The organism is Amycolatopsis sp. NPDC059027, from assembly GCF_042739735.1.
Classification (GTDB): domain Bacteria; phylum Actinomycetota; class Actinomycetes; order Mycobacteriales; family Pseudonocardiaceae; genus Amycolatopsis.
Map to the genome: position 1 here is coordinate 96788 of NZ_JBHYIK010000010.1, position 57671 is coordinate 154458.

41 protein-coding genes (1 of these 41 cut by a window edge) are annotated in these 57671 nt (G+C 70.6%); 23 read left to right on the plus strand and 18 right to left on the minus strand.

The annotated features are described in order from the left end of the window. The first annotated feature begins 257 nt into the window (after positions 1-257). Complete coding sequence (locus ACFWY9_RS09555; protein WP_378338609.1) at positions 258-842, plus strand: TetR/AcrR family transcriptional regulator; 585 nt, start codon at positions 258-260, stop codon at positions 840-842. Here ACFWY9_RS09555 and ACFWY9_RS09560 read toward each other — a convergent pair. The 5 genes from ACFWY9_RS09560 to ACFWY9_RS09580 form a co-directional block, all read right to left on the minus strand. Continuing rightward, positions 823-2076 carry an RNA polymerase sigma factor gene (locus tag ACFWY9_RS09560; protein WP_378338610.1) on the minus strand — a complete coding sequence of 418 codons (1254 nt, stop codon included), beginning with the start codon at positions 2074-2076 and terminating at the stop codon, positions 823-825. The genes ACFWY9_RS09555 and ACFWY9_RS09560 overlap by 20 nt on opposite strands. After that, positions 2073-2468, minus strand: coding sequence for a YciI family protein (locus tag ACFWY9_RS09565; RefSeq protein ID WP_378338611.1), 396 nt, complete (start codon positions 2466-2468; stop codon positions 2073-2075). The genes ACFWY9_RS09560 and ACFWY9_RS09565 overlap by 4 nt, the downstream gene beginning before the upstream one ends. Then, a complete protein-coding gene (locus ACFWY9_RS09570; RefSeq protein WP_378326569.1) occupies positions 2465-2980 on the minus strand; it encodes an SRPBCC family protein in 516 nt (171 codons plus the stop codon). Before ACFWY9_RS09570 ends, ACFWY9_RS09565 begins: the two co-directional genes overlap by 4 nt. Positions 2981-3078: 98 nt before the next feature. Further along, positions 3079-5355: an ATP-binding protein gene (locus ACFWY9_RS09575; protein WP_378338612.1), complete on the minus strand. Its 2277-nt coding sequence runs from the start codon at positions 5353-5355 to the stop codon at positions 3079-3081. Positions 5356-5492: 137 nt separating this feature from the next. After that, positions 5493-5945: a MarR family winged helix-turn-helix transcriptional regulator gene (locus ACFWY9_RS09580; protein WP_378338613.1), complete on the minus strand. Its 453-nt coding sequence runs from the start codon at positions 5943-5945 to the stop codon at positions 5493-5495. Positions 5946-6060: 115 nt separating this feature from the next. Here ACFWY9_RS09580 and ACFWY9_RS09585 point away from each other — a divergent pair, with 115 nt between their 5' ends. After that, positions 6061-6834, plus strand: a complete 774-nt coding sequence (locus ACFWY9_RS09585) for a dioxygenase (RefSeq protein WP_378338614.1) — start codon at positions 6061-6063, stop codon at positions 6832-6834. Positions 6835-6905: 71 nt separating this feature from the next. Here ACFWY9_RS09585 and ACFWY9_RS09590 read toward each other — a convergent pair whose 3' ends face one another. Both ACFWY9_RS09590 and ACFWY9_RS09595 read right to left on the minus strand, forming a co-directional pair. Beyond that, entirely contained in the window at positions 6906-9986 is a 3081-nt protein-coding gene (locus ACFWY9_RS09590; protein WP_378338615.1) for a beta strand repeat-containing protein, read from the minus strand. A 205-nt stretch (positions 9987-10191) separates the two neighbouring features. Continuing rightward, complete coding sequence (locus tag ACFWY9_RS09595; RefSeq protein ID WP_378338616.1) at positions 10192-11283, minus strand: hypothetical protein; 1092 nt, start codon at positions 11281-11283, stop codon at positions 10192-10194. A 345-nt stretch (positions 11284-11628) separates the two neighbouring features. On the opposite strand from ACFWY9_RS09595, the gene ACFWY9_RS09600 reads away from it, so the two are divergent. The 3 genes from ACFWY9_RS09600 to ACFWY9_RS09610 are packed head-to-tail and all read left to right on the plus strand — an operon-like array spanning position 11629 to position 14644. After that, positions 11629-12843: an AI-2E family transporter gene (locus ACFWY9_RS09600; RefSeq protein ID WP_378326563.1), complete on the plus strand. Its 1215-nt coding sequence runs from the start codon at positions 11629-11631 to the stop codon at positions 12841-12843. Next, a complete protein-coding gene (gene macS, locus ACFWY9_RS09605) occupies positions 12840-13976 on the plus strand; it encodes a MacS family sensor histidine kinase (protein WP_378326562.1) in 1137 nt (378 codons plus the stop codon). Before ACFWY9_RS09600 ends, macS begins: the two co-directional genes overlap by 4 nt. Continuing rightward, positions 13973-14644, plus strand: a complete 672-nt coding sequence (locus ACFWY9_RS09610) for a response regulator (protein ID WP_378338617.1) — start codon at positions 13973-13975, stop codon at positions 14642-14644. Before macS ends, ACFWY9_RS09610 begins: the two co-directional genes overlap by 4 nt. Positions 14645-14647: 3 nt before the next feature. On the opposite strand, the gene ACFWY9_RS09615 is transcribed toward ACFWY9_RS09610, so the two are convergent. Further along, the gene (locus ACFWY9_RS09615; protein ID WP_378338618.1) at positions 14648-15739 is read right to left on the minus strand and encodes a hypothetical protein; all 1092 of its coding nucleotides are present in this window, start codon (positions 15737-15739) and stop codon (positions 14648-14650) included. A 27-nt stretch (positions 15740-15766) separates the two neighbouring features. On the opposite strand from ACFWY9_RS09615, the gene ACFWY9_RS09620 reads away from it, so the two are divergent. Next, positions 15767-16420 carry a DUF1707 domain-containing protein gene (locus ACFWY9_RS09620; protein WP_378326559.1) on the plus strand — a complete coding sequence of 218 codons (654 nt, stop codon included), beginning with the start codon at positions 15767-15769 and terminating at the stop codon, positions 16418-16420. A 265-nt stretch (positions 16421-16685) separates the two neighbouring features. Here the strand turns inward: ACFWY9_RS09620 and ptsP are convergent, their stop codons facing one another. Genes ptsP through ACFWY9_RS09635 form a run of 3 tightly spaced genes read right to left on the minus strand, consistent with a single transcriptional unit; the run spans position 16686 to position 19940 of the window. Beyond that, complete coding sequence (ptsP, locus tag ACFWY9_RS09625; RefSeq protein WP_378338619.1) at positions 16686-18317, minus strand: phosphoenolpyruvate--protein phosphotransferase; 1632 nt, start codon at positions 18315-18317, stop codon at positions 16686-16688. Beyond that, the gene (locus tag ACFWY9_RS09630) at positions 18310-19035 is read right to left on the minus strand and encodes a hypothetical protein (RefSeq protein WP_378326557.1); all 726 of its coding nucleotides are present in this window, start codon (positions 19033-19035) and stop codon (positions 18310-18312) included. Before ACFWY9_RS09630 ends, ptsP begins: the two co-directional genes overlap by 8 nt. 29 nt (positions 19036-19064) lie before the next feature. Then, the gene (locus tag ACFWY9_RS09635; protein ID WP_378326556.1) at positions 19065-19940 is read right to left on the minus strand and encodes a ribokinase; all 876 of its coding nucleotides are present in this window, start codon (positions 19938-19940) and stop codon (positions 19065-19067) included. Positions 19941-20314: 374 nt separating this feature from the next. Between ACFWY9_RS09635 and ACFWY9_RS09640 the strand changes: the two genes are divergently transcribed. Both ACFWY9_RS09640 and ACFWY9_RS09645 read left to right on the plus strand, forming a co-directional pair. After that, entirely contained in the window at positions 20315-20695 is a 381-nt protein-coding gene (locus ACFWY9_RS09640) for a hypothetical protein (RefSeq protein ID WP_378326555.1), read from the plus strand. 48 nt (positions 20696-20743) lie between these two features. Beyond that, the gene (locus ACFWY9_RS09645; RefSeq protein ID WP_378326554.1) at positions 20744-21481 is read left to right on the plus strand and encodes a TetR/AcrR family transcriptional regulator; all 738 of its coding nucleotides are present in this window, start codon (positions 20744-20746) and stop codon (positions 21479-21481) included. On the opposite strand, the gene ACFWY9_RS09650 is transcribed toward ACFWY9_RS09645, so the two are convergent. From ACFWY9_RS09650 to ACFWY9_RS09660, 3 genes are all read right to left on the minus strand, one after another. Continuing rightward, entirely contained in the window at positions 21478-22215 is a 738-nt protein-coding gene (locus ACFWY9_RS09650) for a 3-oxoacyl-ACP reductase family protein (protein WP_378326553.1), read from the minus strand. The two genes, ACFWY9_RS09645 and ACFWY9_RS09650, sit on opposite strands and share 4 nt — an antisense overlap. A 459-nt stretch (positions 22216-22674) precedes the next feature. Continuing rightward, a complete protein-coding gene (gene leuS, locus ACFWY9_RS09655) occupies positions 22675-25530 on the minus strand; it encodes a leucine--tRNA ligase (RefSeq protein WP_378326552.1) in 2856 nt (951 codons plus the stop codon). 168 nt (positions 25531-25698) lie between these two features. Beyond that, the gene (locus ACFWY9_RS09660; RefSeq protein ID WP_378326551.1) at positions 25699-26856 is read right to left on the minus strand and encodes an esterase-like activity of phytase family protein; all 1158 of its coding nucleotides are present in this window, start codon (positions 26854-26856) and stop codon (positions 25699-25701) included. A 65-nt stretch (positions 26857-26921) separates the two neighbouring features. Here ACFWY9_RS09660 and ACFWY9_RS09665 point away from each other — a divergent pair, with 65 nt between their 5' ends. Next, a complete protein-coding gene (locus tag ACFWY9_RS09665) occupies positions 26922-27341 on the plus strand; it encodes an SdpI family protein (RefSeq protein WP_378326550.1) in 420 nt (139 codons plus the stop codon). Between the two features lie 105 nt (positions 27342-27446). Here ACFWY9_RS09665 and ACFWY9_RS09670 read toward each other — a convergent pair whose 3' ends face one another. Continuing rightward, positions 27447-28028, minus strand: coding sequence for a YqgE/AlgH family protein (locus tag ACFWY9_RS09670; RefSeq protein WP_378326549.1), 582 nt, complete (start codon positions 28026-28028; stop codon positions 27447-27449). Positions 28029-28281: 253 nt separating this feature from the next. Between ACFWY9_RS09670 and ACFWY9_RS09675 the strand changes: the two genes are divergently transcribed. The 10 genes from ACFWY9_RS09675 to ACFWY9_RS09720 all read left to right on the plus strand — a co-directional run bounded on the left by ACFWY9_RS09675 (position 28282) and on the right by ACFWY9_RS09720 (position 47584). Then, positions 28282-29577 (plus strand): MFS transporter, encoded by a 1296-nt coding sequence (locus tag ACFWY9_RS09675; protein WP_378326548.1) that lies wholly within the window; start codon positions 28282-28284, stop codon positions 29575-29577. 108 nt (positions 29578-29685) lie between these two features. Beyond that, entirely contained in the window at positions 29686-30306 is a 621-nt protein-coding gene (locus ACFWY9_RS09680) for a YbaB/EbfC family nucleoid-associated protein (protein WP_378326547.1), read from the plus strand. Positions 30307-30309: 3 nt separating this feature from the next. Then, positions 30310-30636, plus strand: coding sequence for a WXG100 family type VII secretion target (locus tag ACFWY9_RS09685; RefSeq protein ID WP_378326546.1), 327 nt, complete (start codon positions 30310-30312; stop codon positions 30634-30636). Positions 30637-30645: 9 nt separating this feature from the next. Continuing rightward, a complete protein-coding gene (locus ACFWY9_RS09690) occupies positions 30646-38229 on the plus strand; it encodes a toxin glutamine deamidase domain-containing protein (RefSeq protein ID WP_378326545.1) in 7584 nt (2527 codons plus the stop codon). Next, positions 38229-38678 carry a hypothetical protein gene (locus ACFWY9_RS09695; protein WP_378326544.1) on the plus strand — a complete coding sequence of 150 codons (450 nt, stop codon included), beginning with the start codon at positions 38229-38231 and terminating at the stop codon, positions 38676-38678. Before ACFWY9_RS09690 ends, ACFWY9_RS09695 begins: the two co-directional genes overlap by 1 nt. Positions 38679-38697: 19 nt before the next feature. Continuing rightward, positions 38698-40185, plus strand: a complete 1488-nt coding sequence (locus ACFWY9_RS09700) for a TNT domain-containing protein (RefSeq protein WP_378326543.1) — start codon at positions 38698-38700, stop codon at positions 40183-40185. Continuing rightward, positions 40186-42429: an ADP-ribosylglycohydrolase family protein gene (locus ACFWY9_RS09705; RefSeq protein ID WP_378326542.1), complete on the plus strand. Its 2244-nt coding sequence runs from the start codon at positions 40186-40188 to the stop codon at positions 42427-42429. It abuts the gene before it with no gap. Positions 42430-42456: 27 nt separating this feature from the next. Further along, the gene (locus ACFWY9_RS09710; protein ID WP_378326541.1) at positions 42457-44517 is read left to right on the plus strand and encodes a YrhB domain-containing protein; all 2061 of its coding nucleotides are present in this window, start codon (positions 42457-42459) and stop codon (positions 44515-44517) included. Then, positions 44518-45639, plus strand: coding sequence for an ADP-ribosylglycohydrolase family protein (locus ACFWY9_RS09715; protein WP_378326540.1), 1122 nt, complete (start codon positions 44518-44520; stop codon positions 45637-45639). A 37-nt stretch (positions 45640-45676) separates the two neighbouring features. Continuing rightward, positions 45677-47584 (plus strand): glycohydrolase toxin TNT-related protein, encoded by a 1908-nt coding sequence (locus ACFWY9_RS09720; RefSeq protein WP_378326539.1) that lies wholly within the window; start codon positions 45677-45679, stop codon positions 47582-47584. On the opposite strand, the gene ACFWY9_RS09725 is transcribed toward ACFWY9_RS09720, so the two are convergent. From ACFWY9_RS09725 to ACFWY9_RS09735, 3 genes are all read right to left on the minus strand, one after another. Continuing rightward, a complete protein-coding gene (locus tag ACFWY9_RS09725) occupies positions 47568-48431 on the minus strand; it encodes a class I SAM-dependent methyltransferase (protein ID WP_378326538.1) in 864 nt (287 codons plus the stop codon). The two genes, ACFWY9_RS09720 and ACFWY9_RS09725, sit on opposite strands and share 17 nt — an antisense overlap. Before the next feature lie 25 nt (positions 48432-48456). After that, entirely contained in the window at positions 48457-49782 is a 1326-nt protein-coding gene (locus ACFWY9_RS09730; RefSeq protein ID WP_378326537.1) for a sensor histidine kinase, read from the minus strand. A gap of 199 nt (positions 49783-49981) precedes the next feature. Continuing rightward, positions 49982-51409 (minus strand): CCA tRNA nucleotidyltransferase, encoded by a 1428-nt coding sequence (locus tag ACFWY9_RS09735; protein WP_378338625.1) that lies wholly within the window; start codon positions 51407-51409, stop codon positions 49982-49984. 160 nt (positions 51410-51569) lie between these two features. Between ACFWY9_RS09735 and ACFWY9_RS09740 the strand changes: the two genes are divergently transcribed. From ACFWY9_RS09740 to ACFWY9_RS09755, 4 genes are all read left to right on the plus strand, one after another. Beyond that, positions 51570-52094 carry an NUDIX hydrolase gene (locus tag ACFWY9_RS09740; protein WP_378326536.1) on the plus strand — a complete coding sequence of 175 codons (525 nt, stop codon included), beginning with the start codon at positions 51570-51572 and terminating at the stop codon, positions 52092-52094. Beyond that, positions 52091-54277 (plus strand): DUF6049 family protein, encoded by a 2187-nt coding sequence (locus tag ACFWY9_RS09745; RefSeq protein ID WP_378326535.1) that lies wholly within the window; start codon positions 52091-52093, stop codon positions 54275-54277. The genes ACFWY9_RS09740 and ACFWY9_RS09745 overlap by 4 nt, the downstream gene beginning before the upstream one ends. 709 nt (positions 54278-54986) lie before the next feature. Continuing rightward, positions 54987-56723 (plus strand): murein biosynthesis integral membrane protein MurJ, encoded by a 1737-nt coding sequence (murJ, locus tag ACFWY9_RS09750; protein ID WP_378326637.1) that lies wholly within the window; start codon positions 54987-54989, stop codon positions 56721-56723. Between the two features lie 77 nt (positions 56724-56800). After that, positions 56801-57671 carry the 5' portion of a protein kinase family protein gene (locus ACFWY9_RS09755; protein ID WP_378326534.1) on the plus strand. It continues 725 nt past the right edge of the window, so 871 of the gene's 1596 nt are visible here — the first part of the coding sequence; it begins with the start codon at positions 56801-56803; its stop codon lies off the right edge, out of view.

A 57671-nucleotide genomic window follows, 5' to 3' on the forward strand; every position in this document is an offset into this window, starting at 1 on the left:
CGCCCGCGCCGCCCGCCCGCGGGGGTGTGGGAGTGGCGCTCCGGCCCCCCCCCCCGGGGCGGGGTGGGGGGGGGGGGGGGGGGGGGGGCGGGGGGCCCCCCCCCCCCCCCCCCGACTCCGCGATCCGCCGGGCCCGATGCGGCTCGTTCCCGGCGGGGCCAGTTTGTTCCTGCGGTAGTGTGGGCATGCGCCCACTTTAGTGGGCACTTGCCCACTAGCAACGACGGTTCGCCGTCAGCGTAAGGAGAGAACCACCGGTGCCGACCGGGATCCACATCCGCGACGCGCGCAAGCAGCTGTTCGACGCCGCCGAACGCATCCTGGTCCGGGACGGGCCGAACGCGCTGACCAGCCGCGCGGTCACCACCGAGGCGGGGTGCGCCAAGGGTGTCCTGCACCGGCATTTCGCCGACTTCGACGACTTCCTCGCCGAGCTCGTCCTCGACCGCATCGCCCGGCTCGAAACCCAGGCCGGCGACCTGCTCGCGGCCGCCGGGACCCGTACCGTCGCCGACAATCTCACCGACGCGCTGACGTCCCTGTTCTCCTCGGTCGCCGTGGCGATCATCAGCCTCATCACCTTCCGGGACGAGCTGCGTGCCCGGCTGCGCCGGGACAAGCCGGCCGGGATCCCGCTCCTGACCGAGGCCGCGGCCATGCTCGTCGCCTACCTCACCGCGGAGCGCGAACTCGGCCGCATCGCGGCGGGCGCCGACGTCGACACGCTCGCGCCGATGCTGCTCGGGTCCGGCCATCTGCTGTTCGCCGACCGGACCGGTGTTCCACCGGAAGCCGAAGCCGTCCACAAGGTGGTGACGTCGGCTATCGCCGGCGTCGTATGAGCGCCAGCCCGTCCGCGCGGGTCTGGAGGTAGCGCTGCTCGGGGAGACTGGTGGTCAGCCGCGCCGCCCTCCGATACCCCGCTTCGGCGGCCTCGCGATCGCCCGCCTGTTCCAGCAGGTGGGCCCGGACGGCGTGCAGCCGGTGATGCCGCGACATCCGGTCGTCGGCGTCGAGGGGTTCGAGGAGCGCGAGTCCGGCTCGCGGGCCACGCACCATGGCGACGGCGACGGCGTGGTTCAGCGTGACCATCGGATTGGGATCGAGCCGTTCGAGCAGCTGGTAGAGACCGACGATCTGCGTCCAGTCGGTGTCCTCGGCACGCGCGGCCTCCGCGTGCACGGCGGCGATGGCCGCCTGGAGCTGATACGGGCCGATCCTGGCGTTGGCCAGCGTCCGGGTGATCAGCGTGATGCCCTCGCCGAGGCACTCCCGGTCCCACTTTTCGCGGTCCTGTTCGGCGAGCGGGACGAGACTGCCGTCCGGCCCGGTGCGTGCCGGGCGGCGCGCGTCGGTGAGGAGCAGGAGCGCGAGCAACCCGGCGACTTCGCCGTCGTCGGGCAGCAACGCGTGCACGATGCGGGTGAGCCGAATCGCCTCCCTGGTCAGCTCGGTGCGTTGCAGGTCAGGACCGGAAGACGCGGTGTAGCCCTCGTTGAAAATCAGGTAGAGAACGTGCAGAACGCTGAGCAGCCGATCGGCGCGCTCGGCCTCGGGCGGCGGGTCGAACCGGGCACCGGCAGCCTTGATGCGCTGCTTGGCGCGCGTGATGCGCTGGGCCATGGTCGCTTCGGGAACCAGGAAGGCGTGGGCGATCTCCGCCGTGGTCAGGCCGCCGACCGCGCGCAGGGTGAGCGCGATCTGCGACGGCGGGGTCAGGCTGGGATGGCAGCACAGCAGGAGCAACGTCAGCGTGTCGTCCTTTTTGGACTCCACGGCGTCGGCGGGAGGGGCGACGAACGCGTCCGCCGGGACCCGCGTGGCGAGCCGATCCTCGCGCTGTCTGCTCGCGAACTCGCTTCGCAGCAGGTCCGTCATCCGACGCGAGGCGACGGTGATCAGCCAGTTCAACGGGCTGTCGGGGACACCTTCGGCCGGCCACTGCGTCGCGGCGGCGAGCAGGGCTTCCTGGACCGCGTCCTCGGCGGTCTCGAAGTTCCGGTACCGCCGCAGGAGCGCGGCGAGGACCCGCGGCGCCGAGCGGCGCAGCAGGTCCTCGACCTCGGCGTCCGTCACATCTCCTGTCCGGAGGAGGCCATGATCGGGCGGACCTCCACGGCGGCGAACCGCGCGTCCGGGAAGCGCGACGCGATCTCGGCGGCACGTTCCGGGCTCTCACAGTCCACGACGAAGTACCCCGCGAGGTGTTCCTTGGCCTCGAGATACGGCCCGTCCGTGGTCGCCGGGACACCCTCTCGCACCCGGACCGTCTTGACCTGCGACGGATCGGCCAGCGCCTCCCCGCCGACGAGCTCTCCCGACTCGACGATCTCCCGCAGCAGCTCCTCGAACTGACCGCTCATCGCGTCCCGCTCCTCGCCGGACATCGCCAGCGCCTCCGGAACCCGCAGGAAAATGGGATGTCCCCAGCTCTTCGGGTTGCTGTAGATCATGATCAGGTACTTCACCGTGCTTCCTCCCGGTAGCGCACGCCGTCGAGCATCGCCGCGAGTGACTTCGCGATGTTCCGTTTCAGGTCCACGAGCCGCCGGTCCACCACGGCGGGGTCTTGCTCAGCCATCACCCTGATCATCGTCTCGCCGGGCCCGTGCTCGAAACTGTGCCGGAGCCGCGTCCGCTCCGCATCGATGGCGGCGAGTTCGTACCGCCAGATCGACGCGGACTTCAGCGCTTCGTCCAGCACCACCCAGGCAAAGGTCTCGGCGGGCGTCGACTCGGTGACCTCACAGATCACCGAAGCCACGAAGCCACCCCCGAACCGGTTGCGACCGACGAAGCGATTGCCCACCCGAGGCGGCTTTCCCGCTCCGTACAGCCACTCGGTGTGTTCACACTCGGGGCTCCACTCGCCGTACCTCGGCACGTCGGTGACCAGCTCCCAGAGCCGTTCCACCGGCAGGTCCACCACCAGGGAGACGTCGGTACGCGCCCCCGTCACGACGTCCACTGACTGTCCCATCGCCGACCTCCTCGACGCGCCCACGGTGGGCGCTTCGCAGCGGAGGTCGGAGCGGGCCCCGGCGGCTCTACATCCTTCGGTGAGAAATTTCCGACGGATTATCCGGCGCCCCGCGCGGCCACCCAGACGGCGATCTGCGCGCGGTTGGCCAGGCCGAGTTTGGTCAGGATGTGGTCGATGTGGGCGTCCGCCGTCCGCTTCGCGATCGTGAGGGCGCTGGCGATCTGCTGGTTGGTGTGTCCTCGCGCGACGAGTTCCGCGACCTCGTACTCGCGCGGGGTGAGCCCGCCCCGATCGGCGACAGGAGCGGGCGGGGACTCGTCCAGCGCGTACCGGACGACCTCGTCGAGGAGCATCGTGCGGCCGCGGGCGTAGTTCCGTTCGAAAGCGGCGTCGCCGAGCGCCTGTTTGGTGAGCGACTCGTGCCGGTCGAGCCGGGCGGCCCAGATCGGGAATGAGCGGGCCTGGAGGTCGATGGACGCCCAGATCACGTCGGCCGCGCCGAACAACGTGCCCGCACGGTCGAACCGTTCCTCGCGAGCGGCGGTCCACGCCAGCAGATGGGTGTTCGCCGCGGCGATGAACCATGCCCCGGTCGACGCGCTGAACCGCAGCGCGAGCTTGCCGAAGCGCTCCGTCTCGGCGAGATCGTCCACTTCGAGGTGGATGTAGCCGAGCGCGCACATCGCCCAGCCCCGGAAGTAGATCTCCCCGGCGTTCTCACTACGTTCGACGCATTCGCCGAGCAGCTCCATGGCGGTCTCGACGTCACCACCGAAGCCGCGGGCGAAGCCACCGAAGCACAGTGCGTTCAGCTCGCCCTCGAAGAACCCTAGTGCGCGGTACGCGGTCAGCGCGTTGTCCAGCAGGGGAATGGCGGGCGTGCAGTAGTCGGCGAGGAAGAGTCCGACCCCGCCGCTGAACGCCACCTCGGCGGCCAGCGCGTCGTCCCCGGCTTGCGTGGCCATTTCGTTCGCCGCGGTGAGCTGCCGGGTCGCGGGCTCCGCCTCACCACGGACCGCGGCGAGGAATCCGTCGATCCACACGCCGACGCGGTATTCGCGTTCGTCAGGCGAAAGGACTTCGAGCGCCCGCTCGACGAACCGGCGCGTCTCGTTCATGTACCCGAACACCGTCCAATATGGACGGATGTGGTCGAGCATGCGGACCGCGACCGCGGCTTCGCCGGGGGTGTCGACGCAGAACCCGAGTGCGACCCAGATGTTGGCGAGTTCCCTCGGCAGCCGTTCCAGCCAGGCGAGCTGCCCCGTGCCGAGCCATTCCGCGCCGAACCGCTCGGTCACCCCGCGATACCAGTCGCGATGCCGGCGAGCCACCGGCTCCACGTCCTCGCCCAGCCGCTCGTGCCCGTACTCGCGCAGCGTCTCCAGCATCCGGTACCGCACTCCGCTGCCGTGGTCCTCGCGGATCAGCACCGATTTGTCCAGCAGCCCATCGATCAGGTCCAGGACCTCGGCCTCCTCGACGCCGTCCCCGGCGCACACGTACTCGGCCGCGTCGAGTTCGAACGAGCCGGAGAACACCGAGCTGCGGGCCCACACCAGACGTTCGGCCTCGGTGCACAGGTCGTGACTCCAGTCGATGGTCGCCCGCAGCGTCTGCTGCCGACGCGGCGCGTCCTGGGCGCCGGTGGTCAGCAACGACAGCCGCCGGTCCAGCCGTTCGACGATCTGCGCCGGGGTCAGCGAGCGCAGCCGGGCGGCGGCGAGTTCGATCGCCAGCGGGAGGCCGTCCAGTCGCCGGGTCAACGCCACGACGTCGGCGCGGTTCTCCTCGGTCACCTCGAACGACGGCGACACCGTCCGCGCGCGATCCGCCAGCAGCCGGACCGATTCGCACGCCGTCAGCTCCGCCAGCGACGCGGTGTCCTCTGCTTCGGGCAGCATCAGCGGCGGGACCGGGAGGATCCGTTCGCCCTCGACGCCGAGCGACTGCCTGCTGGTGGTCAGGATCGCGACCCCGGGACACGCGGCCAGCACCGCGGACACGAGGTCCGCACAGGCGTCCAGCAGGTGTTCACAGTTGTCCAGCACCAGCAACAGCACGCGCCGCCGGAGGTGATCGACGACCAGGTCCGGCGCCGGGCGCCCGGACAGCGCCCGCAGCCCCAGCGCGTCGGCCACCGCTGTCGGCACCAGGGCCGGATCGCGCAGCCGGGCCAGTTCCACCAGTACAGCGCCGTCGGCGAACCGAGTCCGCGCCTCGCTCAGGACACGCATCGCGAGCCGCGTCTTCCCGACGCCGCCCGAGCCGGTCAACGTCACCAGCCGATGCCGTTCGAGCAGCCGCCGTGTCTCGGCCAGCTCGATGACCCGGCCGACGTAACTCGTCGGCTCGGCGGCATGGGCGCTCATCGGCTGAGGCTGATCTTTCCGGCGTTCATCGCGGTCATGCTAATGCGAACCGGCACGTTTCTTCCGGATTCTTTTCGAAGAATTCAACCAGGAAAAACGCGAATCGAATTCACGGCAGAGAAGAGTGCTCGAATCACTCAGCCGAGTTCGCCGAAACGCCGCACGAACGCCGTGAGCAGACGGCCGAAAACGATCCGGTCCTCCTCGGACCACTCGGCCATCACCTCGGCGAACACCCCTCGCCGGAACTCGTGCAGCTCATCGAGTTCGGCGCGCCCGGCGTCGGTGAGGACGAGCACCGTGCGACGCCCGTCCCGTTGGTCGGCTTCCCGCCGCAGCAGCCCGCGTTCGACCGCGCGGGCCACCAGCCTGCTCGCGCGCGGCTGATCGACGCCGAGCGCGGCACCCAGTGCGGTCACCGTGCCGGACTCGCCGCGTTCGGAGAACTCTTCGACGACGTCGAGGAGTTCGATCACCGGATCATGCGCACCGCGGCCACGCGTGCGGGCGATCCCGCTCAGCGAACGCCGCTGCTGACTCCGCCGGATCGCGATCATCGCGCGCTCGACCTCGGCCACCGCGTCCGTCATCCTCGCGCCCTCTTCCACCGCTCCATCTTCTCCAAAGCGTGCCCTCAGGGAATATCGCCATCCACCACGACGTCGAGTATCCTAGTAGTTGAACTTTCAAATACTGGAGGTCGTGATGACCACACCGGTGCTGTACCTGAGCCACGGCGCCCCGCCGCTCGCGGACGACGCCACCTGGACCCGCCAGCTCGCGAACTGGTCGGCCGAGCTGACCCGGCCTCGCGCGATCCTGGTCGTGTCCGCGCACTGGGAGGAGGCCCCGCTGACCATCGGCGCCACCACCACGGTGCCGCTCGTCTACGACTTCTGGGGCTTCCCCGACCGCTACTACCAGGTGAAATACGCGTCGCCGGGCGCCCCAGAACTCGCCGCGAAGGTGCGCAAGCTGCTGCACTCGGCCCAGACGCCGGTGCACGAGGCGCCGGATCGCGGGCTCGACCACGGCGCGTATGTCCCGCTGGTGGAGATGTACCCGGACGCGGACATCCCGGTCCTGCAGATCTCGATGCCGTCGCTGGACCCGCGGGAGCTGTTCGACCTCGGCCGCAAGCTCGCGCCGCTGCGCGACGAGGGCGTGCTGATCATCGGCAGCGGATTCTTCACCCACAACCTGAGCGCGATGAGCCGGACCGCGGGCGTCGACGGCACCCCGCCCGCGTGGTCGAGCGACTTCGACCAGTGGGGCGCGGAAGTCCTGCGGGCGGGCGACATCGACGCGCTGCTGGACTTCCAGCACAAGGCCCCTGCCGCCGAGATCGCGCACCCGAAGATCGAGCACTTCGCCCCGCTGTTCGTCACCCTCGGCGCGAGCAGCGACGAGGGCAAGGGCCGGACCGTCATCGACGGCTTCTGGCACGGCCTGGCGAAGCGTTCACTGCAGTTCGCCTGACACGACGAAAGCGGGCCCAGGAGCTGGATGCTCCTGGGCCCGCCCATTCAGGGAGTCAGCCGGTGGCTAACTCACTTGCCCATCGTGTGGAACTTGCCGGTCAGCTTCGCGAGCAGGTCGCGGAACATCGACAGCGGCGAGGAGTCGGCCGTGGCCAGCGCCGGGGTCTCCGTCTTCGGGGTGAACTGCGCGTTCGCCAGGCTGGGCAGCTTGGCGGTGTGCAGCTCGGGCGCGCCCGGCAGGGCCGGGGTCGCGGGCAGAGCCGGGGCCGCCGGAACGGCCGGGGCCGAGGGCAGGCCCGGGGCCTCGTCGGCACGCTGCGCCGGGGTCGGCAGCTTCGGCGTGACGCCGCCGCCGAGGTGACCCAGGTTGCCCAGCTTGCTGCCCACGTTGCCCAGGCCCGTCAGCTGGTTCTGGATCGACTCCAGACCGGCCAGCTGCACCGGCGTGGTCTTCACCGGCGAGTCCGCACGCTCCGCGGCGGGCATCGTCTGGGCCGCACCCGGCAGGCCCGGCAGCCCGGTGGCGGGCAGCGCGGGCAGGGTGGTGGCGCTCAGCTCGGAGCCCTTCGGCAGGTCGAGCGGCAGCGAGGAGTCCTCGCCGTTGATCGACGTGACGTCCTTGGTGTCCGAGTCCGCGTTCGCCAGCACCGGCACCTCGAGGGCGTCGGCCGGGACGATCAGGACCAGCGGGTGGTGCAGGTTGACACCGGACAGGCTGCTCGAGTCACCGTCGGTGACGGCGTCGCCGCCGACCTGGCCGATGGTCTGGTTGTCGGCCTGCGCCTTCGACACGGAACCGACCGCGGCCACGGCGTCGCCGAAGGCCTTCGGGTCCGCGGCGGCCGGGATGTCCAGGATGTCGCCGGACAGCGAGCCCTCGACGCCCGAGGTGGACAGGTTCCCACCGGAGGTGCTGTTGGTGGTGTCGGTACCGGTGCCGTGGGCGATGCCGCCCGCGCCGGAGACCGCGTCGTTGGCGGCCGGGACGACCGGCAGCGCCTCGGCGCCGATGATGTTCCCGGAGGCCGCGCCACCGTCACCGTTGGTTGCCGAGTCGCCACCGGCGGCCGACATGACGTCGTTGGTGCTGACACCACGGCCGATCCCCGCGGCACCGACGCCGTGCCCGGCGACCGGCACGGATCCGCCGATCGGGCCCTGCACGATGTTGCCGGCGAGCGCGCCGTCCTTGCCGTCCGCGGTGGCCTTGCCGCCGGCCTTGGAGTCGGTCAGGTTGTCGCTGGCGCCGGTGCCGATGCCCGCGAGAGCACCGCCGATGCCGTGCACCTGCGTGGGCTCCGAGACCGGCACGTGGACCAGGTTGCCCGCGCCGGCGCCCTTGTCACCGGTCGCGTGGACGTCGCCGCCCGCGTTCGAGGTGGTGTCGCCGCTGGCCTTGCCGTGGCCCTGGCCGATGAAGGTGCCGCCGACGCCGAACGCCTGGACCGGCAGGGAAACCGGCGTGGTGGCGAGGTTCGAGCTGAGGAAGCCGTTGTCGTCGTTGGTGTTCCCACCGCCGCCGCCGGAAACGGTCTTGGTCTCCTGCGCGGTGCCGGAGCCCTGGCCGATGAACGAGCCGCCGGTGCCGAGCACCTCGGTCGGAACCGCCGTCGGCACCTGGACGATGTTGCCCGACCCGGAGGAGTCGTTGCCGGTGGTGCCGTCGTACGCGCCCGCCGTGACGTTCTTCGTCTCGGTGGCCGAGGCGGTGCCCTGCCCGATGAACGAGCCGCCGACGCCGTAGACCTCGGGGGCCAGCGCGTCCTGCGTGTTGACCACGTTGCCGGTCAGCGTCGAGTTGTCACCGGTGGTGTGGCTGCCGTTGCCGGCGTTCGCGGTGACGTCGTTGACGCACCCGGCGGCGTTGGCGTTACCGATGTGCGAGCCACCGATGCAGGTGACCTCGACCGGCGCGGCCAGCGCCGGGTCGACGACGTTCGCCGAACCCGCGGCGCCGTCGCCGGTGCTCTGCACGAAGCCGCCGGCGTCGACGTTGCTGCCGGTGGTGTTGCCGCTGGCCTGGCGCTCCATGGCCCCCGGCTTGCCGGTAGCCGCGTTGCCGATCCAGGTCGCCGCCACGTTGCTGACGTTCGCGACGTCCGCGGTCTGCGGCGCGAGCACGGTGCCGTCCGCGAAGGAGTTCTGCCCGGTCGTCTGGACGTAGGCCGGGGTGTCCTTGAAGCCGGGGGTCTTGTCCCCGGCCTTGGCGTCCGCGGTGGAGTTCGAGTTCGCGTGGGCGTTGGAGCCCCACGCGCTCGCCGCGTTGTCGTTGAACTTCACCGGCAGCGCGACCGGCACGGCGCCGACGTTGCCGCTGGCCGCGCCTTCGTCGCCCGCAGTCTTGATCCAGCCACCGGAGGTGGCGGAGGTGTCGGCGTTGTAGCCCTCGCTGTGCGCGTTGCCGAGGATCCAGGACGCGGCGTTGCCGGTCACCTGGACCGGAGTCGCCAGCTGCCCGCCGACCACGTTGCCCGACGCGCTGGCGTCGTTGCCGTTGGTGGTGGTGTTGCCGGTCTCGGTCGCGCTCTGGCTGGCCGAGCCACCGTTGACGCGGCCACTGCCGCCGGCGAGCCCGACGCCGTTGCCCGCGAGCTGGACGGGGGCCGCCCAGTCGAGGTTGACGACGTTCCCGGCGAGGCCGGAGCCCTCACCGGTGGTGTCGACGTCCTGGTTGTGGGTCCAGGTCTGCTGGTGGTTGCCACCCTCGACCTTCGCGTCACCGAGGACGGCGACCGCGTTGTCGACGATCTGGATCGGGACGACGACGTCGCCGACGACCTTGTTGTGCTTGAGGGTGCTGTCGGTCGGGGTGAAGGCACCCGCGCCGTCCGCCTTCGTCGCACCGCCGAGAGTGCTCTGGCTGACCGGGCTGCTGCCCTTGTCGAGCATCTGTGCGCCGCCCTTGAGCGGCTCGGTGACCGGCTTGGTGCTCAGCTCGGTGTTCATCGCCGGAACGTCGGCCTGCCCGAAGGGCGTGCCGATCGCGTTGTTGGCGGTCTGGACCGGAACGGTGACGTTCAGGTCGAGCGGCGAGGCAGGGGTGTCGGGGCTGACAGGGTTCTCGTCAGCCGAGGCGATGCCGGTGCCCAGCATCAACAACCCACCCGTGACCAACGCGGTCTGGAGTCCGCGCTTTGCCCAGGTCTGCATGGGGTTTTTCTCCTTATATTTCGGGTTCCCTTGCGGGCTTGTGGGGTGCGGCTCATCGCGAGAAGAAGACGCACCGATAGGGGAAAGAAGGTGCGAGCGCGCATCAGCGGCCGCGGCGTATGCGGGACTGAAGGAGCGGACGCGTCACCGGCACATCAGAAGGTGGCGGCGAAGGGCGCGTCGGCTGCCCCGCGGTGAAGGTGAATCAGTCGGGAGTGACGCCGGGCTGGTGGCCCGGGGAGAGCGGCGTGTGCCGCAGGCCGGAGCGGGTGGCACCCGCGACGGCGTTGTCGACGGCGGCGGCGACCCAGGAGGGAACGCCGAAGGTCATGCCGTCGAGGTGACCACCGGGGGCGGAACCGCCACCGGGGGCTGTGGGGATGGACGGCGGCGCGAGCGGAAGCTGCACCGGCGACAACGGAGCCGACGGCAGATCGCGGTGCCCGTTACGGGAGGACCGCTCGGTGCCGGAGCCGTCGAGATCGGAAACGTTCTGCGCGGCGCCCGGCATCGCGTTGGCGGCCTGGAGCGCGGCGGGAAGCTGGACCGTGGCGGGCTCGACCGGACCGGAAACCTGGCCGGGAGCGCCGCCGGTGGCAGCAGTGGCGGGGGTGACCGGCTCGACCGGGGAAACCGGGAGCCCGGGCAGCGTGGGCACGAAGTCGTGGTGGGCGTTCGGGTCGAGCAGCTGCCAGACCTTGCGGCCGAAGTCGTCCGCGCCGGGCGCGGGGGTGAAGGTGTCGCCGAGGACCTGGCGGGTGTCCTCCGGCTTGCGGGCGATGTGCTCGAACGCGCCGAGCGTGCGCTCCGCCGGGGCCACGACCGCGTCGCTCGCGAGGCCGGACACGGCGCCGGTGACGCGGTCGGAGGTCTTCTGCTCGATCGAACGGTGCGTGCCGTGCTGCCGCAGCGAGCCGGTGGCCGTGTCCACCGCGCAGGCGGTGTGCGAGCCGCCGGGCTCGCCCGCGGTCCGCGGCATGGACCAGGTGGTGGCGTCCTGCTGGCAGGAGAGGTCGGCGACGGCGCCGGTCGCGGCACCCGCGACCTGACCGGCGAAGCGGGACGCGCCGCCGGTCGCGTCGTTGAGACCGGCGGTGGTGGCGTCGGTGACCGGGGTGACGCTGGCGGTGCCCGTCTGCACGGCGTCGGCCGTGGAAGAGGCGGAAGCGGCGGCACCAGAGACGAGCCACGCGGCGGCGGTGCCCGCCACGGCGCCACCCACGACGAACAGCGCACGCGACGCGAGACGGCCGAAGCGCTTCGCGCCCCGCCCCTCGTTCGCCGCTGCGTTCGCCACGCGTGCTTCTCCTCGTCTGCCTTGCCGAATTTCGGATCTGAATGAGTGCTTCGGGGCGGAATTCGAAGTTCCACTCGCCGTTGCGGGACCGAGACAATCAGGCCGCAAGGTCGATTCGCATCCTCGACACGACTTGATGCCACCATCGTGTGATGAACACAGCGTGCTTCCGAATGTGACTTTCCGTCATCAATCCAGGCGAAACCCAGTTACTCCACGGTCGGGTGACGCCTTCGGCGACACCGCGCTGTAGGCCGCGTCACACCGGGCAAATCGGACGACGGCACGCTTCCGCGCCGGGCCCAAATCAGCCGGGAAGATCCGGGTGCCCGATACGGTGGGCCGGTGAGCCAGCCTCAGCGCGCGCGACGCGAAGAACCGTTCCTGCCGGAGCCGGAGGACATCACCGGGCTCATTCCCCGTGGCCTGCGGGTGAGCGCCGCATTGGCGTGGCGGTTCATCGTGGTGGCCGCCGCGCTCTACGCCGTCGTCTGGCTGATCGGCTACCTCGGCGTGGTGGTCGTCCCGCTGTCGATCGCGCTGCTGCTCGCGGCGTTGCTCGGCCCGGCGGTCTCGCGGCTGGTCAAATGGCGCGTCCCGCGGGGTCTGGCCACCGGGATCATGATCATCGCCGCGCTCGCGGTACTGGGCGGTCTGCTGACGTTCGTCATCACGCAGATCTCCGACGGCATGCCGCAGCTGCAGAAACAGCTCACCGAAAGCCTGAACCAGATCAAGAACTGGCTCATCAACGGGCCGCCGCATCTGAAGCAGGAACAAATCCAGGACTTCATCAACCAGGCCATCGACCTGTTGCAGAAGAATCAGCTGTCGATCACCACCACGGCGCTGACCACGGCGGGCACGGTCGGCGAGATCCTCACCGGTTTCGTGCTGACGCTGTTCATCCTGATCTTCTTCCTCACCGGCGGTGAGGGGATCTGGACGTTCCTGACCCGCGGCATCCCCCGGCAGGTGCGCCGCCGGTTCGACGTCGCCGGGCGCCGGGGATTCGCCTCGCTCGTCAGCTACGTCCGCGCCACCGCGGCGGTCGCGGTCGTGGACGCGGTGGGCATCGGCATCGGGCTGGCGATCGTGGGGGTCCCGCTCGTCGTCCCGCTGGCGACGCTGGTCTTCCTCGGCGCGTTCATCCCGATCATCGGCGCCGTCATCACGGGCGGGGTCGCGGTGCTCGTCGCGCTGGTGACCAAGGGCTTCGTCGGCGCGCTCATCGTGCTGGCCATCGTCATCGGCGTGATGCAGCTGGAGAGCCACATCCTGCAGCCGCTGCTGCTCGGGCGCGCGGTGAAGCTGCACCCGCTGGCCGTGGTCCTCGCGATCACCGCCGGCCTGGTCGTGGCCGGGATCGCCGGCGCGCTGCTCGCGGTGCCGCTGCTGGCCGTGGTGAATTCCGGCGTCCGGTCCTTCCTGCACGAGGGCGAAACGGATCCGGGGACCGTCGACGTGATGGACACCGCGGCGGCCAACCCGGACACCGACCCGCACGCGGAGACCGACGACAAGGACGAGAAATCGGACACCGGGAAAACCGAGTCGTGATCGCGCCGGTCGCCCGTGACCCGGCGACACCGCTGTGGCGTGGGGTGATCGTGCTGCGGGTGGTCACGCTGCTGTTCGCGGTCGGTGCGGTGTTCGTGCACCGGGCCGAGTACCAGCGTGAATGGCTGGCGTGGACGGTCCTCGGCGTGATGGCGGCGTGGACGCTGGTGACGAGCGTGTTCTACGCCTACGAATCCGGCCGATGGCGTGGCCTCGTCGTCGTCGACGTGCTGTTGACCTGCGCGCTGATGCTGACTTCACCGCTGGTGCTGTCGGACGCCCAATACGCGAAGACGGCACCGCTCATCACGACGGTGTGGGTGGCGGTAGCCCCGCTCACCGCCGGTGCGCGGTTCGGCGCGTCCGGCGGCGTGGTGGCCGGGCTGATCGTCGCCGTCGGCACCGGGTTCGCGCGGATGCGGTTCGACCTCGACGTCGCCCGCGACGGCGTGCTGTTGTGTGCGAGCGCGCTGCTGGTCGGGATGGCCGCGACGACGGCGCGTCGCTCGGCGGAGCGGCTGGCGCGGGCGTTGCGGACGGAAGCGGCGACGGCGGAGCGGGAACGGCTGGCGCGGACGATCCACGACAGCGTGTTGCAGGTGCTGGCCAGGGTTCGCCGCCGCGGCGGGGAACTCGGCGGCGAGGCCGCCGAACTCGCGCGGCTGGCCGGTGAGCAGGAGATCGCGTTGCGCGCGCTGGTGACGACGGAGCCGGTGAAGCCGAGTGGCCGGGGCACCACCGATCTGCGCTCGGCGCTGCAGTTGCTGGCGACGCCGTCGGTGCAGGTGTCGACGCCGGCGGGCGAGGTCGAGCTGCCCGCCCAGGTCACCGACGAGCTGGTCGCGGTCACCCGCGAGGCACTGTCCAATGTGGAGAAACACGCCGGACCGGACGCGCACGCGTGGGTGTTGCTGGAGGATCTGGGCGGCGAGGTCGTGGTGTCCATCCGCGACGACGGCCCGGGTATTCCCGACGGCGCGCTGGAACGCGCGGCGGCGCAAGGACATCTGGGAGTGGTGGAGTCCATCCGGGGGAGGGTGCGCGATCTCGGCGGGAGCGCGGCGCTGGACACCGCGCCGGGCAGCGGCACGGAGTGGGAAGTCAGGGTCCCGACCAGGAGGGGAACACGATGACGGACGAGCCGGGCAAGGTGTCGGTGATGGTGGTCGACGATCACCCGATCTGGCGAGACGGCGTGGCACGCGACCTGGCCGAGCACGGTTTCGACGTCCGGGCGACGGCCCCGGACGCGCCGGCCGCGCTGCGGATCGCGCGGGCGGTGCGCCCGGACGTCGTGCTGATGGACCTCAACCTCGGGGAGACCTCGGGGGTCGACGCGACCAGGGAGATCACCACCGCGCTGCCCGAGACGAAGGTGCTGGTGCTGTCCGCGAGCGGTGAACACAGCGACGTGCTCGAGGCGGTGAAGGCGGGCGCGTCCGGCTACCTGGTGAAATCGGCGTCGGCGGTGGAGCTGGTGGACGCGGTGCGCCGGACCGCGGCCGGCGATCCGGTGTTCACCGCCGGGCTGGCCGGGCTGGTGCTTGGCGAGTACCGGCGGATGGCCGACGCCCCGGCGGACGGTTCCGGCGGCGCCGAACCGCCGCGGCTCACCGAGCGCGAGACCGAGGTGCTGCGGCTGGTCGCGAAGGGACTGACGGCGCGGCAGATCGCCGAGAAACTGGTGCTCTCGCACCGCACGGTCGAGAACCACGTGCAGTCGACGCTGCGAAAACTCCAGCTGCACAACCGCGTCGAGCTGGCCCGCTACGCCATCGAGCACGGACTGGACGCGGAGTAGCGGTCACAGCGTCACGATGGTCTGGCCGCGTTCGGCCGGTGGCTTCGCCTTGCCGAGCCGCCACGCGGGCTCGCCCGGATGCCAGGCGCCGACGACGTCGTCGGCGAGCACCAGATCGCCCGCGTCGCTCCAGTCCAGCCCGGTGTGCTTGAGCCCGCCCGCCGTCGCGTAGGGCATCGACGGCACGTGACGCCAGGCCGCCGTGCCGAGATCCAGCAGCCACACGTCCCGCGTCTGGACGCTCGATCCCTGCCACGCCGGATCCCCGAACTCCACCGCGGCCAGCCGGCCGTCGCGGCTGGGCAGCGCGTTCGCCGTGCCGTTGGGCACCGGGCGGGCGAGCTGCTTCCGTGTCCCGTCGCGCAGGTCGAGCACGGTGAAGTCGATCAGCCCGCCGATCAGCAGCCGATCACCGGCGATCGCCATGATCCGCGGGAACTGGTAAATGGTCCGGCCGGTTTCCGGGTCGATCAGCACGTCCTCGCTCTGGGCGGCGTCGCCGTTGACGGTGATGAGGAGCCCGCGCGCGGATTCCTGACGGACGAACGTGCGGCAGCTGGCCGGCGTACCGGGTCCGGCCGCCTTGCCGGTCAGGGAGACGCGCTGGAGGCGGCAGCTTTCCGGACCGTCCTCGCGGATCAGCCACAGGCTCTCCCGGTCGGCGCCCGGAGCCGCGCTGCGTGCCTTGCCCAACGAGCGTGGTGAACCGCCGGGATCGGCGTAGACGTACACGTCCCACGGCTCGCACGTGGCCGTGCACATCGGCGCGTCGAGCAGCACCGGGGTGGTCCCGACCCGCAGCAACGAGGTCAGCCGTTGGCCTCCCGCCGCGCCCTTCAACGGGACGAGCGCGCCCGTGTCGGCGTCGAAGACGCCTGGTGGCGACGTCTGCAGCACGAGCCGGACCCCGATCCCGCCCGTCGCGGTCACTCCGGCGAGCCCAGGCGCCGGTGACGCCGATGAGGTCGGCGAAGTCGTGGGCGGTTGGTACGGCGGGGGCCCGGTGGTACATCCGCCCAGCACGAAGCCCGCCGCGATGACCGCGGCGAGCGCGCGAACTACGGGTCCGTTCAGGGTTTTTCCCCGATCTCCCATGGCAATCAGGGTTTTACCATCGTGGCCATGGGCGAGGAAGAGGCGGCCGAGACCGTGACCGAGACGAAGCCGTTGGGCCCGCGCGATCTGCGGGTGTCCGACAGCGAGCGGGAGCACGTGGTCGAGGTCCTGCAGAAGGCGATCGGGCGCGGCATGCTCGACCTCGACGAGTTCACCGAGCGGACCGACCGCGCGCTCGCCGCGCGGACCCGGGGCGAGCTGAACGCGGTCCTCGCCGACCTGCCCGGCCTGGTGCACCCGGACGCCGCGATGGTGCCGGTGCCGAGCCAGTACGCGCCGCCCGCGACGCTCCCGACCTTCGGCCAGGCGGTGGTGCTGCAGTCGAAGTACGGGTCGATCCTGCGCCAGGGCCCGTGGCTGGTGCCCGCCGAACTGGTCGTCCGCAACAAGTACGGGGGCACGAAGCTCGACTTCAGCCAGGCGGAGATCCCGCACCGGGTGGTGCGGATCCACGTCGACTGCAAATGGGGCTCGGTGGAGATCATCATCCCGGCGCACGCGGCGGTCGACATGAACAGCATCGGCGAAGCCAAGTTCGGCTCGATCGAGGACAAGACCTACTCGAACGGCCGCCAGGGGAATCCGCTCTTCGTGCTCACGGGCCGAGTCCACGGGGGTGGCCTGGTGGTCCGGAACCCACGCCGCGGCATCTTCGGCTGAGCCCCCGCCACACCTGCGCACCCCCCACCCGCCCTGGGGGCCAGCCCTGCATCATCCTATCGCCGGGGACCGACAAATCCCGGCGATAAGGCGTTGAAGGGCTGAGTTGTCCACACCGAGACGCTCCTGTGGACAAAGCCGGCGGCAGTAAAGGTCCCTTGCTTCCAACCCCACGGGGATGGGGCTTCGCTATGTGCTGAAGGCGTCCTTCAGCACCTCCCCGCGCTCGAGCGTGAGTAAAGGTCCCTTGCTCCCGCCGCCGAGGTCAGCGGGCGGTGGCTGCCCTGGCCGCGGCCGGGTCAGCGGCCGCCAGCGCGGCGGCGGCGAGCGTCTCGCACTCGGCGAGGGTGGCCGACGAGAGGGAGGCACCGACCGCCCGCACGGCGGGCGCGTTCATAGACAGGCTGGTCAGGCCCAATCCCGCGAGGACGAGAGCAAGCCGCGGATCGGCCGCGGCCTCGCCGCAGACCCCGGCGGGTTTGCCGGTCGCCTTCGCCGCGTCGCCGATGAACCGGAGCAGGCGCAGCAGACCGGGCTGCCACGGGTCGTTGAGCTTCGCGACCGCACCGAGCTGCCGGTCGGCGGCGAAGGTGTACTGCGCGAGGTCGTTGGTGCCGACCGACACGAAATCGACCACGTCGAGGATTTCACGGGCGGTGAGCGCGGCCGCCGGGATCTCGATCATCACCCCGGCCCGCGCGATGCCCGCCGCGCGGACCCGCTCGGCGAACCACGCCGCTTCGGCCGCGGTCGCGACCATCGGCGCCATGACCGATACCTCGGCGCCGGAGTCCTGCGCGGCACCCGCGATGGCTTCCAGCTGCCGGTCGAGGACGTCCGGGCGGTCGAAGGCGATCCGCAGGCCGCGCACGCCGAGCGCGGGGTTCGGCTCGGCCTCGGGGGAGAGGAAGGCGAGCGGCTTGTCGGCGCCGGCGTCCAGGGTCCGGACGATGACGGGCTTGCCGCGGAACGGCGCCAGCACCGCGGTGTAGGCCTTCCGCTGCTCCTCGACGGACGGCTCGCTGGGCGCGTCGAGGTAGCAGAATTCGGTGCGGAACAGGCCGACGCCCTCGGCGCCGGCGTCGGCCGCGGCCTGGGCGTCGGTGGCCGAGCCGACGTTGCCGTAGACCTTGACGCGGTGGCCGTCGGCGGTCGCGCCGGTGCCGTTCCACTCGACCGGGCCGAGCGCGGCCGCGGTCACGACGGCCGCGGCCGGATCGGCGACCTGGACCGTTCCGGCATCGCCGTCGACGGCCAGCGCCGCGGCGTCGAGCACCAGCAGCCCACGCACGGCGACCACAGCGGGGATGCCGAGCGCGCGGGCGAGGATGGCGGTGTGGCTGGTCGGCCCGCCCTCCTCGGTGACGAGCGCGAGCACCTTCGCCGGGTCGAGCCCCGCGGTGTCGGCCGGGGCGAGGTCGCGCGCCACGAGCACGCTGGGCGAGGTCAGTTCGGGCACCCCCGGCGGGGCGATGCCGAGCAGTTCGGCGACGAGCCGGTCGCGGACGTCCCGGATGTCGCGGACGCGTTCGGCCATGTACCCACCGGCCGCGGCCAGTGCCTCGGCGAACTTCTCCGCGGCCTGGTGGACGGCGCGGGCGGCGGGCAGGTTCTGCGTCTTGACCAGCTGTTCGGCCTGCGAGGCGAGCGCCGGATCGGCAGCCATCGCGGCGGTCGTGATCAGGATCGTCGCGGCCTCACCGGTCGCGCTCTCGGCCTGCTTCTCCAGCCGCGCGGCGACGGCCTGCGCGGCGGGCGCGATACGGGCCGCCTCGGCCGCCGGATCGGCGGGCGCGGGCGTCGCGGCGGGTTCGCCCAGCGGCTCGGCGACGCGGACGACGGGACCACTGGCACGACCGGGGCTGACGGCTACTCCGGTCAGCGACGACTCAGACATGGTCTAGACCATAGCTCAAGTAGGCGGCGATATCGCGGGGTGGAGCGCACCAGCCCTCCGATCGCACCCTGTCAAGTACCGGCCGCACCTCCTCGTGCCACCAGGCCTCGGCCAGTTCCTCCCTGGTCCGCACCGGTTTTCCCGCCAAACCACGGCGGAAACCCCACGCTTCGGCCGCGTCGGCGAGGCGGAGCCAGTCGGCCGGGTCGTCGAGCCACAGCCCGGTGCGGACGTCGTCGGCGAGCGGGACACGCTCGAGGAACCTGCGCTCGGCCGCCTTCTGCGGCAGGTGCGCGAGGGTGATGCACCGCTCCAGGAACGCGATCGTGCAGATCTTCCGCACCCGCGCCCGGATCGTCGCGGACCCGCGCACTCGGGAGATCGACACGCGGTGGTGGCCGTCCTCGACGAAGTACAACTCGCCGATCCGGACCAGCCGCACCGGCGGCAGATCGGCCGACGTCCCGGCCAGCGCCTCCCAGCGCTCCCGCAGCGCGCGGTTACGCGGCCGGAATTCCCGGTCGAAGTCGTCCACCCTGGCGACCGTCCCCACCACGGCGTCGAGCACGACGTCCCGCTCGCCCTCGTCCGCTTCACTCTGTCTGCCGAGCGCCGCCAGCGTCTCGTCGAGCGGCATGATCGCCAGGTCTTCACGACGACGCGCACGCTGGGCGAGGTGACCACGCCACCACGCCGAACCGAAGGAATCCGCGGCCATATGAGGTCCAACGTCACCGGCCAGGCAGGTCATTCCCCCAGCTCGGCGGCGGTGGGATAGGACGGCTGGGCGCCATGGCGGGTGACGCTGACCGCCGCGACCTTGACCGCGCGCCGAGCCGCTTCGACCAGCCCCGCTCCGGCCGCGAGCGACGCGGCGAGCGCTCCGGCGAAGGCGTCCCCGGCTCCCGTGGTGTCGACCGGCTCGACCTTCGGCGACGCCACTTCGGTGAGACTCTCGCCTTCGACCACGACCACGCCGGCCGCGCCCAGGGTGACGACCGCGGCACGTGGGCCGAGCTCGAGCAACCGGCGCGGATCCGCGCCCGGTTCCTCGCCGAGCAGCCAGGCGGCCTCGTGCTCGTTGACCAGCAGGACGTCGAGTGCGGCGAGCGTTTCGCGCGAGACCTCGGCGACCGGCGAGAGGTTGAGCAGGACCCGGACGCCCTTCGCCGCAGCGGCCGCGACCACGTGCTCGATGGTCGGCACCGGCAACTCGAGCGAGGCGACCAGCACCTTGACGCCGTCGAGAGCGTTGTCGATGTCCTCGGGCCGCAGACTGGAATTGGCGCCGGGGGACACGAGAATCGCGTTCTCGCCGTCCGGTGTCACCGTGATGTAGGCAATTCCTGTCGGGCGATCAGTGGTCCGGACCAGCTCGGTGGAAACCCCGGCGTCGCGCAGGGACCCGAGCAGCAGCGCACCGTAGGAATCGTCGCCGACCGCGCCGAGCAGTGCGACATCCGCGCCGAGCCGACCGGCCGCGACCGCCGTGTTGGCTCCCTTGCCGCCGGGAAAAATGGCCGTGTCACCGCCGAGAACGGTCTCGCCGCCGCCCGGCCTGCGCTCGACCGGAACGACCAGATCGGCGTTCGCGGGCCCCACGATCAGTACGTCGGCACACATGGCCCCAACTCTGCCATGCGGGCCATTCCCGTTGAGCGGCAACCACCAGTCCTGGGAAGATGAAGGTTTTTGTAACTTATCCGCCGCACGGTGCGACAATCAGTCGTGCAGCGGACAGTCACTCACTCGATCGGGGGAACTCAGTCCCCCAGGCGTCACTTCGACGAGCGGCTGCCGCTCTCTTGATGCGTTGCCGCGGCAAAGCGGTGACGTTGCCCGAACCGGCCTGAGAAACCGGGCAGGGCATCGGGTCGCCGGTGCCGATCACGTAGCCCCCCGAGTGATCGGCACCGGCGGCGCCCCGGGTTTTCCCTACTCTGCTTCGGTGGACATCCTGGTACCAACTGTCACACACCGTTCGTAGCGTTCGGGGCATGACGTTCTTCGACTGGAAACGCGCGGTGTACGCCATGGTCGCGTTGCCCGCGTACTTCGGCGGGGCGCGAGCACAGCGATGGCTGGCAAGCCGCTGGCTGGGAATCGAATCCAAGGGCATCGGGAAGCCGCGTTATCTGGCGGCGGCCGGTCTGGGAATTCCGGCGTTCCTGATCGCCACACTGGTCTGGTACCTCGTCGGGAGAATCGCGACGTTCGGCTTTTTCTGGACCGAAGCGGGCGCCGCGGGTTCCTGGGGCGGGCCCTCTCTGCTCGGTGCCTGGGTCGTGCATTTCTTCGCGGCGCTCGGAATGGTGCTGGTCTGCCTGTGGCTGCTGCGGCCGCTGACGACGGGGCAGGCGCGATTGCTCGCCCCTTGACGGCACGTTCCTGATCAGCCCGGATGCCGTGGCACCTAGAATGTCCGAATGAGCCACCCCACCCGACGGGGTCGCGCGCGGGCAGCGACCGAGCAGGACATCCGACGGACCGCCCGGGCGCTGCTGGTCGAGCAAGGTCCGGAGGCGGTCACGTTGCGGGCGATCGCCCGCGAGCTCGGGATCACCGCGCCCGCCCTCTACCGGTACTACGAATCGCGGGACGACCTCGTCGAGAACCTGCGGCTCGACGTCTGCGCGGATCTCGCCGCGGAGCTGGGCGACGAGATCGCCGACCTGCCCGACGACGGCACGCTGCAGTTGTTCGCGATCTGCAAGGGGTTCCGGCGCTGGGCGTTGACGCACACCAAGGAGTTCACGCTGGTGTTCGCGTCGCCGACGGGCGGCGTCGGCACCGGATCGGCGAGCGCGCTGCGACGCTTCGGCGAGCCGTTCGGGCGCATCTTCCTCGCCGCCGCGAGCCGGGTGCTGGCCACGCACGACATCGTGACCCCGCCCGCCGACGTCATCCCGCCCGAGATCCGCGACGATCTGGCCCTCTTCCAGCGTGAACTCCTCGCCGTGCTCGCCGAATCGGGGCTCGAGCTCCCGGCCGAGAAGCTCGACCTCGGCGTGACGTACCTGATGATCCAGTTCTGGGCCCGGCTCTACGGGCACGTCACGCTCGAGGTCTTCGGCAACTACCCGATCCCGGTGTCGAAGCCGGACGTCCTGTTCGACTCGACGCTCGCCGATCTGGCGCGGGAGATCGGGCTCTCCCTCGGCTAGGCGGCGTGGCCGCCGTCGACCGAGAGGATCGCGGCGGTGACGTAGCCGCTGGCCGGCGCCGCGAGGAACGCCACCGTGTTCGCGACCTCGCCCGCCTCGCCGTACCGGTCGAACACCGTCAGGGAACGCTGGTCAGCGGCGTATGGGCCGTCGGCCGGGTTCATGTCGGTGTCGGTCGGGCCGGGCTGGACGAGGTTCACCGTGATGCCCCGCGGGCCGAGCTCACGGGCAAGCCCCTTGGTGAGCCCGACCATGGCGGTCTTGCTCAGCGCGTACAGCGTCATTCCCGGGCCGGGCACGCGCTCGGCGACACAGCTGCCGATGGTGATCACGCGACCGCCGTCCCCGAGGTGACCGGCGGCCGCCTTGGTCGCCGCGAACACGCCGCGGACGTTGACCGCGAGCACCCTGTCCACGTCGTCGATTCCGGTCGCCTCCAGCGGGCCGACGAACCCGACGCCCGCGTTGTTGACCAGGATGTCGAGCCTGCCGAACTCGGCGACCGTGGCGTCGACCGCCCTGGTGACCGCGTCCGCGTCGGCGCTGTCGGCCTGCACGGCCAGCGCGCGGCGGCCGAGCGCCTTGATCCGGTCCACGATCCCGGCCGCTTTTTCGCCGTTGGTCGCGTACGTCAGCGCGACGTCGGCGCCCTCCTCGGCGAGCCGCAGCGCGGTGGCCGCCCCAATGCCGCGGCTGCCGCCGGTCACCAGCGCCACCTTGCCGTCGAGCGTCATCCCCGTACTCCTTCGATGTGCCGTTTTCCTTACGACTCCATCGAATCGGGATCCTCGACGCGAAGCTGGCGCCTTTCGGCCGTCACGTTTCGCCGCCCGCACTGCGGCTCCCCCAGTGCTCGGGGCATCCCCCACCCACCACGGGGGACGACCCCGAAATCAGTCTATCGCCGGGAGGGCCTCAAACCCGGCGGTCGGGAAATCTGTGGACAACGGGGTCAGTTGTGGACAACTCCGCGGCAGGGGAGGCGAGTGTCCTTTGTGGACCTTGGAGGCGTTATGGCGCGAGCCGAGGGACGCCCTTGGTGCGCTCGATGCGTCGAGGGCGTCCCTCGGTGCGGCCAACGCACCGAAGGCGTCCCTCGGCACACACGCACACCCGGAAAGCCGTGAAGGCCTCCTTACCGGCGCTGAGCGCTGGGAAGGAGGCCTTCACGGACCACCAAAAGCCGGAGGCGGCTAAAGGACGATGTTCACCAGGCGGCCGGGCACCACGATGACCTTGCGCGGCGCCTTGTCCCCGACCAGTGCCGCGATCTTCTCGTCGGCCAACGCCGCCTTCCGGACGTCCTCGCCCGCCGCGTCGGCCGGGACGGTGATCCGCGAGCGGACCTTGCCGTTGACCTGGATCGGGTACTCGACGGTGTTCTCCACCAGGTACTTCTCGTCCACCACCGGGAACGGCCCGTGCACCAGCGAGTCGGCGTGGCCCATGCGGTGCCACAGTTCCTCGGCGATGTGCGGGGCCAGCGGCGAAAGCATCAGCACCAGAGGCTCGGCCAGTTCGCGCGGCGTGGCTTCCGCCGAGCCGTACGCCTTGGTCAGGTAGTTGTTCAGCTCGATCAGCTTCGCGCCCGCGGTGTTGAACCGCATCTCCTGGTAGTCCTCGCGGACCCCGGCGATCGTCCGGTGCAGCTGCGCGCGGTCCTCATCCGTAGCGTCCACAGTGGACACTCGAACGTCACCGGTGTTCTCGTCGACGACCAGGCGCCACAACCGCTGCAGGAACCGCTGCGCGCCCACGACGTCCTTGGTGGCCCACGGGCGGGAAACGTCCAGCGGTCCCATGGACATCTCGTAGAACCGGAACGTGTCGGCGCCGTAGTTCGCCGCCATTTCGTCGGGCGTGACGACGTTCTTCAGGCTCTTGCCCATCTTGCCGTACTCCTGGGTGACTTCCTCACCCTCGAAGAAGAACTTCCCGTCCTTCTCCTCGACCTTGTCGGCCGGGACGTAGACACCACGCGAATCGGTGTAGGCGAAGGCCTGGACATAGCCCTGGTTGAACAGCTTCCGGTACGGCTCCTTCGAGGACACGTGCCCCAGGTCGAACAGGACCTTGTGCCAGAACCGCGAGTACAGCAGGTGCAGCACGGCGTGCTCGACACCGCCGACGTACAGGTCCGTGCCGCCCGGGTCGTCCACACCGTGCTCTGCGGGCCGCGGGCCGACCCAGTACGCCTCGTTCTCCGGGGCGACCAGCGCCTCGGTGTTGGTCGGGTCCAGGTACCGCAGCTGGTACCAGCAGGAGCCCGCCCAGTTCGGCATCGTGTTGATGTCGCGGCGGTAGGTCTTGGGCCCGTCGCCCAGATCCAGCTCGACCTCGACCCAGTCGGTGGCGCGGGCCAGCGGCGAGGACGGCTTGCTCTCGCGGTCCTCCGGGTCGAAGGTCACCGGGGAGTAGTCCGCGACCTCGGGCAGCTCGATCGGCAGCATCGACTCGGGCAGCGCGTGGACCATGCCGTCCTCGTCGTACACCACCGGGAACGGCTCGCCCCAGTAACGCTGCCGCGAGAACAGCCAGTCGCGCAGCTTGAACTGCACGGTGCCCTCGCCGTGGCCATGCTCTTCCAGCCACTCGATGGTCGTCTTCTTGGCCTCGCCGACGCCCATGCCATCCAAGCTGAGCCCATTATCCTGGCGAGAGTTGATCGCCGGACCGTCGCCGGTGAACGCCTTGCCCTCGAAGCCTTCCGACGGCTGCACGGTCCGGATGATCTCCAGGCCGAACTTCTCCGCGAACTCCCAGTCGCGCACGTCCTGGCCGGGCACCGCCATGATCGCGCCGGTGCCGTAGCCCATCAGCACGTAGTCGGCGACGAAGACCGGGATTTCCTTGCCGTTGACCGGGTTCACCGCGTAGGAGCCGGTGAAGACGCCGGTCTTCTCCTTGTTCTCCTGACGGTCCAATTCGGACTTCCGCGACGCCGCCACCCGGTACTCCGCGATGGCCTCGGCGGGCGTGGCGGCACCGGAGGTCCAGCGCTCGTCGACGCCCTCCGGCCACGCCTCGGTGGTCAGTCCGTCGACCAGCGGATGCTCCGGCGCCAGCACCATGTACGTCGCGCCGAACAGCGTGTCGGGCCGCGTCGTGAAGACCTCGATCGCCGACTCGCCGGCGGTGAAGGTCACGCGGGCGCCGTGCGAGCGGCCGATCCAGTTGCGCTGCATGGACTTGACCTTCTCCGGCCAGTCCAGCAGGTCCAGGTCGTCGACCAGCCGGTCGGCGTAGGCGGTGATCCGCATCATCCACTGGCGCAGGCTGCGCCGGAACACCGGGAAGTTCCCGCGCTCGCTGCGGCCCTCGGCGGTGACCTCCTCGTTGGACAGCACCGTGCCCAGACCGGGGCACCAGTTCACCGGCGCCTCGGAGATGTACACCAGCCGGTGTTCATCGATGATCTCGCGCTGTTCCGCCCTCGTCAGCTCGCACCAGTTACGGCCGTCGGGGGTGCGGCGCTTGTCCTGCGCGTACTCCGTCTCCAGCTCGACGATCGGACGTGCTTTGCCCGCCTTCTCGTCGTACCAGGAGTTGAAGATCTGCAGGAAGATCCACTGCGTCCACTTGTAGTACCCGGGGTCGATCGTGGAGATGCGGCGGCGCTCGTCGTGGCCCAGCCCCAGGCGCCGGATCTGGCGCAGGTAGGTCTGGATGTTCTCCTCGGTGGTCTTGCGCGGGTGCTGCCCGGTCTGCACCGCGTACTGCTCGGCGGGCAGGCCGAAGGCGTCGAAGCCCATCGTGTGCAGCACGTTCCGGCCGATCATCCGGTGGAACCGCGCGAAGACGTCGGTGCTGATGAAGCCCAGCGGGTGCCCGACGTGCAGGCCCGCGCCCGAGGGGTACGGGAACATGTCCAGCAGGAACAGCTTGTCCGATGGCACGGGCTGCCCCTCGACCGCGAGCGGGCCGACCGGGTTCGGCGCCTGGTAGGTGCCGTGGTCGGACCAGTACCCCTGCCAGCGCTGTTCGATCTGGCCTGCCAGCTCCGCGTTGTAGCGGTGCTGGGGGGCCGCGTCGGTCCCGCTCTGGTTCATCGCCGCATTCCTCCGTGCCTATCCACGTCAAGCCACTCCAGAAACAACTCGACCCCCCAGCCCGAGGGCATGAGGGGTCGCCGCGCTGATCGGCCGTTTGGCCGAGGTCAGCGCGGCAGGCTAAGGAGCAGCCGAGCCGTGTTCATGATGACTATCGTAACTTGCTGGTCAAAGCCGTTCCGCTGGGACCGCCAGTGCGATGAACTGGGTCACCTGGGTCGCCGAGAAATTGTCGTCGCTGACGAGTACCAGGCTGCGCTCGCCACCGGGCAGGCGCGGACCCCACGTCATTCCCTCGACGTTGTCCACAGTGGACAGCTTGAAACCGGAAAGGTCGGCCAGCAAACGCTTGCGGACCGGCTTGACGTGTTTGTCGCCCGCAAGCGAAGCGACTTCGAGCACGTTGGTGGCGCCCTTGGTGTCGATCTCGAAGATGCGGATCTTGTTGCCGACGCCGGTGACGAAGGAGCGTTCCATCACCAGGTAGCGGGTCGGGTCGGCCTGGTCGACGGCGAGCAGCGACGAGATGCCGGTGGTCGCGAAGCCGTCCGACGGCGTCGGCGAGGCGAAGAGCTTCTCCTGCGGGTACGCGTACTGCGCGAGCACCGGCCCGAAACGGGACTGAACGGTAATACGGGACAAAGCACCCTGCGTCGCGGTCGGTACCGGGCCATCCTGGAGCAACGGGCCCTCGACGGAGCTGGCGACCAGCGTGCCGAACGCGGCGAAGGTGAGACCTTCGAGTACGAGGTTCTGCCGCGGCCCCGCCACCGGCGTCATCCTCTCGTTGGCGGGAATCGGCAGGTCACGGACGTATTTCCCGTCGCGTCGGGCCTCGCGGATCGATGGGTCGATCAACGTCGTGCCGGTGCGTTCGCCCTCCTGTGCCCAGAAGTAGTGGCCGGTCCACGGGTCGACCCGCAGTTCCTCGGGGTCGATCGTCTGCTCGTTCTGCGGCGCCTTGGGGTCGTTCTTCGCGAGCGGCGGGTAGGGCGTGCCGTCCGGGCGCAGCAGCGGATGCGTGCCGGTGAACGCGACGTCGCCGACGCCGTGCGCGTTGACGGGGAACTTCGCCGTGTAGAAGCGGGCGGGATTGATCGCGGACCGGTCGTCGCAGATCAAGGCGTACTCGCCGGTGCGCGGGTCGTAGTCGATCGAGGAGAGCCCGCCGACGGTCGTTCCCTCGAACGGCGCCGCGTGCGGGACGATCCGTTCCCCGATCAGGCGGACCTGACGGTGACTCGGAGTCGCTTCGGCGACGGGAACGCTCAACAGGGTGAGGGGGAGCGCCGCAGCCATGGCGGCGGCCAACACACGACGTGACATGGCCTGTAGCACAGTCGATCAGGGTATCCGGCAGGTTGCCGGGACGTCACGCTTATCCTCGTGAGGTGATCGCTGCAGCGCTCGTCCCGATTCTGCTGGGTGCCGTCGTCGGCTGGGGTGGCTTCCTCGGCCTCCGTGAGCGGCTGACACGGGAGAGCAGCACGGGCGTGCGCACCCGTGCGTCGATGCGCAGTGAAGAGGCGTTCAAGCTGGCGAACCGGGTGGCCGGGCTGCCGACCCTTGTCGGTGGCGTGATCGGTGTGGTCGCCGGTGTCGCGGCACTCGTCATGCCCACCACGGCCGGGCTGCTCGCCGCTGCCGTCGCGGGGGTGCTCGGCATGTTCGTGCTGGTCATCGGCGGCGGAGTGCTCGGCAACCGGGCTGCCGCGACGGTGCCCGCTCCCGCGCCCGCCGCCCCGGCCGGATGCAGCGGCTGCGCCTGCGGTGCCGGTGGCTGCGGCGTGCTCCAGCGTTCGGAGAGCTGACCGGGACGAGCGCCCGAATGTGGCATTGGGTGCACTCAACGCACTGAATGCCACATTGGGTGCGTTGGACGCACCGACGGAGCGTTCGCGACACACGCCCTGGGCTCAGTTGCGCTGGAGGTCGCCGGGGTGGGTGGCCAGCAGTGCGATCGGAACACCCTGACGTCGCAGCACCTGGCCCCACAGGTCGCGGTTCGGGGAGGCCAGGATGTCGCTCGGCAGCGCGGGCACGATGACCCAGTCCTCGTGTTCGATTTCCCCGGCGAGCTGACCGGAGTCCCAGCCCGCGTAGCCCGCGAAAACCCGCACGCCGCGGACCTTCGGCACGAGGACCTCCGGGTCGGTGTCCAGATCGACCAGTGCGACCGGACCACGGACCGCGATCACCCCCGGCACGCTCGCCGCTGTCTCGCCGGTGCGCAACGCGGCCAGGCACAGCGCGGTTTTCTTCTCCACCGGCCCGCCGACGAACACCGCCTGCGGCTCGGCGACGTGTGTGCCCCAGTTCGGCAGGACATCGTGCACGGCGACGTCGCTCGGACGGTTCAGTACCACCCCGAGAGTGCCCTCGTCCCGGTGATCGATGACGAACACGACCGTCCGCCGGAAGTTCGGGTCGAGCATCGTGGGGGCGGCGACCAGGAGCGTTCCCGGCTCAACCTCGGCGTCCGCAGGCACATCGCCCATGATCCCACCCCGGTGCACACGAATTCGCCCGGCACCGGGAACAAACGCACCACGCACCCCGTTGGACACACTGGTCGGCGCACTCCGTGTCCCCCGGGCTCACTGAAGAACCGCCTTTGTGGAATACCGTTCGGCCGGAGCCACACTGCGCATAGCCGCCGAGAGGCGACCAAGTGCGTCGACCACCTTTCCGTTCATCGCGGGCTTGGTTCACGCTCACAGACGAGTCACAGGATCCGACTAGGATTCCGGGGTGACGATCAGCGCTGGGGCGGCGACGGAACCGGTGGGGCCACGGGCGCTGGTCCGCGACCCCGAGTTCCGCAGGCTGCTGTTCACCCGCTTCGCCGCGCAGTGGGGCGACGGCGTCTTCCGCGCGGGGCTCGCGGGTGCCGTGCTGTTCAACCCCGAACGAGGCGCGAACGCGCTGGCCATCGCCGGCGGATTCGCCGTTCTGCTCCTGCCGTACTCGGTGATCGGGCCCTTCGCCGGCGCACTGCTCGACCGCTGGGACCGGCGTCGCGTCCTGATCTTCGCGAACCTCCTGCGCGGCCTCGCGATCCTCGCCGCGGCCACCGCGGTCGGACTCGGCGCGGGCGGGATCGGGCTGTTCTCCCTCGCACTCGCCGCGGAGGGCGTCAGCCGGTTCATCGGCTCCGGGATGTCCGCCGCGCTGCCGCATCTGGTGCCGGAATCCAGCGTCGTCACCGCCAACGCGTTCGCCACGACGCTCGGCTCCGTGGTGGCGGTCATCGGCGGCGGATGCGCGATCGGGCTGCGTTTCCTGTTCGGCCCGGACAACGCCGGATCGGCGTGGACGACGTCGTTCGCGGTGCTCGGCACGATCGTCGCGGCGATCGTCGCGGGCCGGTTCCGCCGGGGGCAGCTCGGGCCAGACGTCGTCGACGAACCGACCAACCCGTTCGTCGCGGTCGCGCGCGGCCTGGCCGACGGCGCCCACCACGCCTGGCGCGCGCCGCGTGTCACCGCCGGATTCATCGCGCTGTTCGCGCACCGGGCGTCGTTCGGCGCCTCGCTGCTCGTGACGACCTTGCTGATGCGCAACTACTTCACCAATCAGGGCGTTTTCCGCGCCGGACTGCCGGGGCTCGGCCAGATGGTCGCCCTGGGCGGCGCGGGCCTGCTCGTCGCCGGTCTGCTGACGGCCTGGCTGGTCCGGGTGTTCGGCAGGCTCCGGGTGGTGCTGGGCGCGCTGGTGCTCGCCGCGCTCGCGCAGTCGGCGCTCGGCCTCCCGATGCTGCTGCCGACCGCGCTGCTCGCGTCGTTCGTGATCACCGGCGCCGGTCAGGTACTGAAGCTGTGCGTCGATTCGTCGATCCAGATCGACGTCGCCGACGAAGCCCGTGGCCGGGTGTTCGCGCTCTACGACACGTTGTTCAACATCACGCAGGTCGCCGCGGTGACACTGACCGCACTGTTCGTCCCGGACGACGGCCGCTCGCCGGGGCTGCTCGTCGCCGCGACGATCTGCTACCTGCTCGGCGGCGCCGGATACCTGCTGGCCACGCGCCGCGCGGCGCCCGCCTGATTCGCTGGCGCAAACCCTTGGCTCCCGGTTCACCCATATGGCCGGTACGCCGGGACGGCGGGCATTAGGGTTGGCCGCGTCCCGTCCCGCTCGACCCCCGGGAGCACAGTGACCACCCCCGGCGACGACCACGCCCGTCTCGAAGCACGCAATGCCGCGATGAAGGACCAGGTCGACACGCTGCTGGAGCAGTTCGAACGGCAGACCGAGCAGCTGCGGGACGCGCAGACGGCCGCCGCCGAGCTGACCGCGGTGGTGTCCTCACCGGACGGTCTCGTGCGCGCGACGATCGACTCGACCGGCTCGCTCGCCAAGCTCGAACTCGCGCCGAACTCCTTCGAGCGGACCACCCCGGCGCAGCTGGCGAACACCATCCAGAACCTCGTCCGGCACGGGTCGTTGCAGGTCAAGCAGAAGGTCGCGGATCTCATGGCCCCGCTGACCGAGGGGCTGCCCGACCTGGCCGATCTCGTCGAAGGCGCGCCGTCGCTGCGCGGCCTCATGCCGCAGATCCCGGACTTCCTCGAAGAAGAGGAACAGCCGCCACCGCCGCCGCGTCCGGATTCCTTCGAGGACCCGGCCGCCGGGTCGATCATGCGCAACGAGCAGGCCCCGCCGCCTCCGCCCGCACCACCCATGCCCGCGCCGAAACCAACTCCGCGCCGCGTGCGTCCCATCCAGGACGACGAAGACGAGGAACCACCCTCGTCCTGGATGCGGAGGGAGTGACCGATGCCGGACGGGCGCGGTTTCACCGCCGATCCGGAAGCGGTCAAATCCGCCGCCGGTGGGCTCGAAGTAGCCGCGGACAACCTCGAGGACGCCGCGAAGGAACTCCAGAGCGCGTTGAGCGCGCAGGGGGAGTGCTGGGGCGACGACGACTCCGGCAAGGAGTTCGCGAAGGACTACGTGCCGGGGGCGAAGGGCGCCGTCGAGGGCTTCGGCAACCTGGTCGAGGGCCTGCGCGGGCTCTTCCGCAATGTCGACCAGTCGATGAAGGCCCTCCACGGAGCTGACCAGACCGTCGCGGACACGCTCACGAAGGGCAAGGGGCAGTAATCCGTGGGTATGGAGATGCCCGACGCGGTCAAATGGCTGCTGCCCATCGTCGTCGGGGAGAGCTGGCCCGAGGGCGACGAGGACAAGCTCCGCGCGCTGCGGGACGCCTGGCACAACGCGTCCACCGCGATCCCGCAGGCCTCCCAGATCGGGAGCACCGCGGCCACCGGTGTCCTCAACAACTGGTCCGGCGACGGCGCGCAGGCGTTCGGCGAGCAGTGGAAGAAGTTCGTCGAGGGCGACGACGCGTACTTCAAGAACCTGGCCGAGGCCTGCAAGGCACTCGGCGATTCGTGTGATCAGACGGCGCTCGACGTCGAGTACACGAAGTACATGATCATCATCTCGCTGATCATCCTGGCCGCGCAGATCGCCGCGATGATCGCGGCCGCCGCGGTGACCTTCGGCGGGTCGACGGCGGGGATCGCGCCCGCGCAGATCGCCACCAGGATGACCGTCCAGATGCTGTTCCGCCAGCTGCTGGAGAAGCTCGCGCAGCAGGGGTTCAAGCAGGTCGCGAAGGAGCTGCTGGAGAAGTTCCTCAAGCAGGGTCTCAAGAAGATCGGCAAGGAGATCCTCAAGAACGAGGCGATGAACCTCGGGATGGACGCGGGGATCCAGGGCCTGCAGATGGCCAAGGGCGACCGCAAGGAATGGGACTGGAACAAGACCAAGGACTCGGCGATCAGCGGCGCGGTCGGCGGAGTCGTGGGCGCCGCGAGCGGATCGATCGGCCGCGGCGCGACGGAGGGGCTTTCGCACAGCGCCGGCGGCCAGGTCGCCGACGCCGCCATGCGTGCGGGCGCGCGCGGTGCCGTCGAGGGTGTCGCGCAGACGGTCGGGCAGGCCGCGGTCACCGGGAATCTCGGGGACCTGTCGGCGAAGGACCTGCTCACCGGCGCGTCGAGCGGCGCGGTCGGGGGCGCTGCAGGTGGCGCGAAGGAGCAGATCGGCCACATCAAGGAGGCCAACTCCCCGCACGCCGAGCCGTCCGGCGGCAGCCACTCCGGCGATTCCGGCGACGACGGCGGATCGTCGAACGAACCTTCGTCGCGCTCGGAACCTTCTTCGCGGACAACGGATTCCGAGCCGTCCTCACGTTCGTCGGAGTCGGAGCCGTCCACCCGGTCCTCGGAGTCCGAAGCGTCCTCGCGATCGTCCGAGCCTTCCGGTGAGTCGAGCCGGTCGAACGAGCCGACGTCGAATCACAGCCAGGAGAGCGGCGGTTCGACCGAGACGCGGACATCGGAGCCGTCTCATCAGTCCACTCAGGACAGTGGGTCGGGCCAGCACCACACCGGCGAACAACCGCAGCACGCGCCCGAGACCCAGCACGCCGCGGAAACCCAGCGTGCACCGGAAACCCAGCATGCGCCGGAAAGCCGCGCGCCCGAGCACACCACCGAGACGCCACAGACCCAGCACGCCACTGAGACGCCACGCGCGGCTGAGACACAGAGCGCCCCGGTGTCACACGACCCGGCGCCCGCGCACCAGAGCGAAACCCCGGCACACCGGTCTGCCGACACCGGGACGTCGACCAGTTCCGATCACGTCCAGCAGCCCGAACATCCGGCCGCGCCGCAGGAAGCCCCGCGCTCCGCGGCGGCCCAGACCACCGACGGCCCGGCACCGCAGCACCAGGCACCCGCCACGCAGCAGCAACCCGCGGCGAACCCGCCCGCGGGTGGTTCCGCCCCGCCGATGAGCGGTGGCGGCATGGGCGGGGGCATGGGCGGCGGTGCGCACGGATCGTCCGGTGGATCCTCGGGCGGTTCGTCGTCCGGCGGCTACGGCATGGCGCCGAACACCCCGAATCCGCCGCAGGGTGGCTTCACCCCTGGTGGTTACCCGGGCGGAGAGCCGCCGCGCCAGGGCCGCCCGCAGGACAACGTCGCCGCCGCCGGGTACACCGGTGGCGGTCAGCAGCCGATGCCCGAGGGCTTCCCCGGCCAGGGACAACCACCGCAGGCGCCTCCGCCGCCGCAGGGCGGGTTCGCGCCGCCACCGGGAGGAATGCCGCCAGGAGGCGGGATGCCCCCGGGCGGCATGCCGCCGGGCGGTGGCGGACCGCGCCCGTCCGGTCCGCCGCAGGGCGGTCCGCCGCCGAACCAGCCGCCGGGACCGCCACGTGGCGGTCCCGGTTTCCCGCCAGGGGATCCGCGCCGGATGCCCGAACAGTTCGGCGGACGTCCCGGGCAGCCCCAGGGTGGCCCGCCACGTCCGCCCGGACCCCCTCCCGGTCCGCCGGGTGGGCGTGGACCTGGCGGTTATCCCGGCCAGCCGCGGCCGGGCGGTCCGGTGGGCCCCGGCGGACCCGGTCCGCATCCGGGTGGCCGTCCGCCGATGCCGCCTCCGCCGGGGCGTCCGCCGATGGGGCCGCCGAACGGCGACCCGCGGTTCGGGCCGCACCAGGGCCGTCCACCGGGCATGCCGCCGCAGGGTCCCGGCCCGCGTCCACCGCAGCCGTTCGTGCCCGAACAGCCGCGTCCCGGACATCCGCCGCAGGGCCACGCGCCTACCCAGCAACCGCCGGGAACCCCGCAACCGCCGCACGTTCCGCACGAGCAACCGCGTCCGCAGGACCAGCGGCCGGTCGAGCGCACGCCGGAACACACCCCGGCGGAACAGCCGCGCCCGCCGGAGCAGCAGCCGTACGGGCGGGAGCGGACTCCGCAGCAGGAGACTCCCGCCGAGCGCGCGCCGGAACAACAGCCGCCGCACGACAACGCGGCCGCGCCGGAACACGGCCCGCGCGAGCAGGCGCCTGTGCAGCAGGGCACGGGCGAGCACCGCCCGACGGAGGCCCAGCGCGAGCAGGCCCCGGAGCAGCATGAGCCTGGCGCACGCGTGCCCGAGGAACAGCACACCCCGCAGGAGCGGACTCCGGAGCAGGAGCCCACCCCGGCCCACGAGCCGGAGCAGGCACCGCAAGAGCACGAACCCGCGGCACAGCACGACGAGCAGCCGCCCGTCGAGGATCACACGCCCGGCTCGCACGACGAGGGGCACTCGCCGGTCGACGAGAGCTACCTGCACGATCCCGAGTTCCGCAGTCACGATCCGGCGGACGTCGACCGGATCGTGGAGACCCAGCTCGAACACGGTCACGTCGACGCCGAGACCGGCGAGCTGCGGCACGAGCAGGTCCGCCGCGAGGCGCTGGCCTTGCGGGACAAGAACTTCCCGCACATGTCGGACGAGGGCGCGATCGCCGTCCACTCGTACACGCGCGTCGAAATGGTGCACCCGCTGACACACGCCCAGCGCATGGGCGGCGAGACGCTCGGCGATCTGACGCCGCAGGCGCGGGCGGTGACGTCCGGGCTCAACGAGATGCCCGAGCACGCCGGCACGGTCTCGCGGATGGTCAACTTCGACCGCCACGCCGGCCGGATGGAAGCGTTCCTGGCGAACTACCGCGAGGGACAGGTCGTCGTCGAGCCGGCGTTCCTGTCGACGTCGAAGATCGACGCCGAGCACCTGCGCAGCAACTTCCCCGGCGAAGTCGAGATGCGCATCGAGTCCAAGACCGGGCGCGACGTCTCGAAGCTCGCGGCGCTGGAGCACGAACGCGAAGTCATCATGAAGCCGGGTTCGCAGCTGCTCGTGCACGGCGTCGAGATGGGCCGCGGCCACCCGGACCACCCCGAGTACACGCACCGCAATCCCGACGGCAGCATCAACAAAGAGCCGAAGTGGATCGTGCACGCGGAGGAGGTCGCGCCCGGCGACCCGCGGCACCTCGGCGCGGACGAGGCCCAGCGGCAGATCGAGGAACGCCGCGAGCGCAACGTCGCCGACGAGGAACGCTTCCAACGCGAGCAGGAGGAAGCCGACCGGAAGTTCGAAGAGGAGCACCCCGAGCTCTTCAAGAACAACATCAAGGACATCTTCTCGGTGTTCGGCGGCGGCGAGGACACCACAGCCGGCCACCCCGAGCCGGAACCTCGCCACGAACCGGCGAAGCACGAGCCCGAGGGCGGCTGGTCGGAACTCGCGAAACCGCTGGAGCCCGGCGGCGAACCGGTGATCCACCACGACTCGGTCGAGACGCCGCAGCAGGAAGCACGGCTGCTGCGCGACAACCTCCGTGGCATCGAAGAGGTCAACACCCGCCACTACTACGCCGAAAACGCGCTGGAGAACGGCTACCGGACGAACTCCGCGGAGTCGATGGTGGCGTTCGAGCAGCGGATGAACGGCGAACCCGCCGTCGCCGCTCCTGCCGACGGCGCGCTGTCGCATCAGCAGAGCCTCGACCACGTCAGCGAACGGCTCGGCGGCCAGTGGAGCGATCGCGGCAACTTCGACAGCATCGCGCGGGAGCTGGGCGAACGTCCGGTCGGTGCGCGGACCGCGATCGCGTTCGAGCACCACGTGCCGGGCGACCCGCACGCCCCGGCGGACTCGCCCGCCGCGCATCCGCGGGTGGAGAGCCGGATCGTCGCGGCGGTCAAAACCGAGCACGGCGTCGTGTTCGCCGACCCGCGCAGCGGACGGCTGGCGGAACTGCCGCACGACGCGACGGGCATCAAGGCCATGCCGCTCGGCGGCGGTGAGGCGCCGACCCCACATCACACGACCGAGTCGCACACCCCCGAGCACCGGCCCACCGAGGAACACACCGGACACACTGAACGCGCCGAGCACGCGGAGTCCACAAAGGACACCGAGCCGCCCGCCCGTGAGCAGGAGCCCACCAGGGAAGAGCCGTCGTCCGACATCGCCGAACGCCTCGGCCAGGGCGCCGAAACCGCGCCACACAACGAGGACTACCTGTCCGACCCGGAGCACTGGGCGACCGAGGCCGATCACCGCAGCATCCGCGAAGCCGTCGGCGACCAGCGGATCTACGACCAGATCGCGGAAAACGCGCTGAGCCGCCGCGACGCGCACGAGCATTTGCGCCACATGACCGACGAGGGCGCGATCGCGGTCCACGGCTACACGCGCGGCGAGTACTCATACCACGTCAACGAGGCGAACAGGCACGGTCCGGGACACCCCGGTTTCGAGCTGGCACAGCACAATTCGCGCGCGATCGTGGACGGCCTCGCCCAGCTCCCCGATCACGTCGGCGAGGTCGTGCGCGGCATCGACGTGCACGGCGACCCGCATCTGGCGAAGCTGACCGCGGATCACTACGTCGTCGGCGAGACAACCATCGAGCCGACTTTCACCAGCGCGTCGATCAAGACCGGCGAGTTCTCCAGCTCGAAGTTCGGCGACGACGTCGAACTGCACATCCAGTCGAAAACGGGCAAGGACGTCTCCGCGCTGGCGGAGAATCCCGGCGAGCGCGAGTCGCTGTCCCGGCCGGGCACCCAGCTCCACGTGCACAGCAAGGAACTGGTGATCACGCCGGAGGGCAAGCGGAAGTGGGTCATCCACGCCGAGGAGGTCACCCCTGGCGACCCCCGTCATCTCGGCCCCGAGGACGCCAAGCGCAAGATGGCCGAGCGGCGGGAACGCTTCACCCAGGAAGCCCCCGAATACGCGCGGCGCAGGCAGAACGCCCTGATGGAGCGCCTCGGCGGCGCCGTCGAACCGGAGACCCCGCCCGCGAAGCCCGCCGAGCACACGGCATCCGAACCGTCCATTTCGGACCGTCTGGGTGGCCACGGCTTCGGCGAGGAACCCGCACCGCACGCCGACGAAACACCCGCGCACGACGGCACGTCCGCCCACGAACCGCCGGACTTCTCGTCGATGGCGCGGCCGACGAATCCGCCGTACGAGGCGGCGATCCACGCCGGCACCGCGTCGCCGGAGGAGCGTGCCGCCTACGTCCGCGAGCGGCATCCGCACCTCGGCGAGGTCAACCCGGGCTTCCACCAGCCGGGCGCGCTGGAGAACGGCTACATGTCGAACTGCACACGCACGCCCGAGGCGTACTGGGACCGGCTGCACGGTGGAAATGCCACGGCGGAGCCGATCCCGTTCGGCCAGATGGACAGCCGCGGCACGCTCGATCACATCGAGGACCGCTTCGGCCAGAAGTTCTCCGAACGCGCCGACTACGACACCGTGATCCGCGAAATGCGGGACATGCCCGAGGATCACCACGCCGTGGTCGCGGTGAAGTACGAGGACGCGAACGGCGTCGAACGCGGGCACGTCGCGATGGTCGTCAACACCCGCGACGGAGTGGCGTTCATCGACCCTCAGTCCGGCGACCTGCTGAACCTGCCCAAGCCGCCCAAGGACATCCGGCTCATGCACGTCGGCGTCCCGAACGCCGACGGCGTGCCGCACACCCCGGCCGCGCACGAGCACACCACGACGTCGCACGAACAGATGTCGCACGAGCAGGCCCCGAAAGAGCCGATCACGGAGCCGAAGCCCACCCAGCCGGTCGATCCGCGCATCGCGTACGCGCGGGACGGCGGCCCGCACGGTGTCGACGTGCGGCCGTCGCGGATCGGACCGGACGGGCGGCCGGTGCCGTCGTTCACCGAGCACGTCCCGGCGACGCCGGAGCACGCGCCTTCGGGGCACCACCAGCCCGAACACGGCGGCTACGGCATGGCGGAGCGACCGCACGACGAGCCCGCGACGAGCCACGAGCACGTCGACCCGCGCGTGCGAGAGGAAGCCGAGCGTTTCCTCTCGCGGCCGGAGGTCGAGGCCGCGCTGGACAGCCATGCCTCGGGCGACTACATCCGCGCGCACCTGGCCGAACACCCCGGCCTGCTGAACCTGATGCAGGACCCGGTGAACGAGACGCTGACCCGCTCGTTGCTGAACAACCCGAAGACCATCGAAAGCCTGATGGAGCACCCGGAGGCCATCCCGATCCTGGAGACCGCCGCGCACGAGGCCGTCACCCGGGGCGACGAGCTGGTCAGGGAGGTCCACGAGGCCGGCGTCACGCCGTTCGAGCCGACCCGGGAACAGATCGAGATCGCCGAAGCCGCTGAAGAGATCGCCGCGGGGGCGAAGCCCGAGGACCGCAAGCACGCCAGCTTCCTCCCGGAGTTCCGCAACAACGAGGAGGCCACCAAGCGGTGGGTGGCCGATGAGCGGGCGAACTGGCGGGCGAACCAGGACAAGCTGAACGCGATCGCGGACCGGCTCGCCGCGGAGAACGACGGCCACGCCGGTTACCGCACGAAGCCCAAGGAGGACGACCGCGCACTCGCGAAGATCGCCAAGTACAAGGGTGACGGCGGGCAGCTGACCGACCTCGTCGGCGCCAAGGTGCAGTTCGGCACGGTCGCCGACCTCTACAACGCGTTGCGCGAGCTGCAGAACGATCCGGCCCTCAAGATCGTCTACTTCGAGGACCGGATGGCCAACCCGAAGCCCAGTGGTTACCGCGACCTGCAGATGAACGTCCAGCTGCCGAACAAGCACGTCGCCGAACTGCGGCTGCACCTGACCCACATCGACAACGTCGCCGCCTACGAACACGCACTGTTCGAGGTGCGCCGCGACTTCGAGACGTTGAGCCGCCAGGAAGGCCGCGACGGCAAGTTGTCACCGGAAGAAGCGGCGCTGGACGCCGCGCTGATCGAGCAGTTGCGCGGGCGTTTCCAGGACGCGCTGGAACGGGGCCTGCCGCCCGCGACGCCTGAGGAGAATGCGTGATGGCCTTCCGGACTCCGATGTTCTTCAAGTACTTCGCCCAGCCCTACCGGGTGGACTCGACCCCGGACGGCGGGCTGACCGGGAAGATCCTCGACCTGGACACCGGCGAGTTCGTCGAGGACAACTCCCATGTCCGCGAGGCGGTCTGGGCGACGACCAGCTCGGACATCCGGACGCTCACCGAAGAACGGTTCGTCCAGGAAACGGAGGCCGCGCGCAACGAGTGGCTCCGCGGTGAGGGGGCGATTTTCGCGCTCTACGAAACGGTGAACGGCCTGTACCAGCTCGCCCGCGACGAGGACCGTCCGCTGGCGGCGCAGGAACGGGCGCTGATCCAGTCGCTCTACCGGCGCACCTTCACGATGTGGGAGGACGAGTTCGCCCGACGCGCGGCCGGTGAGCCGCCGTCGTTCCCGGTCACGAGCAGGTTCCCGGAAGGGAGCACGTGATGGGCCGGCACAGGGCACGATGATTCACGTGGAACAACCCCTGTCCCCCGAAGAACAGCGCGCCGTGCTGATCGGCATCGGCAAGCTGGTCCGTGCCCACCGCGTGGACGACACGCTGCCGGTCGAGGTCTCGTTCCGGCAGGCCGGAAAGCACACCGAACTCGAGGTCCGCAACGCCGGCGAACAACCGGAGCTGACGAACCTGTTCAGCCGGCTCCGCGCCGGGATGTACGCCACCGGTCGTGGCACCTGGCTCCAGTCGCGGTTCACCCTCGCCCCGGACGGCACGTTCGACTTCGACTTCACCCTCGACACCGAACCGGCGTGGAACGAACCGCCGGAGCAGGGCTCGACGGCCTATCCCGACGAACTCGCCGAGTTCCCGCGCGAGGACGAGCACATCCCGGACTGGTGGCGGCTGCGGGCGCAGCTCCCGCTGGGGGTGGTGTTCCGGCACGCCCGCGTCGTCGACGCCTACACCGAGGGCGAGCCGCCGAAGGTCGACCGCGAGCCGTTGCCCGAGGCCGAGGTGCCGCTGGTGCTCCAGTACCTCGAACGTGAGGCCGTCGTGCTCGCCGGGGACGGACTCGGCCCGGACATCTTCGCCGACGGCGCACCGGAAGACGTCCCCGAGCGGTATCACACCGACGGCGTCTGGATCTGGCACGCGTCCGTACCGCACTACCTGCGCAAATACGGGCTCCCGCCGGAGCCGGACCTGGTCGCGCACATCCGCGCGAACACCTTCCAGCCGCCGTATGTCGAGCACCTCGTCCGCCGGACCGCGGAGGCCGACCTGCTCGGCCGCCCGAGACCCAGACCCGGCCGCGCCGACGTCAAGAGGACCGAGGGCGACGTCGCGGCCGAGCTGGAGACGACGCCGAATCCGCGGCTGCCCGACGACGAGCTGCTGATCGTGCTGGTCCGCAGGCTCGGTGAGCACGGTGTGTGGCCGGAGGCCTACCGCATCGGCGAGCGGGCCGACGGGACCTGGTGCCTCAACTTCACTCCCGATGGCTGGGAAGTCGCCGCGCACGCCGACGGCGCCCCGGTCGCCCCGCGCTACTTCGAGCGGCTTGAGGACGCGGCTCAGCAACTGCTCGGCGCGTTGCTGCTGCACCCGGCTCGGATGACCGCCGGGCACGAGACGCCGCTCGAGACCGCCAAGGAGCTCGCCGACTGGCCTGTTCAGGCGGCCGCGGGTGAGCCTCCCCTCACCCTTCTCCGGAACAAGCGCATCACCCGGCTGGTAGCGGGTACGGTCGTTCTGCGTTTCGGTGAGGAACCCGGGAACCTCGTGCACCACGACGGGGTACGGTTCGCCACGACGTCCCTGCCGCTCGAGCGGGAGCGCGTCGTGCGGGGCTACCGGCTCCGCCGCCCACTGCACGTGATCACGGGGATCACGGTTCCGTGGGCGAATCTGCCGGGTGGGGCGGTGGCCTACGTGCTGCCCAGGACGATCGCCGAGCACGAGTCCGACGGAAGCCTGGAGAGGATCGAGTAGGTGGAAGCGGCGGAAGCGATTGCCAAGGTCGACGAGTGGCTGCGCGCCGTACACGGCCCCGATGTGTCGGGCCCCGGCGGGCTGCGGATCGACCAGGAAAAGGTACGGCGCATCCCCGAAGGCTGGTCGGTGCCGTACAACACCATCGCCTTCCTCGACGAGGGGAAGGCCGAGAAGGAGATCTTCCCGCCGCCCTCGGTCGTGGTCCGCGAACCGGACGGCGAGCTGCGGCAGGCGCATCCGCACCCCGGCGGGCTGAGCGTGCCGGTCGCGTTCCCGGGTCAGGAGAACTGGCGCGAGGTCGTCGACCCGGAGTACGTCAAATCCGGCCTCGGTGAGCTGGGCGTGCCGCTGCCCGCGGTCGCGGGCTGGGTCAAGGTCAACGACGACGGCGTGCAGACCGGCGAGGAGCGCGAGAACCCGGAGTACAAGGCCGGGCCCATCCGCCGCGGCTATCCCAAGCCGGAGAACACCCTCGAAACGCTGTTGTCGTTCGCGAGCGTCGGCTGGCTGACCCGCGAGCAGCTGCTGATCGGGCTGTTGCGCTGCGAGGTGTTCGTCCCGCTCGACCTCGAAACCGGCAAGACCGACCGCTTCTACTTCACCGAGGAACGCAACGAGCTCAAGGTCTTCAGCTCGACCCGCAATCTGCCCTCGCGCGAGCACGGCTGGTGGCAGGTCGACCTCGCCACGCTCGCGGAGTTCGAACATCCGCCGAACCTGGTGATCAACGGTGGTCCGGCGACCTTCGAGGACGTCAGCGGCCCCGAGCTCGCCGACATCGCGCGCCGCTTCCCGCGTCGCGAACCGCGGATCGACACCCACGGCAAATGCCCGGAGGCCGAAGAGGATCTGGAGCGCGTGGCGCGGGAGACCGCGACCCGGATGGGCCTCGCCGAGCCGGTCAGCCCACCGCTCGGCGCCGCCGAGAAGGCCCGCAAGCGCGGGTACGAGCTGACGGCCGAGGAGTGCCAGAAAACCGTCCTCGGCGAGTCGTGGCTGCGACGGCTCAGCCTGCCGGAACCGCCGCCCGGGCGCCCCAACGACCTGCGCGCGAACGGGCTCGCCCCGGCCTACGACAACGACGGCAACACCGTGCCGAGGCTGGACACGTTCGGCAAGTACTTCGAGCGTGAACTCGACGGTTACCGCTACGGCTGGCAGCGTGTCACCGGCGCGTACATCGGCTTCGCGCTCGGCGAGGCGCTCGGCACGGCCGTCGACCGGATGCGGTTGGACGAGATCCACGCCAAGTACGGGCCCGAGGGCGTCACCGATCTGCCGCTCGCCTTCGACCAGCCGGGCCGGATCGGCTCGCTGACCCAGCGGCTGCTGTTCTACACCGAGGCCGTCATCCGCAGCCCGCACCGCGAGCAGCCGGAGTCGCGCGAGGTCGAGCAGCAGTTCGGCGACGTCGTGCGCGGTGCGCTGCGGCGCTGGCTGCACACCCAGGGCGCGCCGCTGGACGACCCCGACGGCTGGCTGGTCAAGGTGCCGGAGCTGCGCGTCCGCCGGACCTCGGACGACGTGCTGCTCAACTCCTACCACGGGGTGGTGACCAACGACCCGCAGACGCCGCCGATGTCCGGGCCCGCCGCACTGATCCCGGCGTTGCCCGCGGCGCTCACCGTCGCGGGACCCGGCAGCGGGTTCAGCGGCGGATCACGCCAGGCCGTCCGCGAACTGGCGGGCCTCACCCATCCCGGCGAGCCCGACCTCGCCGCCGCGACCTACCTGACCTGGCTGTTCGAGCCGGCGCTGACGAAGGACGCGTTCAGCTATCCGATCTGGAACCTGTCCCGGGAGATCCTCAACCCGGACAACCAGTACCAGCAGGGCCCGGAGTGGGACGCGGTGAAGGCGATGGTGGCGGAGTCCGTCCCGTTCTTCGCCGAGCACGGCCTGCCCGATCTGCGTGCCCCCGAGCTGATCGGCGACGGCAAGAGCACGCTTTCCGTGCTGGGACGTGCTTTCGCCGCATTGTCCGGCTTCGAGAACTACCCCGAGCAGGCGCTGCTGCGCGCGGTCAACCACTCGGGCCGCAGCGCGCTCACCGGGGCGATCGCCGGAGCGTTGCTCGGCGCGCGGACCGGGATCCCCGGGCTGCCGCAGAAGTGGGTCGATCAGCTCGACCTGCGGTACCTCGTGGAGAACGTCGCGTCGGACGTGTACTGGCACTTCGACCGGCACTCGGCGCTCGGCGCGCTCGGCGAGCAGTGGATTCAGCGGTATCCCCGGCACTGATCCGCCGGGACCGCAAGGATGGGGAACATGAACGCAGAGGAAGCCGTCGCGCGCCTCGAGGACTGGCTGCGGAACACACCGGACGGAGATCGCACGACCGGCCCGGCCGCGCTGCGCGTCCGGCCGGAGTACACCGTGCACCGCAACGGCGGCTGGAACTTCACGCTGAACGCCGCCGGCTACCTCGACGGCACCGACCCCGGCAAGGGCCTGTTCCCCAGCCCGGTGGTGTTCGTGCCCGACGACGGCGGCGAGATCACCTACGACCTGGCGATGATGGCCCGTGGCGCGGGTGACAGCGAAAACACCGCCGAAACCGGCTTCACCGAGTGGCGGTCCGACGTCGACCCGGAGTTCGACACCGAAGCGTTCCCCGAGCTGGGGATCCCGAAGCGCGCGGTGCGCGGCTGGGCCCAGCACACGCTGTACGACCAGAAAACCGGCGAGTACAAGGCGAATGCCGAGTACCGGCCCGGTCCACTGTGGACGGGTTACCCGACACCAGTCACCGATGTCGAGAAGCTCGTCGGGTACCTCAACGTCGGCTGGCTCAGCCGCGGCGAATTCACCGCCGCACTGCTCGACCGCGATGTCTTCGTGCCGCTGCACAACGGCGAGCCGATCTTCCGGCCGCTGCGGAACGGGCCGCCGGGGGACACCCGGGAACTGATCGCGTTCAGTTCCTCGACGAAGGTCCCGGCTGCCTATCCCGAGCGGCTCGTCGGCCAGCCGCGCCAGATCCTGAACCGCTGGCGCACCTACGCGATGACGCTCGACCCCGGCGGCCCGACGCCGATCTCGCTGACCTCGCGCGAGTTGTACCTCGTCCGCGATCCGCTGCCGCCGGGCGTCGAAGTACGCGAGCCGGTGACCGTATTCGCGCCCGAAGCGAGCCCCGAGGTTCTCGACGCGCTGCCCGCCCTGACCGACCAATTCGCCATCACGCCGCCCGATCTGCTGTCGCGACACCTCGCATACGTCGCGAAAGGCGCGCGCGAGAACGGCTACGAGCTGAGTGCTGCGGAGTGCCTGAAGTACCTTCGCGCCTTCGCGCTGCGCTACCGCAACGCGGCCAACCTGCGGAATGGACAACCACAGGACTGGCCCGACGACCTGGCCACCGAGGGCCTGATCACGCATTTCGCCGACGACGGCTCGCCGCGTCCGGTGCCGTGGACGTTCGGGAAGTTCCTCGCCGAGGGCACGCCTAGCAGTGCGTACGCGTGGCATCGCGTCCTCGGCGCGTACGTCGGCTTCGCGATCGGGGACGCGCTGGGTTCGGGCGCCGACCCCGCCGGGGCGCTGCCGCTCGGCGGTCTGACCCGGCAGCTGCTGTTCCACACCGAATCCGTGATCCGCGGCCTGCCGTCGATCACCGAGACCGGGGAAGTACCCGCGACGCTCCCCGCGGGCGGACGTCCGGACGGCTGGATCGCGCGGGCCACCGCCCACGCGGGCCCGCCGCCGTCGGACTTCTCGGGCCTGTTCGCGACGGCGTTGGCCGCGACCCTCGCGGGTGGCGTCGAAATGTCCACTGTGGATGGTGAGGTCTACGCGAAGGCCGTCGCGCGCGAGCTGACCGGCACCGCGGCCGGTCCGGAGATCTCGGCGGGCGTCGACCTGCTGGTGACCTTGTTCCGCGCGCTGCTCACCAAGGACGAGTTCGCGCTGCCGGTGCACATCCTGCTCAAGCAGCAGGAGGGCAACGACCTCGCGAAGTCCGTCCTCGCCCTGCGTGAGGACCGTGCGGCCGACGACGCCACGCAGTTCGACGGCATCGGCGACGGCCGGTCGCCGCTTTCCGTGCTGGGCCGCGCGTTGTTCGCCGCCGCCAAGCGCGGCCACGACCCGGAAGCCGCGCTGGGACTCGCCGCCCACGGTGGGCCGGTCTGCGCCGCGCTCGTCGGCGCGATGGTCGGCGCCCGCGCCGGCGTTCCCGGCCTGCCGCTCGCCTCGTCGCTGACCGACCTCGGCGTGTTGGACAACGTCGCCACCGACGTCTTCCGGCATTTCAACCGTTTCGGCGTCGCGCGGGAACCCTCCGAGCGCGAACGCTGGCAGCGGCGCTACCCCCATGGAGAGAACTAAGTGCACGACTGGCTTCACTTCCCGGCCGTACGGTCCCGCTTGCGGGGCAGCCTCCTCGCCGGGGCGATCGGCGACGCGCTCGGCGCGAAGACCGAGTTCGATTCGATCGACCGGATCCGGGAGATCGCCGGACCGGACGGGATCACCGACTTCATCCCGGCATACGGCGGCGTCGGCCGGATCACCGACGACACGCAGATGACGCTGTTCTCCCTCGAAGCGCTGATCAGGGCCCACGCGCAGCGACGCCGCGAGGGCTCCGACAGTGTTGTTGACGTCGTCCAGTCGCTGCAGATGGCCTACCAGCGGTGGCTGCACACACAGGGCGTCGCGTGGGACCGGGCACGAGGCCCGGAGTCGGACAGCGAGGCGCCCGACGGCTGGCTGATCACGCACCAAGACCTGTTCAGCCGCCGCGCGCCGGGGTTGACCTGTTTCGGCGAGCTGGAGGCGTACGGACGCACCGGCAAACGCGGCAGCGTCGACCGGCCGGTGAACAACTCGAAGGGCTGCGGCGGCGTGATGCGCGCGGCGCCGATCGCGCTGTGGTCGGAGAACCTCGCGGAGCTGTTCACCCTCGGTGCGGAGAGCGCCGCGCTGACCCACGGTCACCCGAGTGGGTATTTGTCGTCGGGCACTTTCGCGGTGCTCATGCACCTGCTGCTGCGTGGCGAACCGCTGCCCAGCGCGGTCGCGATCGCCCGGCTGGAGCTGGAACGGCACGAGCACCACGAAGAGCAGTCCGATGCGCTGGCCCAGGCGCTGGCGCTGGCCAAGGAGGGGCCGCCGACGCCGGAGAAGCTGGAAAGCCTCGGGCAGGGCAACGTCGGCGAGACCGCGCTGTCGATGTCGGTCTACGTCGCGCTGACCACGTCGGACGCGGATTCCGCGCTGCTCGCGTCGGTCAACCACAGCGGCGACAGCGACTCGACCGGCTCGGTGTGCGGCAACCTCGTCGGCGCGATGTACGGCGAGCAGGCGCTGCGCGCGAGCTGGCTCGACCGCCTCGAACTACGCGAAGTGATCGAGCAGCTCGCCGACGACGCGCTGGCGGAGTTCGCGACGTCCGCTTCGGACGCGCCAGGGGATGACGGTTGGTACGAGCGTTACCCAGCCGGTTAGATTGAGCCCCCAGCACTGGGGATGGGGAGGAACGAACGTGCGTTACCGGGTAGAAGCGGCACATCGCCCGGATGGCCTATACGCGTCCTGGGGTGAGGGCGTGTACGCCGCCCAACGGTCCACAACGGACGGCACGATCCTGCTGTCCACGGCTGCGGGCGAGGAAGCTCCGGCGGATTTCGACCGCGAGTACGAGGGCCGTCCGGCCAGGATCGTGCTCGCGAACGAGGTACCAGCGACGTTCAGCCTCCGGACCTTCTGCGAATACGACGACGAGCTGTACGAGGTGGCGCCCGGCGACGGCAGGTTCACCCTGCGCTGGACCCGCGACGATCCGGCACGGGCCGCGCAGCTGGGGCTCGTCGACTTCTCGGTGACCGTCGACCCCCGGCAGGTGACCGCGCTCTGGCAGGTCCGGAACGATTTCGTCGAGAGCGTCGAGAACGCCCCGGAGCCGGGCACGGGTGACCAGAACGCGTTGTTGCGCGCGATCGGGCGCGCGCTGCGGGACGCGGCGCCGTCGGGCTGGCAGCGCGTCGCCGCGCAGTTCCGCCAGGTCGGCAACTACGCCGAGCTCGAGATCCGGGTGGTCGGCGACGACAACGGCCCCGTGTCGGTCTCGCTGCCGGCGCCGCCCCGGCTGTCGGCGTACTTCGCGCGGCTGCGGTCGGCGATGTACAAGCCGGAGGAAGGCGCGTGGTTCCAGGGCACGTTCACCCTGGACGCCGCCGGCCAGTTCGACTTCGATTACGACGCCCAGCACGAGCCGACCTGGCGGGTCGCGCCGAACGACGGGGGCCGTCCGTCGACCGCGCCCTACGGTGTCGAGCTGGCGTCGTACCCGCGCGCGTCCAAGCACATCCCGGGCTGGCTGGCCGTGAAGGCCGGGCTTCCGCTGGACGTGACGTTCCGGCACGCCCTCGTCGTCGACGCGCACAACGAGGGCGAACGACCGGTGGTGAACCGGCCGCCGGTACCGCCGGACCAGGTCCGCGGGGTGCTCGACTACCTGTTCCGCGCGCCCGTCGCGGTACATCGGCCCGCGCCACTGCCGGACATCTTCGCGCCGCCCGGCGCCCCACCGGACGTGCCGGACGCCTTCCACACCGACGGGTTCTGGATCTGGCCCGCCGCGGTGCCGCATTACCTGCGGAAGTACGGGGTGCCGCCGGAGCCGGAGTTCGTCGACTACATCCGGGCCGCGGGTTTCCGGCCGCCGTACGTCCCCGAGCTGGCCCGCGCGACAGCGGAGGCGGAGGTCCTCGGCGCGCCGCGACCCGCGCAGTCCGAGGCGGACCTGCCCGACGACAGCCTGCTGACCCGCGTCGTCCGTGACGGCGACGTCGGGAAGCTGAGTGCGTCGGAGACGCTCGACCTGCTGTTCCACCGGCTGACCGAACTCGGGATCCCGTCCGCGGCGTACCGGATCGGCGCGAACGAGATGCCCGCCGAGGGCGTGTGGACCCTGCGTCGTGCCGAGAACGGCTGGGAGGTCTCGCGGCCGCCCACCGACCAGCCCGTCGCGTTCGCCAACCTCGGCGACGCGGCCCGGTTCCTGCTCGGCACCCTGCAGTTGTTCCCACTCCACGCGGCGGAGGAGTCCGACCAGCCCGCCGACTGGCCGATCCTGCCGATGCGGGGCGAGCCACCGCTGAACTTCTTCCGCGGCAAGCGGATCGTCGTGCTCCCGGCGGGGACGACGGTGCTGCGGTTCGGCACGGAAACCGGCAATCTCGTGCACGCCGAGACGACGCGGTTCGCCGAGACGTCGCTGGCGTTCGACCGCGAGCGGGAGCGGCGGCTCTACCGGGTCCAACGGACGCTGCGCGTGCTCACCGGCGTGACCGCGCCGTGGAACGGGATGCCGGGTGGCGCGATCGCCTACGTCCTGCCGCGGCCGATCGCACAGCACCTGGAGGCCGGCGCGCTCAGCCGCGTCCAGTAGCGGTGACGAGGACGGCGGGGGACCACCAGTAGTCGGCGAGGGGCTCGACCTCGACGTCGGTGTAACCCGCTTCGGTCAGCTGCGTCACCCACGTCGCCGCGGGGTGTTCCCAGTTGGTGCGCTCCTTCGCGGTGACGAGGCCGAGCAGCACCGGCAGCAGGAACCCTTGTGCGACAAGCGAAGCGTCGGTGCCGTACTCCGCGACCCCGCGTTCGTAGCGGGTGACCAGCGAGCGGAGGTGTTCCGGCGAACCCTCGACGTACTCGGGGACGTCGAACTCGGCGATCACCAGCTTGGCCGTACGTGGCCTCAGCACCCGCAGCACGCCGGCACGTTCGGCGGGCGGGATCGACTGCAAGGCGAACGTCGACTGGGTGAGATCCCACCGGGGGTTCTCGTGTCCGAGGAAGCTCTGCGCGGTCGCCTCCCACGTGTGGACCTCGCGCACCAGCCGCCTCCGCGCCGCTTCGAGCAGCGCCCCGGACGGCTCCACCAGATCGACCCGCATCGGGGAGTGCCGCGCCTGGGCGAGCGCGGGCACGACCGCGAGCCCGTCGCCGCAGCCGAGGTCGAGCAGTGCCTTCGGCTGCTGGGCGTCGTAGCGCGCGGCGAGTTCGGCGCTGAGCCGCCGGTACAGCTCGACGTTCCCGCCGCCGCGGATGAACGTGGTGAACGCCCGCGGCTGCTCGTACACCGGCCCGGCCGTCTCGCCGCCCAGGTACGTCCGGAGTTCCGCGGCGAGCAGCGATCCCGCCTCGGCCGCGGCTTCGACATGCGCGCTCGCGGCGGTCAGATCGGCGGCACGATACGCGGCGAGGGCGGCGGCGAGCGAGTCGGTGATCGTCACCCTTCCGTGTTTACCGGACCGGGCCTCAGCAGGGCACCCACAATGTCACCCTGGTGCCACTGCCAGGACTCGATTCGACCCGCGCGGTGCCGCCGACCTCGCCCAGCCGCGCGGTGATGGACTCGCTGATCCCGAACCCGGCGGGCGCGGTGTCCGGGCTGAACCCGGTGCCGTGGTCACGGATGATCACCGCGATGCCGCGGTCGCGTTCCTCCACCCGGACCACGACCTTGTCGGTCCCGGCGTGCTTCATGGTGTTGCGCATCGCCTCGCGCACGGCGTCGCGGATCGCGATCTGCCGGACCTCCGACAGCGTGTCCTCGTCGAGCTCGGCGACCACGAGCTGGGCGCGGAGCCCGTCGCGCGCCATCTCCGCGGCGAGTGCCGCGAGCTTCTCGCCGAGCGGCCGCGAGCCCGCCTCGGCCCGGTCGGCGTTCGCGTTCTCGATCAGCTGCCGGACCTCCATCGCCTGCGCCCGCGCGAGCCGCCGCACCTCGATCAGCCTGCGGCCGGGATCCTCCGTACCGCCGAGCGCGATCGCCTCCAGCGTCTGCAGCACGGTGTCGTGCAGCAGCCGGTGCTGCTGGGCGCGTTCGGCGAGCCGTCCGTTGCGGATGCCGTACGCGAGCGCGAGCCGGGTGCCGAGCCCGATCATCACCAGCGCCCCTCCCGCGGTGAACAGGACGCCGAGCATCGCGGGGTAGGTGCCGACCGCGTCGCGGATGTCGACATGGCCACTGCTCAGCCACGTCGCCAGCAGCCGGGTGGGAAAGCTGGCCACGGCGAGTGCCAGCCCGGACGGGATGCCGAGCGCGAGCGTGAGCAGCGCGACCTCGCCGAAGAGCTGTTTCGCGGGCACGAGCAACGCATCGGCGTACACGTGGTTCGGGACGCTCAGCGCGATGATCACCGGCGAGAGCAGCGTGAACGCGACGTCGACGGCGATGAGCCGAGCCGCGCCACGCGGTTTGAACGGCGCGGACCGCAGCAGCCACCGGACGCCGTAGGCACTGAACACGAAGGACACGAGCGCGATCGCACCGACCACGACCGCTCCGGTGCTCCCGTGCGCCGAGACATACACGGCGAACGCGCCCGGAATCGCGAACAGGCGGTAGACCAGCGGGACGACGGCGACGTAGCGGGCCGAGCGCAGCAGCAACCCGTCGCGATGGGTGGAATCGACCGGCCCGGCGATCTTCGAGATCCGGCGCAGCGCACGGACCGGCGTCGGATCGCCGACCTCGTCGGACAACTCGCTCGTCGCGGTGGCCAGCGCGGGCGCGCCGCGGCGCAACAGTGTCACCAGGAAACTGGCGCCGCGCTCCGGCTGAGGCGCCTCGCCCGCCATCGATCCTCCCTGCCCGGCACCGGGCCCCGTCCCCGTACCGAGCCAGGAGTATCTCCAACCGTTGGCAAAACGGTCCAGCGTCCGAACGGGCGGCTGCGAATCCGTAATACGGAATTCTCTCGGGTTTCTCCACGGCCGAGCGCCGCCCGGGGAGCGATAGCAAAGGTCCCTTGCTCTCCCCGCCCAGGTCAGAGGCGCCTCAGGAAGGGTCGCCGATGCCGTTCTCGGCCGCCCAGCGCTTCAGCTCGGCGACGGCCTCGTCGTGCTCCAGCGGCCCACGGTCCAGCCGCAGCTCCTTGAGGAACTTCCACGCCTTCCCGACCTCCGGCCCCGGCTTCAGGCCCAGCAGCTGCATGATCGCGTTGCCGTCGAGGTCTGGCCGGACGCGGTCGAGGTCCTCCTGCTCCTTGATCCGCGCGATCCTGGCCTCGAGGTCGTCGTAGGTCGCCTGCAGCGCGGCGGCCTTGCGCCGGTTGCGGGTCGTGCAGTCGGCGCGGACCAGCTTGTGCAGCCGGGTCAGCAGATGTCCCGCGTCGGTCACGTACCGGCGGACCGCCGAATCCGTCCACTCGCCCTTCCCGTACCCGTGGAACCGCAGGTGGAGGAACACGAGCTGGGAGACGTCCTCGACGATCTCCTTCGAGTACTTCAAGGCCCGCAAACGTTTGCGGGCCATCCGGGCACCGACCACCTCATGATGGTGGAAGCTCACGCCACCGCCGGGCTGGAACTCGCGCGTGGCCGGCTTCCCGATGTCGTGCAGCAGGGCCGCGAGCCGCAGCACGAGGTCCGGCTCCGAGGTCGGCTCGTGCCGGGACTCCAGATCGATGGCCTGGGCCAGCACGGTCAGCGAGTGCTGGTAGACGTCCTTGTGCTGGTGGTGCTCGTCGATCGCCAGCCGCATCCCTGGCACCTCGGGGAGGACACGCTCGGCGAGCCCGGTGTCGACCAGCAGTTCCAGGCCGGGCCGCGGATCATCCGCGAGAAGCAGCTTCGACAGCTCGGTCTGGACGCGCTCGGCGGTGATCCGGTCGATCTCGTCCGCCATCGATGTCATCGCGTCGACGACGCGCGGTGCGGCCGTGAAACCCAGCTGGGCGGCGAACCGCGCGGCCCGCAGCATCCGCAGCGGGTCGTCGGCGAACGACTCCTGCGGCGTGGCCGGGGTGTCCAGCACCTTGTCGTGCAGTGCCTGCAACCCGTCGTGCGGATCGATGAACGTCTTCGTGGTCAGGTCGATCGCCATCGCGTTGACCGTGAAGTCGCGGCGCAGCAGATCGCCCTCGATGCTGTCGCCGAAGGTGACCTCGGGGTTGCGGCCGACGCGGTCGTAGGCGTCCGCCCGGAACGTCGTGATCTCGAGCGTCATGCCCTTCTTCGTCACGCCGACCGTGCCGAAGGCGATCCCGACGTCCCACACCGCGTCGCCCCACGCGTTGACGATCGCCAGCACCTGGTCCGGCCGGGCGTCGGTGGTGAAGTCGAGATCGCTGGACAGCCTGCCCAGCATCGCGTCGCGCACGCTGCCACCGACGAGGTACAACCGGTGACCCGCCTGGGCGAACCGCGTCGCGAGTTCATCCGCCAGCGGGGAGATGCGCATGAGTTCCGCCACCGTGTTCTGCATCGCTGAGGTGTGCTGGGCAGTACTGTGCTGGGCGGCCTGGTTGGCGACCACGTTGTTCACGGGAATCCCACTACTCGAGGTGTGTGCTTGCTTTCGCCACACCGGACACGGACACGGTGAGCCAGCGTACCCGGACACCCGTTTGCTCTAGCATCGCAGCATGTCTGGATCAGCCGGTCGCACCGGCGCCTCGAAGCCGCGAAGGCGACGCAGGCGTCAGCGCGGCAGGCGGCTGACCACGGTCGACGAGACGTCCGCCGGCGGGCTGGTCGTCGATCCGGCCCGCGAACACGCGGTGCTGATCGGCCGTCTCGACCGGCACGGCAAACTGCTCTGGTCCCTGCCGAAAGGTCACATCGAGGACGGTGAGACGGTGGAACAGACCGCGGTGCGCGAGGTGAAGGAGGAAACCGGCATCTCCGCGCGCGTCCGGCGGCCACTGGGCACCATCGACTACTGGTTCGTGGCCGAACGACGCCGGGTCCACAAGACCGTGCACCACTTCCTGCTCGAGTCGTACGGCGGCGAACTCTCGGACGAAGACGTCGAAGTCACCGAGGTCGCCTGGGTGCCACTCGCCGAGCTGGAATCCAGACTCGCCTACGCGGACGAGCGCAAGCTCGTGCGCAAGGCCAAAGAACTCTTCGCGCACGAAAAGCGCGCGCCCGAGGGAGCCCCCGAGTGAAGCGGTTCGCCGCCTTCGTCCTTGTCGTCCCGCTGCTCGCCTTCTCCGCCCTGTTCGGCGGCACCGCGCAGGCACAGGTGGAGCAGGAGCCGCCGCGGCTGCGGCTGGACATCACCCAGCTGAACCCGAGGGTGATCACCACCAGCTCGACGACGTTGACCATCTCCGGCTCGATCACCAACATCGGTGACCGCCGGATCTCGACGCCGAAGGTGCGGCTCGAGGTCGGCGACCGGCTGACCAGCTCCAAGCAGCTCGCCGACCGGCTGGCCGGGGCGGGTGGCACCGACCCTTCGCTGACCGACTTCGCGGTGGTGACCCAGGAGCTGGAGCCGGGACAGACCGCTCCGGTGAACGTGACCGTCAACCTCACCGGCGGCCGCGCGGCCTACCAGCTGGCGAAGCCAGGGGTGTACCCGCTGCTGGTCAACGTCAACGGCACCCCGGAGTTCGGCGGCCAGGCCCGGCTCGCCGCGGTCAGCACGCTGCTGCCGGTGCTCAGCGCGCCGGGCAGGTCCGCGCCGGAGAAGCCCGCCAAACCGGCGAGCGTGACCACGCTCTGGCCGATCGCGGACAACCTCCCGCACGTCTACTCGGCGGCGCTCGGCGGCCCGCTGACCCTGACCGATGACAGGCTCGCGGACGAGCTCGGCACCGGCGGACGACTGAACGCACTGGTCACGGCGGCGCGCACGGCCCAGACGGACGACCAGCGGCTCGCCTCGTCGCTGTGTTTCGCGATCGACCCCGACCTGATCCAGACAGTGGACGCGATGACGCGCGGCTACCAGGTCCGCGTCGGCGCGGGCACGGTCGAGGGCAGGGGCGTCCAGGCCGCCCAGGACTGGCTGGCCGGCCTGCGCGCGCTCGTCGCCGGGCGCTGTGTGGTGCCGCTCCCGTTCGCCGACGCCGACCTCGGCGCGCTGACCCGGATCCGCTCCGGCAGCGGCAACGCCGACCCCGGGCTGCTGGCCAAGGCGGTCGGCGGCGCGGGCACGATCACGCAGCTGCTGAACGTCCAGCCGCTGAACGGCGTGCTGTGGCCCGACGGGACGCAGGACGACCAGACGCTGACCGCCATGGCGGGCGCCGGGATCCGCACGGTGCTCACCAGCTCGGCGAACCTCCAGTCGGACGAGCTGGTGACCAGCGAGGTCACGCTGACCGGCAGCGGGATCAGGGCGCAGCCGATCGACGCGCTGATCTCGGACGCGATGAACGGGGTCGCGAATCCCCACCCGCCGATGGCCAACACGGTGCTCTCCAGCTCGGTGCCCGCGATCTCGGCGCAGAACGGGCTGGCCGCGATCGCGTTCCGCGCCGGTCTCGGACAGAGCCAGCAACAGCCGGGTGCGCACCTGCTGGTCGCTCCGCCGCGACACTGGGACGCTCCGCTGTCCGAGGTGTCCGGCTTCCTGCAACGCGTCGGCGACTACCTCGGCTCGGGGCTCGTCACGGCCACCGACCTGCCGAAGCTGCTCAACGGCTCGGCGTCGGGCACCGCGTCGATGAACACCAAGGGCGACCTCGCGTCGGGCCCCGACGGCGACGTCACCACGGCGCTGTCCCGCATCAACGGCCAGGCCGCCAACCTGCAGTCGGCGATGGTGGCGGATCCGACCAAACCCAAACCGGTGAAGCCGGAGGACGTGACCGAGCCGGTGCGTGGCGCGCTCCTGCGCGGCGCGTCCACCACGTGGCGTGGCGCGGACGCGAGCATCGTGACCGCGAACGCGAAGGGTGACCTCGACGCGATCAGCGACCGGATCACCGTCGAGCGGCCGAAGCAGACGATCGCGCTCGCCTCCGGGGCGTCACCACTCCCGGTGTACGTCAGCAACGAGCTGCCGGTGGGGATCTGGACCCGGATCGCCTTCAACAACAACTCCGGCCTGCGCCTCGACGACAAACGGAACCTGTTCTACCCGGCGGGCGGCAGCAAGAACGAGTACATCCCGGTCGAGGCGCTGCGCGCGGGACGGCTCAGTGTCGATGTGTCGTTGAGCACCCCCACCGGTACTCCGCTCGGTTCACCCGCTCGGTTCGAACTGACGTCCACCGAGTACGGCGCGATCACCATCATTGTCACCATCACCGCAGGTGGAGCGCTACTTCTGCTCGCTTCGCGGCGGATCTACCGGCGCGTCAAAGAGGCGAAGTCCGGCCGCGGCGGAACCAGCTGACACCCTCGGAGCGTTCGTCGTTTGAGTGTTTCGGGGGGTCGCCGATTACCCTGGTTCGACCGGTGTCGCGGCGGCTGCCCCGCTGAGGCACGCCAGAACGAAGACCGAGGATTGGGCACGCGTGGACAATGAGCCGGGTAAACCACCCGAGCGTGCGAGTCGTCCTCGGCGCGAAGGCCACCCGCCGCGACAGCGTCGTGAGCGGAGTGACCGGGGAGAGCCTCCGCCTCGTCCGACGCGCACCGAACGGCCCGCGCCGAACGAACGCCGTCAGCCACCTCCCCAGCAAAACCCGCCCCCGGAACGTCGCGAGCGGCCGCAACCGCCGGTGAACGGCAGGGGCAGGCCGCTGCCGCCGCCCGACAACCGGACCCGCCGGATGCCGCCGGTGGAGCGTCCCGGCCAGACACCACCACCGCCCGGCGCGGCACCGCAGCAGGGCCTGCCGCCCGTCCGGCGGCAGCCGCCACCCCAGACGCCGCCGCCGACCAAGCAGGTCCGGCTGCCCCAGCCGTCCGGTCCCCAGCGGATCCCGCCCGCGGCGCCCCCGCCGGGCCAGGCCCCGGCGGCGAAGACACCCGCTCCGCCGCAACAGCCACCCGCGCGCGGGCGCGGCACCCGCCGTCCGGCCCCGGTCCGGCCGTGGGAAGAGGGTGCGCGCCGCGACGCGGAGGCGACCCGGTTCATCCCGCGCACCCCCGGCGTCCCGATGGGCTCGCGCTGGCCGGTCGCCGATCCCGACGTCCTGCGCCCCTACGACGCGCTGGCCACGCAGGTCATGCCGCGGATCACCGACGCGCCGCTGGTGCGTCCGGCGAAACCCGGCTCGACCGCCGAACAGGAAGCGATCAAGGAGCAGGGCCCCTCGATCGCCAAGGCGAGCGGCCGGATGGCGATCGCGACGCTGACCAGCCGGATCACCGGGTTCGCCTGGAAGATCATGCTGGCCGCGGCCGCCGGGCTCGGCGTGGTGAACGACTCCTACACCGTGGCCAACAGCCTGCCGCTGATCGTCAACGAACTGCTGCTGGGCGGGGTTCTGACCAGCATCGTGGTCCCGCTGCTGGTGCGTTCGCAGGACGATCCGGACGGCGGCGAGGCCTACACGCAGCGGCTGATCACGATGGCGATCACCGTGCTCGGCATCGGCACCGTGCTCTCCACGATCGGGGCACCGTGGATCACCAAGGTCCTGATGGACGACAAGGGCCACGCGAACCTCGGGCTGGCCACCGCGTTCGCCTATCTGATCCTGCCCGGCCTGTTGTTCTACGGCCTGTTCGCGGTGCTGTCCGGCATCCTGAACGCGAAACAGATCTTCGGCCCCGGGCAGTGGGCGCCGGTGGTCAACAACCTGGTCATCATCGTGACCATCGGGCTGTACGTCGTGGTACCCGGCGACCCGACGATCGACCCGCTCAAGATGAGCGACCCCAAGCTCCTCGTCCTCGGCGGCGGCACCCTGGCGGCGATGGTCGTCCAGGCGCTCTACCTGGTCCCGGCGCTGCGCAAGTCCGGCTTCCGGTTCAAATGGCGCTGGGGGATCGACGACCGGCTGAAGGAGTTCGGCAGCCTGGCCCTGTGGATCCTGGCCTACGTCGCGGTCAGCCAGATCGGCAACATCGTGAACACCCGGGTGCTGACCCAGGGCGCCCCTGGCGGCGTGACGATCTTTTCGAACGCCTGGCTGCTGTTCCAGCTGCCCTACGGCGTGATCGGCGTGTCCCTGCTGACCGCGATCATGCCGAGGATGAGCCGGTCCGCGGCCGACGGGGACCACAAGAAACTGGTCGCCGACCTGTCCTACGCGTCGCGGCTGTCGACGCTGACCATGCTCCCGATCTCCGCGGTGATGGTGATCGCGGGCAGCTCGATCGGTGTGGCACTGTTCACCGTCGGCAAGGGCTCGCTCGACTCCGCCGAGCGGCTCGGCGAGGCCCTCGCCGTCTCGGCGTTCGGCCTGCTGCCCTACGCGCTGATGCTGCTGCAGATGCGGGTGTTCTACGCGATGAAGGACTCCCGCACGCCGACCGTCATCATGGTCGTGATGACGGTGGTGCGGATCCCGCTGCTGTTCCTCGCCGGCGGCGTCCTCTCGCCGGAGAACGTCGTCATCGGCGTGATGATGGTCAACTCGCTCGGCTACATGGTGGCCGCGGTGATGGGCCAGGTTTGGCTCTGGGTGCAGCTGGGCAACCTCCGCAGCAGGCGAGTCATCGGGGTGATTCTCTTCACCGTGTTCGCGAGCGCACTCGGCGTGGCGGCGGCCTGGGTCGTCGGCATGCTCGTCCCGTCCGCGTTCGGCCCGACGGTGCAGGCCTGGGCGAAGTTGATCTTGCAGGGCATCGTCGGTCTCGGGGTCTCGTTCGGGGTGTTGATGGCGCTCAAGATCCCCGAGCTCGACCCGGTGACGCGGAGAATCACCCGGTTGATCAAGCGCGGGTAACAATTTACGCACGGATGGCGACCGTTCACGCGTCGTATTCTGGGTAACCTCGTACGGGGAGCTACGCGGGAGAGAGTGTGGACACGAGACGGAGCGAACAGGCAGGGGGTGCGAGCCAGGTGGGCATCCGGGCCCAGGGAGGGTCGCTTGCCCCCGGCCGGGTCGTCGGTGACGGCCGGTATCGTCTGCTCGCCCAGTTCGGGGTGGACGAGCGGGCCGGGGCGCATCTGTGGCGAGCGCGGGACGGGCAGCTGAAGCGCGATGTCGCGCTGACCCTGCTGGTCGGTGACCCCGCGGACCCCGAGTCCGCGCGGCAGGCCCGGCGCACCCTGGAGCGCGCCGCCCACGCGTCGAAGTTCGGCCACGGCGGTGTCGCCCGCGTGCTCGACGTGCTCAGCCTCGGCAGCGGCGTGACCTCGGGTGAAGGACTGCTCGGCGTCGTCGTCGCGGAATGGACCAAGGGCAGCGACCTGGTCGACCTCGTCGCGCAGCGCCCGGTGGCGCCCGCCGCCGCGGCGCGGATGGTGCAGGCGCTGACCGAGGCGGTCGAGCAGGCCCATCAGAACGGCCTCGTCCTCGGCCTCGACCATCCCCAGCGGCTGCGGCTCACGCCGAACGGCGCGCTGAAGCTCGCCTTCCCCGGCCCGCTGCCGGAGGCGACACTGCGCGACGACGTCAAGGCGCTGGGCGCGGTGCTGTACCTGCTGCTCACCGGGCGCTGGGCGCTGCCGGGCGGCCCGCCTGCCATCCCGGCGGCGCCGCATTCACCCGACGGCCGGATCATCCCGCCGCGCTCGCTCGTCCCCGCCGTGCCCGCGGATCTGTCCTCGCTGGCCGTCCGCACCATCGAGGACGGCGGCAACGGCGGCATCCGCACCAGCGCGGCGATCCTGCGCGTACTCGACCAGGTCGCCGAGGAAGAGGAACGCACCCAGCTGATCAAGGCGG

Bases quoted from the DNA above. Each gene is read 5' to 3' on its own strand.
- ACFWY9_RS09570 (WP_378326569.1), bottom strand. From the start codon at position 2,980: ATGGGACAGTCAGTGGACGTCGTGACGGGGGCGCGTACCGACGTCTCC.
- ACFWY9_RS09575 (WP_378338612.1), bottom strand. From the start codon at position 5,355: ATGAGCGCCCATGCCGCCGAGCCGACGAGTTACGTCGGCCGGGTCATC.
- ACFWY9_RS09580 (WP_378338613.1), bottom strand. From the start codon at position 5,945: ATGACGGACGCGGTGGCCGAGGTCGAGCGCGCGATGATCGCGATCCGG.
- ACFWY9_RS09585 (WP_378338614.1), top strand. From the start codon at position 6,061: ATGACCACACCGGTGCTGTACCTGAGCCACGGCGCCCCGCCGCTCGCG.
- ACFWY9_RS09590 (WP_378338615.1), bottom strand. From the start codon at position 9,986: ATGCAGACCTGGGCAAAGCGCGGACTCCAGACCGCGTTGGTCACGGGT.
- ACFWY9_RS09610 (WP_378338617.1), top strand. From the start codon at position 13,973: ATGACGGACGAGCCGGGCAAGGTGTCGGTGATGGTGGTCGACGATCAC.
- ACFWY9_RS09615 (WP_378338618.1), bottom strand. From the start codon at position 15,739: ATGGGAGATCGGGGAAAAACCCTGAACGGACCCGTAGTTCGCGCGCTC.
- ACFWY9_RS09620 (WP_378326559.1), top strand. From the start codon at position 15,767: ATGGGCGAGGAAGAGGCGGCCGAGACCGTGACCGAGACGAAGCCGTTG.
- ptsP (WP_378338619.1), bottom strand. From the start codon at position 18,317: ATGTCTGAGTCGTCGCTGACCGGAGTAGCCGTCAGCCCCGGTCGTGCC.
- ACFWY9_RS09630 (WP_378326557.1), bottom strand. From the start codon at position 19,035: ATGGCCGCGGATTCCTTCGGTTCGGCGTGGTGGCGTGGTCACCTCGCC.
- ACFWY9_RS09635 (WP_378326556.1), bottom strand. From the start codon at position 19,940: ATGTGTGCCGACGTACTGATCGTGGGGCCCGCGAACGCCGATCTGGTC.
- ACFWY9_RS09640 (WP_378326555.1), top strand. From the start codon at position 20,315: ATGACGTTCTTCGACTGGAAACGCGCGGTGTACGCCATGGTCGCGTTG.
- ACFWY9_RS09645 (WP_378326554.1), top strand. From the start codon at position 20,744: ATGAGCCACCCCACCCGACGGGGTCGCGCGCGGGCAGCGACCGAGCAG.
- ACFWY9_RS09650 (WP_378326553.1), bottom strand. From the start codon at position 22,215: ATGACGCTCGACGGCAAGGTGGCGCTGGTGACCGGCGGCAGCCGCGGC.
- leuS (WP_378326552.1), bottom strand. From the start codon at position 25,530: ATGAACCAGAGCGGGACCGACGCGGCCCCCCAGCACCGCTACAACGCG.
- ACFWY9_RS09660 (WP_378326551.1), bottom strand. From the start codon at position 26,856: ATGTCACGTCGTGTGTTGGCCGCCGCCATGGCTGCGGCGCTCCCCCTC.
- ACFWY9_RS09670 (WP_378326549.1), bottom strand. From the start codon at position 28,028: ATGGGCGATGTGCCTGCGGACGCCGAGGTTGAGCCGGGAACGCTCCTG.
- ACFWY9_RS09685 (WP_378326546.1), top strand. From the start codon at position 30,310: ATGCCGGACGGGCGCGGTTTCACCGCCGATCCGGAAGCGGTCAAATCC.
- ACFWY9_RS09690 (WP_378326545.1), top strand. From the start codon at position 30,646: ATGGAGATGCCCGACGCGGTCAAATGGCTGCTGCCCATCGTCGTCGGG.
- ACFWY9_RS09695 (WP_378326544.1), top strand. From the start codon at position 38,229: ATGGCCTTCCGGACTCCGATGTTCTTCAAGTACTTCGCCCAGCCCTAC.
- ACFWY9_RS09700 (WP_378326543.1), top strand. From the start codon at position 38,698: ATGATTCACGTGGAACAACCCCTGTCCCCCGAAGAACAGCGCGCCGTG.
- ACFWY9_RS09710 (WP_378326541.1), top strand. From the start codon at position 42,457: ATGAACGCAGAGGAAGCCGTCGCGCGCCTCGAGGACTGGCTGCGGAAC.
- ACFWY9_RS09730 (WP_378326537.1), bottom strand. From the start codon at position 49,782: ATGGCGGGCGAGGCGCCTCAGCCGGAGCGCGGCGCCAGTTTCCTGGTG.
- ACFWY9_RS09735 (WP_378338625.1), bottom strand. From the start codon at position 51,409: ATGCAGAACACGGTGGCGGAACTCATGCGCATCTCCCCGCTGGCGGAT.
- ACFWY9_RS09740 (WP_378326536.1), top strand. From the start codon at position 51,570: ATGTCTGGATCAGCCGGTCGCACCGGCGCCTCGAAGCCGCGAAGGCGA.
- murJ (WP_378326637.1), top strand. From the start codon at position 54,987: ATGGGCTCGCGCTGGCCGGTCGCCGATCCCGACGTCCTGCGCCCCTAC.